Annotated in this window: 48 protein-coding genes; 8 read left to right on the forward strand and 40 right to left on the reverse strand. The window is 40.7% G+C overall.

The window, feature by feature from the left end; genetic code table 11:
* Positions 1–92: 92 nt before the first annotated feature.
* The 8 genes from argS to LJE12_RS11760 form a co-directional block, all read right to left on the reverse strand.
* Positions 93–1,859 (reverse strand): arginine--tRNA ligase, encoded by a 1,767-nt coding sequence (argS, locus tag LJE12_RS11725; protein WP_026648788.1) that lies wholly within the window; start codon positions 1,857–1,859, stop codon positions 93–95.
* Between the two features lie 24 nt (positions 1,860–1,883).
* Positions 1,884–2,756, reverse strand: a complete 873-nt coding sequence (locus LJE12_RS11730; protein ID WP_118566186.1) for a DegV family protein — start codon at positions 2,754–2,756, stop codon at positions 1,884–1,886.
* Positions 2,757–2,964: 208 nt separating this feature from the next.
* Positions 2,965–4,581, reverse strand: coding sequence for a phosphoenolpyruvate--protein phosphotransferase (ptsP, locus tag LJE12_RS11735; RefSeq protein ID WP_173698954.1), 1,617 nt, complete (start codon positions 4,579–4,581; stop codon positions 2,965–2,967).
* A 54-nt stretch (positions 4,582–4,635) separates the two neighbouring features.
* On the reverse strand, positions 4,636–4,893 hold the full coding sequence (locus LJE12_RS11740; protein WP_227226698.1) for an HPr family phosphocarrier protein: 258 nt from the start codon (positions 4,891–4,893) through the stop codon (positions 4,636–4,638).
* A 297-nt stretch (positions 4,894–5,190) separates the two neighbouring features.
* Entirely contained in the window at positions 5,191–6,450 is a 1,260-nt protein-coding gene (locus LJE12_RS11745) for an ABC transporter permease (RefSeq protein WP_120062328.1), read from the reverse strand.
* Between the two features lie 19 nt (positions 6,451–6,469).
* On the reverse strand, positions 6,470–8,491 hold the full coding sequence (locus LJE12_RS11750) for a hypothetical protein (RefSeq protein ID WP_227226697.1): 2,022 nt from the start codon (positions 8,489–8,491) through the stop codon (positions 6,470–6,472).
* 5 nt (positions 8,492–8,496) lie between these two features.
* Complete coding sequence (locus LJE12_RS11755; RefSeq protein ID WP_008703710.1) at positions 8,497–9,168, reverse strand: ABC transporter ATP-binding protein; 672 nt, start codon at positions 9,166–9,168, stop codon at positions 8,497–8,499.
* Positions 9,165–10,643, reverse strand: a complete 1,479-nt coding sequence (locus LJE12_RS11760; protein WP_182438149.1) for an efflux RND transporter periplasmic adaptor subunit — start codon at positions 10,641–10,643, stop codon at positions 9,165–9,167. Before LJE12_RS11760 ends, LJE12_RS11755 begins: the two co-directional genes overlap by 4 nt.
* 283 nt (positions 10,644–10,926) lie before the next feature.
* On the opposite strand from LJE12_RS11760, the gene LJE12_RS11765 reads away from it, so the two are divergent.
* The gene (locus tag LJE12_RS11765; protein WP_025578890.1) at positions 10,927–12,138 is read left to right on the forward strand and encodes a hypothetical protein; all 1,212 of its coding nucleotides are present in this window, start codon (positions 10,927–10,929) and stop codon (positions 12,136–12,138) included.
* Between the two features lie 167 nt (positions 12,139–12,305).
* On the opposite strand, the gene LJE12_RS11770 is transcribed toward LJE12_RS11765, so the two are convergent.
* From LJE12_RS11770 to LJE12_RS11835, 14 genes are all read right to left on the reverse strand, one after another.
* Complete coding sequence (locus LJE12_RS11770) at positions 12,306–13,064, reverse strand: sulfite exporter TauE/SafE family protein (RefSeq protein WP_008703716.1); 759 nt, start codon at positions 13,062–13,064, stop codon at positions 12,306–12,308.
* 2 nt (positions 13,065–13,066) lie between these two features.
* Positions 13,067–14,863, reverse strand: coding sequence for an aspartate--tRNA ligase (gene aspS / locus LJE12_RS11775; RefSeq protein ID WP_022380379.1), 1,797 nt, complete (start codon positions 14,861–14,863; stop codon positions 13,067–13,069).
* Positions 14,864–14,959: 96 nt separating this feature from the next.
* The gene (gene hisS, locus LJE12_RS11780) at positions 14,960–16,216 is read right to left on the reverse strand and encodes a histidine--tRNA ligase (RefSeq protein ID WP_055053994.1); all 1,257 of its coding nucleotides are present in this window, start codon (positions 16,214–16,216) and stop codon (positions 14,960–14,962) included.
* Entirely contained in the window at positions 16,149–16,811 is a 663-nt protein-coding gene (locus tag LJE12_RS11785; protein ID WP_227226696.1) for an HD-GYP domain-containing protein, read from the reverse strand. Before LJE12_RS11785 ends, hisS begins: the two co-directional genes overlap by 68 nt.
* Before the next feature lie 17 nt (positions 16,812–16,828).
* Positions 16,829–18,364, reverse strand: coding sequence for a coproporphyrinogen dehydrogenase HemZ (gene hemZ / locus LJE12_RS11790; RefSeq protein ID WP_173698167.1), 1,536 nt, complete (start codon positions 18,362–18,364; stop codon positions 16,829–16,831).
* Positions 18,336–18,965 carry an MBL fold metallo-hydrolase gene (locus LJE12_RS11795; protein WP_022380375.1) on the reverse strand — a complete coding sequence of 210 codons (630 nt, stop codon included), beginning with the start codon at positions 18,963–18,965 and terminating at the stop codon, positions 18,336–18,338. The genes hemZ and LJE12_RS11795 overlap by 29 nt, the downstream gene beginning before the upstream one ends.
* A gap of 64 nt (positions 18,966–19,029) precedes the next feature.
* A complete protein-coding gene (locus tag LJE12_RS11800; protein WP_227226695.1) occupies positions 19,030–21,360 on the reverse strand; it encodes a RelA/SpoT family protein in 2,331 nt (776 codons plus the stop codon).
* A 37-nt stretch (positions 21,361–21,397) separates the two neighbouring features.
* A complete protein-coding gene (locus LJE12_RS11805) occupies positions 21,398–21,922 on the reverse strand; it encodes an adenine phosphoribosyltransferase (RefSeq protein WP_008703730.1) in 525 nt (174 codons plus the stop codon).
* Between the two features lie 147 nt (positions 21,923–22,069).
* Positions 22,070–23,782 carry a single-stranded-DNA-specific exonuclease RecJ gene (gene recJ, locus LJE12_RS11810; protein WP_195280252.1) on the reverse strand — a complete coding sequence of 571 codons (1,713 nt, stop codon included), beginning with the start codon at positions 23,780–23,782 and terminating at the stop codon, positions 22,070–22,072.
* A gap of 81 nt (positions 23,783–23,863) precedes the next feature.
* Entirely contained in the window at positions 23,864–26,272 is a 2,409-nt protein-coding gene (locus LJE12_RS11815) for a protein translocase subunit SecDF (RefSeq protein WP_008703732.1), read from the reverse strand.
* A gap of 111 nt (positions 26,273–26,383) precedes the next feature.
* The gene (gene scfB, locus LJE12_RS11820) at positions 26,384–27,751 is read right to left on the reverse strand and encodes a thioether cross-link-forming SCIFF peptide maturase (protein ID WP_008703733.1); all 1,368 of its coding nucleotides are present in this window, start codon (positions 27,749–27,751) and stop codon (positions 26,384–26,386) included.
* A gap of 80 nt (positions 27,752–27,831) precedes the next feature.
* On the reverse strand, positions 27,832–27,972 hold the full coding sequence (scfA, locus tag LJE12_RS11825; RefSeq protein WP_008703734.1) for a six-cysteine ranthipeptide SCIFF: 141 nt from the start codon (positions 27,970–27,972) through the stop codon (positions 27,832–27,834).
* A 73-nt stretch (positions 27,973–28,045) separates the two neighbouring features.
* Positions 28,046–28,396 (reverse strand): TIGR04086 family membrane protein, encoded by a 351-nt coding sequence (locus LJE12_RS11830; RefSeq protein ID WP_055058419.1) that lies wholly within the window; start codon positions 28,394–28,396, stop codon positions 28,046–28,048.
* A gap of 49 nt (positions 28,397–28,445) precedes the next feature.
* Positions 28,446–29,933, reverse strand: coding sequence for a hypothetical protein (locus tag LJE12_RS11835; protein WP_195480954.1), 1,488 nt, complete (start codon positions 29,931–29,933; stop codon positions 28,446–28,448).
* 344 nt (positions 29,934–30,277) lie between these two features.
* Here LJE12_RS11835 and LJE12_RS11840 point away from each other — a divergent pair, with 344 nt between their 5' ends.
* Positions 30,278–31,561: an HlyC/CorC family transporter gene (locus LJE12_RS11840; RefSeq protein WP_022380371.1), complete on the forward strand. Its 1,284-nt coding sequence runs from the start codon at positions 30,278–30,280 to the stop codon at positions 31,559–31,561.
* 3 nt (positions 31,562–31,564) lie between these two features.
* On the opposite strand, the gene LJE12_RS11845 is transcribed toward LJE12_RS11840, so the two are convergent.
* Positions 31,565–32,167 carry a YdcF family protein gene (locus tag LJE12_RS11845; protein WP_330380589.1) on the reverse strand — a complete coding sequence of 201 codons (603 nt, stop codon included), beginning with the start codon at positions 32,165–32,167 and terminating at the stop codon, positions 31,565–31,567.
* 269 nt (positions 32,168–32,436) lie between these two features.
* Positions 32,437–33,201, reverse strand: a complete 765-nt coding sequence (locus LJE12_RS11850) for an N-acetylmuramoyl-L-alanine amidase (protein WP_008703740.1) — start codon at positions 33,199–33,201, stop codon at positions 32,437–32,439.
* A gap of 263 nt (positions 33,202–33,464) precedes the next feature.
* On the opposite strand from LJE12_RS11850, the gene LJE12_RS11855 reads away from it, so the two are divergent.
* From LJE12_RS11855 to LJE12_RS11865, 3 genes are all read left to right on the forward strand, one after another.
* Positions 33,465–34,451 carry an ABC transporter substrate-binding protein gene (locus tag LJE12_RS11855; protein WP_008703741.1) on the forward strand — a complete coding sequence of 329 codons (987 nt, stop codon included), beginning with the start codon at positions 33,465–33,467 and terminating at the stop codon, positions 34,449–34,451.
* Positions 34,452–34,601: 150 nt separating this feature from the next.
* Positions 34,602–35,519 (forward strand): ABC transporter permease, encoded by a 918-nt coding sequence (locus tag LJE12_RS11860; RefSeq protein ID WP_118520985.1) that lies wholly within the window; start codon positions 34,602–34,604, stop codon positions 35,517–35,519.
* Positions 35,520–35,521: 2 nt separating this feature from the next.
* Entirely contained in the window at positions 35,522–36,316 is a 795-nt protein-coding gene (locus tag LJE12_RS11865) for an ABC transporter ATP-binding protein (protein WP_008703743.1), read from the forward strand.
* 74 nt (positions 36,317–36,390) lie between these two features.
* Here the strand turns inward: LJE12_RS11865 and LJE12_RS11870 are convergent, their stop codons facing one another.
* From LJE12_RS11870 to LJE12_RS11915, 10 genes are all read right to left on the reverse strand, one after another.
* Positions 36,391–37,341, reverse strand: coding sequence for a DUF5688 family protein (locus LJE12_RS11870; RefSeq protein ID WP_022380368.1), 951 nt, complete (start codon positions 37,339–37,341; stop codon positions 36,391–36,393).
* 176 nt (positions 37,342–37,517) lie between these two features.
* A complete protein-coding gene (locus LJE12_RS11875) occupies positions 37,518–37,994 on the reverse strand; it encodes a low molecular weight protein-tyrosine-phosphatase (RefSeq protein ID WP_120062321.1) in 477 nt (158 codons plus the stop codon).
* Positions 37,995–38,178: 184 nt separating this feature from the next.
* A complete protein-coding gene (locus LJE12_RS11880) occupies positions 38,179–39,978 on the reverse strand; it encodes a DUF4209 domain-containing protein (RefSeq protein ID WP_173701096.1) in 1,800 nt (599 codons plus the stop codon).
* Between the two features lie 110 nt (positions 39,979–40,088).
* Positions 40,089–41,369 (reverse strand): site-specific integrase, encoded by a 1,281-nt coding sequence (locus LJE12_RS11885; RefSeq protein ID WP_173701095.1) that lies wholly within the window; start codon positions 41,367–41,369, stop codon positions 40,089–40,091.
* Positions 41,369–41,578, reverse strand: coding sequence for an excisionase (locus LJE12_RS11890; protein WP_173701094.1), 210 nt, complete (start codon positions 41,576–41,578; stop codon positions 41,369–41,371). Before LJE12_RS11890 ends, LJE12_RS11885 begins: the two co-directional genes overlap by 1 nt.
* 109 nt (positions 41,579–41,687) lie before the next feature.
* On the reverse strand, positions 41,688–41,912 hold the full coding sequence (locus tag LJE12_RS11895) for an excisionase (protein ID WP_173701093.1): 225 nt from the start codon (positions 41,910–41,912) through the stop codon (positions 41,688–41,690).
* A gap of 51 nt (positions 41,913–41,963) precedes the next feature.
* Positions 41,964–42,884: a phage major capsid protein gene (locus tag LJE12_RS11900; protein ID WP_015560861.1), complete on the reverse strand. Its 921-nt coding sequence runs from the start codon at positions 42,882–42,884 to the stop codon at positions 41,964–41,966.
* A gap of 18 nt (positions 42,885–42,902) precedes the next feature.
* Positions 42,903–43,142, reverse strand: coding sequence for a hypothetical protein (locus tag LJE12_RS11905; RefSeq protein WP_005612402.1), 240 nt, complete (start codon positions 43,140–43,142; stop codon positions 42,903–42,905).
* A gap of 17 nt (positions 43,143–43,159) precedes the next feature.
* On the reverse strand, positions 43,160–45,469 hold the full coding sequence (locus LJE12_RS11910; protein WP_227292196.1) for a phage/plasmid primase, P4 family: 2,310 nt from the start codon (positions 45,467–45,469) through the stop codon (positions 43,160–43,162).
* A 36-nt stretch (positions 45,470–45,505) separates the two neighbouring features.
* Positions 45,506–45,682: an excisionase family DNA-binding protein gene (locus LJE12_RS11915; RefSeq protein WP_015560864.1), complete on the reverse strand. Its 177-nt coding sequence runs from the start codon at positions 45,680–45,682 to the stop codon at positions 45,506–45,508.
* A 142-nt stretch (positions 45,683–45,824) separates the two neighbouring features.
* Between LJE12_RS11915 and LJE12_RS11920 the strand changes: the two genes are divergently transcribed.
* Complete coding sequence (locus tag LJE12_RS11920; RefSeq protein WP_173701091.1) at positions 45,825–46,703, forward strand: hypothetical protein; 879 nt, start codon at positions 45,825–45,827, stop codon at positions 46,701–46,703.
* A gap of 164 nt (positions 46,704–46,867) precedes the next feature.
* Here the strand turns inward: LJE12_RS11920 and LJE12_RS11925 are convergent, their stop codons facing one another.
* Complete coding sequence (locus LJE12_RS11925) at positions 46,868–47,533, reverse strand: hypothetical protein (RefSeq protein WP_173701090.1); 666 nt, start codon at positions 47,531–47,533, stop codon at positions 46,868–46,870.
* Between the two features lie 385 nt (positions 47,534–47,918).
* On the opposite strand from LJE12_RS11925, the gene LJE12_RS11930 reads away from it, so the two are divergent.
* Together LJE12_RS11930 and LJE12_RS11935 are read left to right on the forward strand one after the other, a co-directional pair.
* Positions 47,919–48,179, forward strand: coding sequence for a helix-turn-helix domain-containing protein (locus tag LJE12_RS11930; RefSeq protein WP_173701367.1), 261 nt, complete (start codon positions 47,919–47,921; stop codon positions 48,177–48,179).
* A complete protein-coding gene (locus tag LJE12_RS11935; protein WP_173701366.1) occupies positions 48,180–48,893 on the forward strand; it encodes a DNA-methyltransferase in 714 nt (237 codons plus the stop codon). It begins immediately after the preceding gene.
* Positions 48,894–48,964: 71 nt separating this feature from the next.
* On the opposite strand, the gene LJE12_RS11940 is transcribed toward LJE12_RS11935, so the two are convergent.
* The 5 genes from LJE12_RS11940 to LJE12_RS11960 all read right to left on the reverse strand — a co-directional run.
* The gene (locus tag LJE12_RS11940; protein WP_004850455.1) at positions 48,965–49,882 is read right to left on the reverse strand and encodes an adenine-specific methyltransferase EcoRI family protein; all 918 of its coding nucleotides are present in this window, start codon (positions 49,880–49,882) and stop codon (positions 48,965–48,967) included.
* A gap of 9 nt (positions 49,883–49,891) precedes the next feature.
* The gene (locus LJE12_RS11945; RefSeq protein ID WP_004850453.1) at positions 49,892–50,722 is read right to left on the reverse strand and encodes an EcoRI family type II restriction endonuclease; all 831 of its coding nucleotides are present in this window, start codon (positions 50,720–50,722) and stop codon (positions 49,892–49,894) included.
* Positions 50,703–51,668 (reverse strand): DNA-methyltransferase, encoded by a 966-nt coding sequence (locus LJE12_RS11950; protein ID WP_173701365.1) that lies wholly within the window; start codon positions 51,666–51,668, stop codon positions 50,703–50,705. Before LJE12_RS11950 ends, LJE12_RS11945 begins: the two co-directional genes overlap by 20 nt.
* A gap of 31 nt (positions 51,669–51,699) precedes the next feature.
* Complete coding sequence (locus LJE12_RS11955; RefSeq protein WP_015541237.1) at positions 51,700–51,885, reverse strand: hypothetical protein; 186 nt, start codon at positions 51,883–51,885, stop codon at positions 51,700–51,702.
* A 124-nt stretch (positions 51,886–52,009) separates the two neighbouring features.
* A partial coding sequence (locus LJE12_RS11960) for a hypothetical protein (RefSeq protein WP_227292197.1) occupies positions 52,010–52,747 on the reverse strand: 738 nt, incomplete at its 5' end.

The following is a 52,747-nucleotide window of genomic DNA, read 5'->3' on the forward strand; positions in this document are numbered from 1 at the left end:
TTGGCATATTCATGCCAAAACACCTCGCGGGATAGTGGTGTGTGAACAGTAACTAGCATACCAACAAGTTGATTTATTGATGAATCTTATTTTTACATTCTGTCCGGTGCAGAAAATCCAAGAAGATCGATACATGTCTCCAGAACTTTCTTAGTGAGTTTCAGCAACTGGATGAAGGAAGCTTTCTGTGCTTCGTTCTCTTCGCTGAGGATCTTTGTCTCATGATAGAAGCTGTTGAATGCATTGGATACTTCGTAAATATATGCACAGATCTTATGCGGTGCTTTTTCTTCAAAGGCGTTCTCTACGGTTGCACCAAAACCTGTCAGCTGAAGCATCAGGTTCTTCTGGCTGTCGTTTACAGGATCAAGGATTGTACCTGCTTCAAGGTTGCCGCCCTCTTCTGCAAAACGGTTCAGAATAGATTTGATACGAACGATCGTATAAAGGATATACGGACCTGTATTACCTTCAAATGATGTAAATCTGTCAATATCAAAAATGTAATCCTTGGTAGCCTGATTGGAAAGGTCACCGTATTTGATCGCGGAAAGCCCTACGATCTCTGCAGTTTCTTTCGCATCTTTATCTTTCACGCTGCGATTCTCAACAATCTTGGTAAACATCTCTTCGTTGATGTCTTTAATGAGAGTTTCCAGACGCATAACGCCGCCCTCTCTTGTCTTGAACGGTTTTCCGTCTTTTCCGTTCATGGTTCCGAATCCAAGGAAAGAAAGCTTTGTATCATCTTTTACAAGCCCGGTCTTTCTTGCACAGCGGAATACTTGGATAAAGTGAAGTTCCTGACGTTTGTCTACCACATACAAGATCTCATCCGGGTTAAATAATTTCATTCGCTCTACGATTGTTGCAAGGTCTGTAGTTGTATAAAGAGAAGCTCCATCTGACTTCAGAAGCATACATGGAGGAATCTCTTTTGTGTCGTTCTCTTCTTTTACATCTACTACAAGTGCACCCTGGTCTACATAAGCGAATCCTTTTTCTTTCATCTCCTCAACCATTCCAGGAATATATGGCTGTGCATCGGATTCCTTTTTCCAGAGATCAAAAGACACATTTAATTTGTCATAGTTGCGCTTCAGGTCTGTAACGGATACGTTCATAATATGGTTCCAGAGAGCCATGTATCCCGGTTTGCCCTGCTGAAGAAGATGAGTTGCTTCCAGAGCTTCGTTTCTGTACGCTTCATCCTCTTTGGACTTGCCGCTTGCACATGGATAGATCTCTTCCAGCTCGCTGATCGTAAATGGTGCTTCCTCCGGATACTCTCCTGTGTAAGAATCATCAAAATAAACCAGCTCCGGTTTTCTGTGTTTCAGTTCTGTAATGATCAGCCCCATCTGAAGACCCCAGTCTCCCAGATGAACATCACCGATCACTTTATGTCCTACAAAGCGACCGATTCTCTTAATACTTTCTCCGATGATTGCAGAACGAAGGTGTCCTACATGAAGAGGTTTTGCAACGTTTGGTCCACCGTAGTCAATGATGATCGTCTTCGGCTCTTTTGCTGCAGATACGGAAAGTTTCTCATCTGCTGCCATTTCCTTTAAGTAATCTGCAAGGAATTCACCTTTTACTTTTAAATTGATAAATCCCGGTTTTACGACTTCTGCCATGGAGAAAACCTGGCTGTCCTTTAAGTATGCTACTACATCATCAGCGATCATAAACGGTGCCTTCTTGTATGCTTTGGCTCCTGCCATAGCACCGTTGCACTGAAATTCGCAAAGATCCGGTCTGTTGGATACGGTTACTTTTCCGTAGGATGGGTCGTATCCGGATTTTTCAAATGCTGCGGAAAGTTCTTCCGCCATCTGTTCCATAAGTTTCTTCATTCTTTCCTAACTCCTCAGATTGTTTTATTCTACTACCACTTTTCTTGAACATGCAACTGCAATAGCACCATGTCCGATATGGCATGCAACACTTAATGATAACGGATTCTGCACAATCTCAATTCCGGGGAATACTTCGGCAATTTCTTTCTTAAATTCCTCTGCTTCCTCCTGATTTCCTGTATAAGCAGACTGCAGGCACATTTCGCCACGTTTTACGTATTCTGCGAAGCGGTTCTCCCAGTCATTCTGCATAGCCTTGAGCATGACACGTTTTGCCTGCTTCTTGCCTCTTGTTTTGGAATATGCATCCAGCTTCTCACCCTGGATCTGAAGCACAGGTTTCAGGTTCAGAACTGTTCCGATTGCTGCTGCTGCAGGAGTAATCCTTCCGCCTTTCTTAAGGTATTTCAGAGTTTCCAGAGTAATATAGATACTGGAATCCAGCTTCTGCTCTTCCAGAACCTGTTTGATCTGTGTCGCATTTCTGCCCGCATCTCTTAATATGAGGGCATCCAGTACAGATTGTCTCTGCGTAACAGAAATTCTCTGATTGTCTACTACATGTACTCTTCCGTCATATTCCTGAGCCAGTCCCATTGCTGTATCGCAGGATGCACTCAGTCCGCTTGACATTGGAATGTGCACTACTTCATCATACTTTTCCAGTAATGTATTCCAAAGTCCGCATACATCTGCCGGCCCCGGCTGTGAAGTAGAAATAGCCTCATCATTCTTAAGTCTCTCATAAAACTCTTCCTGTGAAAGAGTGATTCCTTCAAGATAAAGCTTCTCGTTAATATAAAAAGGCATTGGAATTACGCTGATTCCAAGTTCTCTTGCCTGGTCCTGTGTTATGCCGCTGTTACTGTCTGTGACAATGGCAATTTTTCCCATATTCATATCTCCTTTGCTTCTGATCCACTTCAGATTTTTTATGTATCAATTATCTTTTCATAAAATTACAGACTATGTTCAGTTTATCATATTTTTTTATGTATCACAATCAGGAACCGCTAATTTATTGCAAAAAAATTCCGCATAGATTGACCCATGCGGAATTTTGACTGCCTGTTTCTATTCTTTTGCGATATTTATGCCAGAATCAGTCCAGTTCCCTTACGATCTTACGTACCGGCAGAACAAATGTAGGTGATACAGATAATTCATCAATCCCCATCTGTATAAAGCGTTCTGTCAATGTAGTATCTGCTCCGAGCTCTCCGCAGATTCCTGCCCAGATTCCCTCTTTATGTGCATTATCAATGACCATCTGGATCATACGAAGTACAGCTTCATGATGAGAATCATAAATATTATCCAGTTTTGCATTCTGACGGTCGATTGCCAGTGTATACTGTGTTAAATCGTTAGTTCCGATGCTGAAGAAGTCAACTTCTTTTGCAAGAAGATCACTGATCATAACTGCAGCCGGTGTCTCGATCATTACACCCTGCTCTACGTCATCTTTAAACGGAATGCCCTGCTCTGTCAGCTCTTTCTTAACCTCTGCAACAATAGCCTTGATCTGTTTTACTTCTGTTACAGAGATGATCATCGGATACATAATGGAGATATTTCCGAACATACTTGCTCTGAACAGTGCACGAAGCTGTGTCTTAAATACTTCCGGTCTGTCCAGGCAGATACGGATTGCACGATAACCCATTGCCGGATTCTCTTCGTGTGCCATATCAAAGTAATCAATCTGCTTGTCTGCGCCGATATCCAGTGTACGGATGATCACTTTCTTTCCTGCCATATTCTGTGCTACTGCTTTATAAATCTGGAACTGCTCTTCCTCTGTCGGATAATTATCTTTTTCCAGATAAATGAATTCACTTCTGAAAAGACCGATACCTTCTGCATCATTAGCCAGTACACTGGCTACATCACCTGTGCTTCCGATGTTTGCGTACAGATGAATCTTATGTCCACTCTTTGTCTCTGTAGTTTTGCCTTTTAATTCTTTGAGCATTGCTCTCTGGCGCAACTCCTCGTCTTTCTGATCCTGATATTTCTTCAGGGTATCTGCATCCGGTTCCACAATAAGAGAACCGGTCTTGCCGTCTACAACTGCCATTTTTCCATCCATGCTGTCATCATATTCAATATTGATCAGCGCCGGGATATTCATAGTTCTTGCAAGGATTGCTGTATGGGAATTGGAAGAACCTTTCCTTGTAACAAATGCAAGAACTTTGCTCTTGTCCATCTGTACAGTTTCACTTGGAGCCAGATCCTCAGCAACGATAATAGATGGTTCTGCAGCATCCATCTCTCCCTCATCGTGTCCTGATAATACACGTACCAGACGATCTGAAATATCCTTTACATCTGCCGCTCTTGCTTTCATGTAGTCATCATCCATCTGCGCAAACATGTCTGCAAAATTATCACCTGTTGTTGCTACTGCATACTCTGCATTTACATTCTCCGTACGGATAATGTTATCAATAGAATCCAGATAGTCCTCATCATCCAGCATCATCTGATGCACTTCAAAAATAGCAGCACCTGATTCTCCTACTTCCCGGAGTGCCTTATCATACAGTTTCTGAAGCTGTTCAACTGCTTTCTCTTTTGCTTCCTGCACACGTGTGATCTCTGCCTCCGGATTTTCTACCTTCGTACGCTTTACACTTGTGTCTGCTTTCTGCAAAATAGAAATCTTTCCAATTGCGATTCCTGAAAATACGGACTTACCTTCTAATACTCTCATTACTCCAATTCTCCTTATTAAAGATTATGGCATAACTGTCTGACATCTTCACAGTTACAGATTATTTTTCAAAAACTCTCTCATTACTTCGGCATCTGCCTCTTCATTCTCGCCTTCCACATGTACTGTTATCTGATCTCCCCGTTTTACTGCAAGATTCATAACACAGAACATCCGCTTCGCATCACCACTGTCTGTTCCTTTAAAAATAGTGATATTGCTCGTAAGCTTTCCGGCTTCCTGCACAAGAAGCAGTCCGGGCCTTGCATGTATTCCAAATTTATCTTTGATGATATAGGTAAATGATACCATCCGCGAACTTCCTCCTGTATAAATAATTCTTTTTGAGATACTCCATTATAGCACAACCTGTCTTTGTACTTCCATATTTTTTTATTTTTTGTACAAATTTTAGCACATTTCTTGACATCTATACAAATTTGATTGTTTTTCTGTTTAAAATCCACAGAAAAATGGTTATTGTTCACTTCGTTTTCAATAACACGCTTTGCAGGATATTACCAGTAAACAGTAACTAAAAATGTTACAGAAAAACAGACTCAATATACAAAGGTATTGTACATCAAGTCTGTTTTATCTGTGCAGTGTTTATTCACTTCTCAACGCATCAATAGGATTTAAATTTGCTGCTTTCACAGAAGGAAGCAGTCCAAATACCACGCCTATCACTGTAGAAAACAATACTGCGATCACAATTGATGGCACACTGATCGCAGTAGGCGAACCGGTAACCTTTCCCACCACTTTCGACAGCCCGATTCCTGTTATTACTCCGATAATACCTCCAATACTGGTAAGTACGGAAGCCTCTGTCAGAAACTGTCCCAGAATAGTCTTCTTACGTGCCCCGATAGCCTTTTTCAGACCAATCTCTTTGGTACGCTCCGTAACAGAAACCAACATGATATTCATGACACCAATACCACCCACAAGGAGAGAAATACTTGCAATCCAGATCAGCTGATTATTTGTACTCTCACTGAGCTTCTGCATATTCTTAACCTGCTCCATGATATCTTCAGCTTTGTATTTCATGGTTGTATTTCCACCTGTATTCAGGGCTGCAATTAAATTATTCAGCGCATCTGCTGCTGCATTTCCCACCGTACTCATGGTATCTGTGCTGTCTGCTTTCACAATTACATTCTGAGGAACATCAAATTTAAAGGAAATCGGCCAGCAACTGTCCGGAATCATTACACTTCCTACAATCGACTGATAATAAGTGTAATATTCGTCAATACTGTTGATCGTCGGCTGATAATTCTCATCCTGCCGGATCACTCCCACAATCGTATATGGTTCCTGATTGATCTCCACAGTCTGCCCTACCGGGTTCTGTGACGGGAACAGATTCTGTGCCGCATTGTCATCGATCAGCGCAACTTTATTGTAATTTTTGTAGTCATCTTTTACAAATCCCCGTCCTGACTGAATTATATATCCGCAAGTAGCCAGATAGTTCACATCAATCCCGTAAACACTTCCACCCTCCAGACTGTTATTGTTATTATAAATAGATGCGCTGGTACTGTTATAATAAAAAGTTGCATTCTCAACATGGTCCAGATCTTTCACTTCTTCTTTTACATCATCTGTCAGAATCGGTGCTTTTGAAGAATTTCCATATTCCGCATCATACTGGTTATCTCCATCATACAGATAAATATTTACTGTATTGGAACCTGCACCTATCAGGTCTTCCTTAATCTGCTCACTGGTTCCTTTGATGGTAGAAACAATTGCAATGATAGACGCAATACCAATAATGATACCCAGCATAGTCAGGAAGGATCTCATCATATGTGACCATATTCCCTGAAAAGCCAGGCGTATATTTTCAAGCATAAAATGTCTCCTTTCTCAATTAATATCCATACATCTGATCCAGAGTAATTTCTTTTGTCTTTGCGCCCTCTTTCACATCTTTTCCATAAGGAAATGCAATCAGATCATCTTCACTGAGTCCACCTTTGACAATCACACTGTAACCGCTGTCCACAGTTGCACCTACAGAAATCTCCTGCTTCTTCAGGACGCCTTTATCATCTTTATATACATAGTTTTTATTATTGTCATTTCTGACAAAAGCTTTCTGGATGACCATAATGTTCTCTGCAGCAGATGCTTCATAATTAACAGTAACCCAGTCCTGATCCTCCAATTGAAGAGTTTTATCAGTCACCACTGCTGTAAATGCATAATAAGATACATTGGGATTGCTGCCTCCATAAGAACTGTTACCGGTTACAGGATATTCCGAAACATCCATAACATCTGCCTCAAAAGATCCGCTGGTATAACTTGTACAATTAAGCTTTGTACCTTCTTTAAAATCATCGAGCATCAGTTCACTCACAGAACCTACCACATAAAATCCATCACTGCTTTTTATCTTGATCAGAGCCTTACCGTCAGTTGTCTCACCACTTCCGGAATCCCCCACATAAGTAACCGTACCATCCAGTTTTGCAGTGATAAGCTTTTTATTAGCTTTCTTTTCCAACTGTGATATCTTGATATCGCTTTCCTGGAGATCCAGCTTCAGACTGGCAATCTTACTCTTCTGATACTTAATAGCATCTGCCCTGGAAACAGGGGTTCCGGTAGGTTCATCATTCCCACCAGGATTATCATCTCCTCCATCATCTGGATTCTTATCATATTTATCTGCATCTGCCAGTGTAAATTCCACCTCTGCAAATTCATATACCGGTTTCTCCAGAAAACTTCCGTTTACCAGATAATAACCTGTGCAGGAGGTTTTCAGATCATCATAGTCCGCTATTGTATCATTCTGATGAAATTCCAGACGGTACCAGTAACCACCCTGATTAACAATTTTGGTTCCATCAGGACTGTATCCTGCAAGTTTATTAAAGAATGAACCCATTACTGTTACTTTTTCTTTTGCACTGCTACACAGATATACATATGGATCGTCCTCTGTGCCACTTCCTGTAAACGGAACAGAATCTGCATCCAGTTTCTGATAAAACGGCTCGTCACCATCAGTGATATTCGGATCACCTTTTCGGTAATAGGGATCAAAATATGTGGTATGATCATCCAGTGCCGGCGTTGGCGTTGGTGATAATTCCGGCATATCATTTTTTCCGGAATTAAAATCATCCTTCTCTCCGTCACTGAATCCATTTGCTGAAGGATCCGTATATACCGGAATATCATTATCCGCAGATGTTCCATCTGATGAACCGCCTGTATTTCCGGTATCTGTTGAAGCATCATCTCCCGGTAAATCTGACTTGGATGAAGAATTGTCTGAGCCCGCATTATCCACTGCATCTCCATCTGTAAAAGCAGATAACAAAAACGGATGCATGGCTGCTGCCAGATAATTACCGGACATATCTGTTGCGGATGATAACGTATCATCCGGTTTCATATCATCATCGCCTGTATCATTATCAGTTTTTCCTGTTTTTGAATTCAGGTTATCGGCGTCTGTACCCGCATCTGTTTCCTCTACAGGTCCACCATTCTGAAGGCTGTTCAATCTGTTCACTGCTTTATTTAAATCCTGCTCCAGTTTCTGTTTTTTCAGCTTTGCTATATTCAGTTCCATTTCCACCAGAGTAGTATCAAAAGAAATCAGAGGATCCCCTTTTTTTACGGCATCTCCCTTTGTCACATAAATCTGATCAATGATCAGGTCTTTATCACCGTTTACTGTCTGTGTTGCACTGGATGTAATGATTCCGTCAAGCGTGGTGGAAGGTGTATAAAATTCCTGCAGTAATCCGCTCACAGGAGTAACCGCCACTGTTTTCTGGCTGTTTTTCTTCAGCTGCATCAATCCCGCTGTAATTCCGCTTCCTGCGATTACCACCACAAGCACTCCTGCGAGGATTTTCTTTACTTTGCCCATGAAGATCACCTCTTTTCCTGAAGGATACCATCTTTGATCGTAACCACCCTCTTCGCATGTGCGGCAATATCCGCATCATGGGTGATCATCAATACAGATACCCCCTCATCATTCAGCCTCTGGAAAAGTTCCATAACCTGCGCACCGGATTTACTGTCAAGAGCACCTGTAGGTTCATCTGCAAGAAGAAGTTTCGGGTTATTGACGATCGCCCTGGCAATGGCAACCCTCTGCATCTGACCTCCTGAAAGCTGATTTGGCTTAAAATCCACTCTGTCCGCCAGGCCCACTCTGTCAAGTGCTTTCAGAGCGCGTTCTCTTCTCTCCTTCTTAGGTACCCTCGCATAATTTAATGGCATCTCAACATTTGCCAGAGCACTCTGCTTAGGGAGAAGATGAAAGCTCTGAAAAACAAACCCTATCTTATTCAGCCGGATATCTGACATTTCATTCTCCGAACACGCCTTAATATCCACTCCATCCAGAAAGAAAGTTCCCTCTGTCTGTTTGTCCAGACATCCGATAATGTTCATTAAAGTAGTTTTTCCCGAACCGGATGGTCCCATAATTGCCACGTATTCTCCTTCTTCCATGGAGAAATTCACATCTTTTAATACCGGAACTTTCATTTTACCCTGCTGATATTCTTTATATATACCCTTTAATTCCAGTATCATTCGATCCCCTCCACGTCTTCACCTGCGCTCATACCAGGTGCCTCATCGATTGGTACAAGTTCCTCATTTGGATCAATCGAGTCATCCGAACTGTCATCTTCAGAACCCTCTTCCATATCTGGATCTGTATAGGCTTCCCCATCTGCGGAATCTGGCTGTTCATCATCCATATTTCCATGATCAGCATCCATATCTGTAATCCCGTCCGCGCCTTGGCTCATTGTCTGAGCCAGATCTCCGATCTCTGTTTTTTCGCCTTCTTCCAGAGCCGCTGTCGGGAATGCAATCGCATCTTTCTTTGTAAGGCCCTCAACAATCTTATATTCTCCAAGATCATCATCATGTTCTCCAAGTGTTACATAACGCTTCTCCAGTCTGTTCTTATCGCTGGCTGCCCATACATACGGTTCATTGGTATCTGTGTCCAGAATATAGTAATCACTGAGCCACAGACCGTCTTTTTTCTCATCCTGTCCGATGTCACGTTCTATGTACACATGCTGTCCAAGCATCAGATTCTCAGAGGAATCCAATTCCACATAAAAAGGATAAGAAGTAGACGTTGTCTGATCATCGGAACTGGTACTTGCCATACCCATATACATATCATTACTGCTGTCATCTGAAGTTCCATTATTCACATCTACGGATCCCATCGTTCCTTTCCATGTTTTACTGCTGTCTACTCTGGAACGGATGATCACTGCCTCTCCGGGTACAATAGAATCCCTGTTCTGTTCATTAACTTTACCTTTTACTCTGTAAGCACCTGTACTGAGAATTGTAATAAATGCAGAACTGTCCGAACTTCCGTCACCTGACGACATGCTACTGTCCATTGCACTGCTGTCATCCACAGAATCACCGTCGTCACTTGTCATTTTGGAAGTGTCAATTTTCTGTATCACACCATCTATTTCACTTCGAACCTCTGTATTCTGTGTTGCGCTCTGAAGTTTATCAATTTCAGACTGTTTACTCTTCTGACTATATTCATTCTTCTTGAGATTCATTTTGTTAGTCTCGATTTCAATGGTATAGGACAACTGATCTTCGGCCTTTGCTTTTTTCTTCTCCGCTTCCAGCGTAGCTATCTGTTCTGTCAGGCTGATCTGTTCATTTTTTAATCTGTCCAGATCCAGTTGCGCCTGCTTCAGATCATCCTCAATACTGCTGAGATCATATTCAAAAAGAAGCTGTCCGGCCTTTACCTCTTCTCCGGTCTTAACTTCCACTTCTTTTACTTTTCGTCCACTTTCTATTTTTACGTTTACAGTTTTCTGCGGTTCTACCACACCAGCAAACCGATTTACCGCTGTTGTTTCAGATCCGGTGATCACACTTACTTTTGACACATACACAATAGAATCACCGGTTCCACTCTGACCGTTTCCTTTAAAGTGATACCAGACTCCGGTTCCGATACCACCTGCTGCGATCAGGATTCCCAAAACGATAATAATACGTTTCTTCATAAATTGCCTCCTTGATATTGTCACCTTGTTCAGGCTAACATCTATTATACACTACTACTTTTTTATATCATTATTATTCACTTTCCTATCATAGCAGATTCTGCCTTAAAATAAAAGCTTTGTAATCAAATGGCAACATTTTTCACAATTTTTTCACGTTTTTTTTATGAATTTCGTTCATCTTTTTCACTTTTTTGACAGTCAGTACAAAATCTGTTAAAATAAACAGAAAAGTAACTGTCAAACAGTTGCACAGAAAGCACTGTGAAAGGAAAGAACACGTATGAATATAAACAAACACCTGATTCTTCTTTTCTCTGTCTTATTTTTTCTTTTTGCTGTATCTGTAAGCAGCGGCTGTTTCCGCAAAAATGAGTCAGATGTAAAGAGTGTAGTCAGAAATGAACTGGATCAGTTAAAAAATCTCGATTCAGAAACTACGCAAAAATACATACCCTATACAGAGCTGTTCCCCGATGCCACAGAGAATACTGATTTAACTGATGAAATCAATGAAACCTTTTCTCTCTTTTTCCGGAAATTTAATTACAAAATTTCGGATGTCATCGTCGGCACAGCCAATCATTCTGCCACTGTTTCTGTCAAACTGACCACAATCGATTCCAAAGTTCTTGCCAGAGATTTTAAAGCAGAACTTCTCCGGACACAGATCACAGAGTCAGCCCAGGCGCAAAAAGGAAATATCAAAGATTCTTCCAGATCTCTTGAGGCTCATTATCTGATCCTGAATCATCTTTTAAACACAAATGACTATGATACAGCTGAGACAGACTGTAACATACAGCTTGTCAATACAGGCAATGATAAAAAGGAAAAATGGAAGATCCAGCGTACCAATTCTCTGGAAGATGACCTTGTCGGCGGTCTTATAGCTGATCTGGCAGATCCGGATATCCTTTCACCGGAAGATACCCTGACCGTCTATCTTGACACTCTACAGAAACTGGATTTGAAAGAAATGACATCTTATCTGGGTGTAGTAAATATCATGAATACATCCGATACTGCAAAAAATTCCATTGCCTCAGCACTTGCCGAACAGATTCATAAAAATTTTAATTATGTCATTAAATCCAGCAGTGAAAATGGATACAATGCCACTGTTACAACTGAAATTACAACCTTTGACAGTGATTCGATCCTGGCTGATTATCAGGAAAAGCTTGATAAATATCTGGCTTCTGCTGACGCAGTTATCGATGGCTCCCAGAAACGATACGAGAAATCTTTCGAAATTCTTCTGAACAGCATCAATGATAATACCGTTACTACCGTCAATGATGTAGATTTTGTTCTAATCAATGATGGGGTATCCTGGAAACTTCAGGATGAGGGAAATACTTTGGGAAATGCTATTTTCGGTACTTTGACAGATTCTCCTCTCGAGACTTCTGATTCTGAGGATGAAAATATTTCTGCCGATACAGATAAGCAGACAGATGATAATACTTCTACTGAAAGCAGTTCCAATTAACGATTAGTCAATCGGATATTCGCAATCCGCTTCCGCTACTTGCTCATAACCAAATAACTGCTTCGCAGTTTGGTTAAACAACTAAAAAGGCCACCATATCACAGAAATGTTCCTTTCCCGAATCATTCTATGATATGGTGGTCTTTTTAATCTTTGTCTTATTCTTTTTACATCCCCGTTATAATTTTGATAAACAGTAAAACCAGAACGATCAGAATAATCGGTCTTACGATTTTATTTCCATTTTTCATTACCATTCCAGATCCTACATAATGCCCTGCAATGGAAAAAACAGAAGCTGCAAGTCCAAGATATATGACAATCTTTCCACTAAATAAAAAAACAACTAATGCCATTATATTAGAAGAAAGATTTGCAAGTTTCATAGTTCCGGAAGCTTTCGCTACGGGAAGTTTTGCTACTCCTGTATATAAAATAAGCAGAAACGTACCAGTTCCCGGCCCATAAAAGCCATCGTAGCAGCCAACAGCCAGAGAACACACCGCACACAAAATCCACTGTTTCTTTCTGGAAATCTCTACATTGCTGTTATCATCCAGATTTTTCTTCTTCATTACATAAAACGCAACAATAGGAAGTACTGGAATCAGCATCCATTTTAATATCTTATCACTGGCAAGAAGCGCAATATGAGCGCCTGCAAAAGAACCGACAAGAGCCATGGAAATACATGGCAGTGCAACTCCCCAGTCTACAAATTTATTCTTACATAAACGTGCTGTTGAAATCGCTGTCCCAGTTGCCGAGGATAATTTATTCGTTGCTATCGCATTGTGCATCGGAACCCCTGCAAGCAAATACGCAGGCAGGGAGATCAAACCACCCCCGCCTGCGATAGAATCAACTAATCCTGCAAGGAATACCAACGGGCATACAATCAAAAACGTCTGAATTGTAAGCTCCATCCTTATTCAGTTACTTCCTCCGGTCTTACTTCCAGTTCCAGTTCTTTTAACTGCTCCTCGCTTACGCGGCTCGGAGACTGAGTCATCAGACAGGAAGCATCTTTAACTTTCGGGAATGCAATGACATCACGAATACTGTCAACCTTAGCCATAAGCATTACCAGACGGTCAAGTCCGTATGCCAGTCCGGCATGAGGCGGAACTCCATATTTGAATGCGTCCAGAAGGAATCCAAACTGCTCGTGAGCAGCTTCTTTTGTGAATCCAAGTGCTTCAAACATTCTCTCCTGAATATCATCCTGATGGATTCTGACACTTCCTCCACCAATTTCATTACCGTTTAATACGATATCATATGCTTTTGCACGAACTTTTCCAGGATCTGTATCCAGAAGTGGAAGGTCCTCTTCCATAAGCATGGTAAATGGATGATGCATTGCTGTGAAACGATTCTCTTCTTCACTCCATTCAAGAAGCGGGAACTCTGTTACCCATACGAAACGATACTCATTCTTATCAAGAAGATCCATCTGCTTTGCAAGTTCCAGACGAAGTGCGCCAAGTACATCATAAACCAGTTTCTTCTTATCTGCTGCAAACAGAAGTAAGTCTCCTGCTTTACCATCCATAGCTGCTACCAGAGCATCCATCTCTTCATCTGTCATGAATTTAGCAAAAGAAGATTTTCTTGTGCCATCTTCAGCGATTGCAATGTATGCAAGGCCTTTTGCACCATAACCTTTGGCAAACTCAACCAGTTTGTCAATTTTCTTACGTGGCATAGCGCCCTGTCCTTCTGCATTGATACCACGAACACTGCCGCCATTTTCCAACGCAGAAGTAAACACGCTGAATCCACAGTTTTTAACTACATCACTTACATCATGAAGTTCCATTCCGAAACGCATATCCGGTTTATCAGAACCAAATCTGTCCATAGCTTCCTGCCATGTGATACGCTGGATTGGAAGTTTTACATCAATATCAAGTACTTCCTTGAACAGATAAGCAAGGAATCTCTCATTTACATCAATTACGTCATCAACATCTACAAAAGAGAGTTCCATATCAATCTGGGTAAATTCCGGCTGTCTGTCCGCACGAAGGTCTTCGTCACGGAAACATCTTGCAATCTGGATATAACGGTCATAACCAGAGCACATCAGAAGCTGTTTGTACAGCTGCGGAGACTGTGGCAGACCATAGAAATGTCCCGGATGAACACGAGACGGTACCAGATAATCTCTTGCACCTTCCGGTGTACTCTTACCAAGCATCGGAGTTTCAATTTCAAGGAATCCTTCTTTTGCGAAGAACTGTCTTGTAAGCATCATGACTTTGCTCTTAAGCATAATATTCTTCTGAAGGTCAGGTCTTCTTAAGTCAAGATAACGATATTTCAGACGGATTTCATCTTTTGTCTTGCTGTTCTCTTCAATTGGGAACGGAGGTACCTCTGCTTCAGACAGAACACGAAGGGATTTTACGCGAAGCTCAATTTCACCTGTTGCAAGATTCTTGTTAACAGCGCCGCCTCTTTCTTCTACCACACCGGTAACAGCGATTACGAATTCACTTCTCAGCTTACCTGCTTTTGCAAAACCTTCTTCATCAATGCTGCCATTCTCAAAAATCAGCTGCATGATACCGGAACGGTCTCTTAAATCTACGAAAATAATTCCGCCTTTATCGCGGGCTTTCTGAACCCATCCCATAAGGACAACTTCTTTGCCGATCATTTCCTTTGTTACTTCTGCACATCGGCATGTTCTGTGCAGTCCCTGCATACTTTCAGCCATGTTTCTTTCCTCTTTTCATGCTTTCTATATTATAAGAATTGTTGTAACTATCCGGCAGTCTGCTATCTCGCAATGTTGCTGAACAGTTACGAATTATTACATTCTGTCTTTAAAGAATTCTACAAACTCTGTATAGCCCTCTGCTGTCATCTGATCTTTCTGGAATTTCTTATTCTTCTTCATAATAGAAATATTGATCTGTGTTCCGGCATTACGCTCTTCCTGAGCCTGTTTCAGAATCGTCAGCATCTTGTCTGCCGGCATATTCTTCTCGATAAGATATGCTTTCTTACCATTCTTTGTCGGGATTTCATAATTTCTCTCAAGAAGAAGCATTACGATTCTCTCGAATCCAATTGAAAATCCGCAGGCAGATGTATTGTTTCCTGTAAATTTACCGATCATCTCATCATAGCGTCCACCGCCGCCTACGCTGCCGCCAAACTCATCCATAGAGATTTCAAAAATCGGTCCTGTATAATAAGACATTCCACGTACCAAAGTCGGATCGAAAGACATCTTAAAATCTGCTGTCTTAACAGAATCTACAGTAGAAATGATTGTTTCAAGGTCCTCAGCAACCTTTGGATCCAGAACATCTTTTAATTTCTCTTTGCAGTAACGAACACCCTCAATGTCAGAAGTGATCTCTTTGAAAAGTCCAAGATAAGTATCAATGCTCTCTTTTGCAAATCCTTCCTTCTCCAGTTCTTCTGCAACACCTTCCAGACCAATCTTGTCCATCTTGTCCAGAATGATAAACACAGTGTCAAAGCTTTCCTGTGGGAATCCACTGTACTGCGCCATCGCTTTTAAGATTTTTCTGTCGTTGATGCGAATCGTAAAGTTATGAAAATCCAGCTTTCCGAGCAACGTTGTGGTAGCAAGAACCAGTTCGATCTCAGCCAGATAAGTAGACTCACCCAGAATATCAATATCACACTGCATAAACTGACGGAAACGTCCTCTCTGCGGTCTGTCTGCTCTCCACACATTACCCATCTGAAGTGCCTTAAAAGGAGCCGGAAGCTCATTTGCGTTGTTGGAATAATATCTGGAAAGCGGCACAGTCAGATCGTAGCGAAGTCCGGAGTCAACCAGATCACTTTCTTTCTCTGCTTCCGCAAGTTTCAGTTTCTCCCCACGTTTCAGGATCTTGAAAATAAGTTTCTCATTCTCTCCGCCCTGTTTACTGGAAAGATTTTCAATATGCTCCACACATGGTGTCTCTATAGATGAAAAGCCAAATGTTCCGTATGTTTCACGAATCATGTTCATCACATAATTACGGATTTCCATCTCTTTTGGTAAAATGTCCTTCATACCGGTTACCGGTTTCTTCTTTAATGCCATGTTGTCCTCCTCTTTTATAAAAATTCTGCCCGTCTCCATTATGAACCACTCTCTGAAACGCAAGAAAAACCTGCATATCAAAATTTTTTACTTCATCAATCATCAACTCCATAACTGAAGAAATATCAAATCCTCTTCTGTATGGTCTGTCAGAGATCAATGCTGCATATACATCGCAGACTCTGAGTATCCGGGCACCTATGGGTATGTCATCACCTGCTTTATTGGACGGATATCCACTGCCATCATAATTCTCATGATGGTACAGGATACTCTCCAATACAAAATCCGAATATCCCTGCCCTTTAAGTTCCTCATATCCCAATGTAGAATGCATCCGGACATACTTCAGTTCCTCGATCACCAGAGGATCCTGCTCCTGTCCGTTAATATAACTTGTCAGCTTCAGCTTTCCTATATCATGGAGCATTCCTGCTATTGCAAGCTCATAGCACTGTTCATGCGGCAGTTCCATCTCCTCTGCAACCGCATAAGCCAGATTACTTACCAGCATTCCATGATGCAGTTCAGAAGCAAGGTCAAATTCCAGGATCCTCTGCTGTGAACCTGCCGCTGTCTTTTGTACTGTGTCCAAAATGTTACCTCCACATCCTACAGCCAGGTAGCTATTGCTGTCCGTTTTCTCTCGATCATCTCATCAATGCGGGAAATATAATTAGAAACGTCTTTTACATTCTCCACACGTTCAATTCTCTGTCCATGGTCAAAGACCAGCTTGGAAGAACCGCCTGCCCCCAGTGCGATGATAGGCTGTTTTTCCTCCATAATCAGTATATTGTAAATTCCCGCTTTGTCAACCTTTGCATAGCCAACATTTTCAAAATTTCCCTTCATATTCTTCTGTCTGTACAGATAATAAGGACCCATTCCCATTTCATACGCAGTTTTCATGGTCAGATCCATAATTTCCTGATTATTCTCAAAAGACATTTCCTGATATTTCTCTTTAAAAATATTCAGCCTTGCTGCACGTTTCACTGCCAGTGAATGTACGGTAATACTGTCCGGTGCCAGTTCACGAACCTGTTCAAGAGTCCGCTCTACCATGTGAATATCCTCACCCGGAAGACCTACGATCAGATCCATGTTAATGTTATCGTATCCCAGCTCTCGTGCCAGATGAAACGCTTCTTTTGTCTGCTCCACAGTATGTCTGCGGCCGATAATATCCAGGGTTTCCTGATTCATAGTCTGTGGATTTACGGAAATTCTTGTTACCGGATACTCCCTGATCGCCATCAGCTTTTCACGTGTAATACTGTCCGGTCTGCCGGCTTCCACAGTAAACTCTGCCAGTCCTTCATAGCCAAAAGCTTCTCCCACTGTATCCAGGAGCTTACGGATCTGATGTGGAAGCAGTGTAGTCGGGGTACCGCCGCCAATATAGATGGTGTCCAGTTTTCTTCCCTTCATCATAAGAGCAGTCTCTCTTACCTCCCGGCAGAGAGCTTCCACATATTCATCTGTTCTCTTCTCCCACACTTTCAGCGGATAGGAGCTGAAGGAACAATACAGACAGATACTTGGGCAAAACGGGATTCCAATATAAAGGCTATATCCATTTTCATAGTCAATATCCTTCAGAATCTCTCTTTCCCTGTTTGCAATAGTGATGGCAAGCGCTGTTTTCTGCGGACTTACCAGATATCTCTCACGCATCTCCCGGGCTGCTTCCGTATTTTTCATTCCGGATTCGATCATTCCCATTGCCAGTTTGGCAGGACGTATTCCTGTCAGATTTCCCCATGGAAGAGTTCTGCCCGTCAGTTTTACCAACAACTGATACAGAGCATATTTGATATTATCTTTATTCTCTTTTCTCAGAGCATGAGCATCCTGTATTCCACAGCCTGCATTCTCTTTAGAAAGTATGTCTGCGGAAATTACCCCTTTTTGCTCTGTTTCCTGTTTCGACAGATTCTCTGTCCTTTCGTATTTTATGATATAACTGTCATTATCCTGTTCCACACTGAAGCGGAGGTCATACTCTGCTTCAGCATTTTCATAAAGAGTATGTATCTCCGCTTCGGGATAAAACGCTTTGATCAGTTCATAAACATCATGTTCAAAATCTCTGTTCTCAAACAGAATGCCTATTTTACACAAATGGATTATACCTCTTTTCATAACCAATAGTGGTAGATGCATCATGTCCGGGGAAAACCTCGGTCTCTTCAGGAAGCGAATCTACCAGTTTATGGAGACTTCTCACGATTTCTGCTGTACTTCCACCCGGAAAATCCGTTCTTCCAACAGAGCCATAGAACACTGTATCACCGCTGAACAATACACCTTCATCTTTCAGATAATAACAGCAGCTTCCTTTGGTATGTCCCGGTGTATGGATCATCTGAACGGAAAATCCCGCCAGTCTGATAACATCCAGATCCTCCAGAAATACATCCGGCACAATAGAACATCCCTGTCCATAATGTACAGTCATATTGATTGAAGGTTCGCGGAGCATCTCCTCTTCCTGACGACAGGCATAAATCGGAATATTATATTTCTCCTTTACTGCCTGTGCAGCCAGAATGTGATCAAAATGTCCATGGGTAAGAAGAATTGCCACCGGTTTTCCATTCATCCGGGAAATCTTCATTTCAATCTTCTCCGGACAATCTGCGGGATCAACAATGATCAGTTCTCCGGTTTCTTTATTCTTAAGGAGATAGCAATTTGTATATACAGGTCCTAATATACATTTCTGTAATTCTAAATTCTTCATGTTATTCCTTTCTGTCAATCTGCAGCAGTTCCATAAAATAATGTTCCAGCAGATTTTTCCATGATCAGCCTGTAGTTCTCTCTACGTCAATGACACTCTCTACCTGACGGATCTTCTCGATCAGGGAACGCAGTTCCTCTTTGCTTCCAATCTCAAAACTCATGGAAATAGTTGCCTTCTCCTGCTTGCTTGTACGGCTGTTGATACTTCGCAGGTCGATCTTACGTTCTGTAAATATTTTAGAAAGATCCACAAGAAGCCCTGTACGGTTATTTGCATAAACCTGAATCTCAGCCATATACTTCTCTTTTTCCTTGGTATCAGGCTGCTGCCACTCTGCCTCAATCAGTCGTGTCCTGTCTGTCTCAGACATATTCAGCACATTGACACAATCTGTACGATGAATTGTGATTCCACGTCCTCTTGTAACAAAGCCTACAATCTCATCACCCGGGATTGGATTACAACACTTGGAAAAACGGACTGCCACATCATGGATTCCTTTTACCACAATGCCGCTCTTGCTCTTGGCAATGTGAAGCTTCTCCTGTGTCTCAGAAGCAGCCTCAAGAACCTGCTCATCTGTCAGATTCTTCTTATTTTCCTTATCATAAGCCTCTACCAGCTTATTGAAAACCTGACCTTCTTTCAATCCGCCATGACCAATTGCAGCAAGTACTGAATCCCAGTCCCTGAAACCATATTTACGCAAAACGGCCTCCAGATACTGGGTTTTTGTATAATTTGTGATCTTAAACCCCTTTGCACGCGCATACTGCGCAAGCATCTCCTTGCCCTTAAGGATATTATCTTCTTTTAATTCCTTCTTGAACCACTGGTTAATCTTGTTCTTTGCCTGCGTACTCTTAACCATTTTCAGCCAGTCGCGGCTTGGTCCCTGAGAGTTCTGGGAAGTAATGATCTCAATACGGTCACCGTTTTTGATCTCATATTCAATCGGAACCAGCTTACCGTTAACTCTGGCACCTACCATCTTATTTCCGACTGCACTGTGAACACTGTACGCAAAATCCACCGGTGTAGAACCGCTTGGAAGTGTTTTAACATCTCCCTGTGGAGTGAAACAGTAAACACTGTCCGCAAAAAGATCCAGGTCATTCTTCAGAAGACTCATGAATTCTTTGTTATCAGACATGTCTCTCTGCCATTCCAGAATCTGACGCAGCCAGTTCAGTTTCTCTTCCTCACTCTTACCTACAGGAGCCTTTCCGTCAGACGACTCCTTATATTTCCAGTGTGCAGCGATACCATATTCTGCAGTTCTATGCATTTCATAAGTACGGATCTGGATTTCAAAGGGCTGTCCGTTGGGTCCGATCAATGTGGTATGCAATGACTGATACATATTGGGTTTCGGCATGGCAATATAATCTTTAAACCGTCCCGGAATTGGCTTATACATCTCATGGATCACACCAAGGGCAGCATAACAATCCTTCACTGTATCTACAAGAATACGGACAGCAAATAAATCATAAATCTGATCAATAGTCTTATCCTGATTTACCATCTTCTTGTAGATGCTGAAAAAGTGTTTTACACGTCCGTCCACCTGCGCCTTAATATTGGCATCATCCATATGTTTCTTAACTTCTTTTACAATCGCACCTACAAACTGTTCTCTCTCGCTTTTACGCAGGGCAACCTTATGCACCAGGTCATAATATACATCCGGCTTAAGGTATTTCAGCGACAGGTCATCCAGCTCTACCTTTATCTTGGAAATACCCAGACGCATGGCAATAGGAGCATAAATATCCATGGTCTCTCTGGCCTTTTCCTGCTGCTTTTCAGGACGCATATACTGTAAGGTACGCATATTATGAAGACGGTCTGCAAGCTTGATCAGAATAACTCTGATATCCTTAGCCATGGCAAGAAACATCTTTCTGAGGTTCTCTGCCTGAACTTCTACTTTATCCGCAGAATAAGATAACTGTCCCAGCTTGGTAACACCATCCACAAGAAGTGCAACCTCTGAACCAAATTCCTTCTCCACTTCCTCATAGGTCATCCAGGTATCTTCAACTGCATCATGAAGAAGACCTGCAACTATCGTTTCTTTGTCAAGTTCCAGATCTGCCAGAATGATGGCAACACACAAAGGATGAATGATATATGGCTCTCCAGACTTTCTCTTCTGTCCTTCATGAGCTTCACTTGCAACCTTATATGCCTTCTCTATCATGGAAATATCTGTTGATGGATGATACTTCAGAACACTGTTTATCAGTTCTTTATAAAGCACCTCCGGACTTGTAAAATCATGCATGGTCTTTACTGCCGCATCTGCCCTCTTTACAGATTCCAGCTTCTCTTTTTCAACCTGCATTTCATCTTTTTTTGCTTCTGTACTTTTTGTTATCTCTGTCATATGCTCCCACCTGCCTGTCCTGCACAATCAGCTGTGCTTATTTACCATCATAACAAATTACGGACGCTACATCATACCCATTCAGTCTTTCGCGTCCCTTTAAACCTGCAAGTTCCATGAGAAATACAACCTTGACAACCTCACCGCCAAGCTGTTCCACCAGCTTGATCGCTGCTTCGATCGTACCGCCTGTTGCGATCAGATCATCAACGATAACCACTTTCTGACCTGGTTTTATGGAATCTTTATGCATTTCAATCTCTGCACTGCCATATTCCAGATCATAGCTTACAGATACTGTTTCGCGGGGAAGTTTGCCTTTTTTACGAATCGGTACAAATGGTTTATGAAGATTATATGCGATCGGTACACCAAAGATAAAGCCTCTGGACTCTGTTCCTGCAATCACGTCCACATCTATATCCTTAAGACAGTCCTGCATGGAGTCGATTGCCAGCTGCAGGCCATCCGCATCCTGCAGAACACTTGTAATATCTCTGAAAATAATCCCCGGTTCAGGAAAATCCGGTATACTTAATACATAATCTTCAATTTTCTTCATTTTATTTCTCCTCCAGTGTGTGTTATATTGCTGTTCGCTCATAAATATTTTATAGTATATCACCTTTTTATTTCAGAATCAAGTTACTGTTAAGCCCTGACATTTGTATTTCCAGGCTTACCGGCGGTTACAAAACAGGCGGTAATATTAACAGTAATTCTGAATAATGATCTGGAGACTCTCTCGTCCCCTGAATCTGTTGATCTCCGGATAATAAGTAACAGAAATACTGTCTTTTTCCCTGATGAAGTTCACAAAATCCTCTGCTTCTCCGAAATAAATGCCTTCCACTGAAATCCCCTGCGGATCGAGAAGTTTTAATTTTAGTACATTTTTATTTTTCCCGATAATACTGTAATCAAGCACTCTGAGATTTTTCTGTGCAAAGACCGGTTTTGTATTCCCTTTTCCAAAGGGTTCCAGAAGCGAAATCTGTTCTACCAGTTCTTTTGTAATATAAGACACAGGCATCGGCACATCAATCACGATCTTAGGACGCAATTCTTCGTCCGTCAACGTACAGTTGACATTGAGGCGTCTCCGGAATTCTTCTATATTTTTTTCTTCTATAGAAAGACCTGCTGCCATCGGATGACCTCCAAACTGTATCATCAGGTCTGCACATTTTACCAGTTCTTCATACATAGAGTAACTTTCTATTGATCTTCCACTTCCTTTTGCACTTGTCTCACCGCCCGTCAATACAAAGGCAGGCCTGTGATATTTTTCCCTGATCCTGCCTGCTATAATACCGGCAAGACTTTCATGACAATCTGGAAGATAAACTACCAGTACTCTGTCATTTTTCAGCTCTGTAGTCTCTATGATCCGGATTGCCTCTTCTTTTCCTTTCTCAGTGAGAGCTTTTCGGCTCTGATTAAGAGCTGTAAGATCTCCGGCAAGCCTTGCTGCTTCTTCCTTTGTTTTTGCATTGAGAAGTGCAAGAGAACGGGCAGCTGTATCCAGTCTTCCACTGGCATTGATACATGGTCCCAGCACAAATCCGATATGATAAGCTGTGATTTTAGCATCTTCCAGAGAATTTGCTCGGATCAGTTCCTGCAATCCTTGATTTTTGGTATTTCTCAGACGGTACAGTCCTTCTTTTACCAGAATCCTGTTCTCTCCCTGAAGATCCATAACATCTCCTACTGTTGCAATAGCCGCCAGTTCATAATAATCTTCCAGTTCCTCTGCCGGAACACCAAATCTCTCGTAAAGTGCTGCAATATATTTAAAGGCCACCACTGCCCCACACAGGTTTTTATTCGGGTATGGACAATCATATTGTTTCGGATTCAAAATCGCATCTGCCGGCGGAAGCACCATCTGGCGTTCTCCCTTTTCCTCCCTGTAAGGAACCTCATGATGATCTGTAATAATCACTGTCATTCCCTTATCCTTTGCCATCTGGATTTCAGCAGCCGCAGCAATTCCATTATCACAGGTCACGATCGTATCGATCCGGTCCGTTTCCGCTCTTTCTATAAGATGTGCATGAATCCCATATCCGTCTGCAACTCTGTCCGGAATATAAGTATCCACATCTGCTCCGATCCTCGCAAGACCTTTCATTAAAATGTATGTAGAGGTCACACCATCAATATCATAATCACCAATAATACGGACTTTTGCTTTCTGCGATATTTTTTTCTCCAGGATATCTACAGCTTTTTCCATATCCTTCATCAGCCAGGGAGAAGGAAGCTCTTGTACTGTTCCTGACAGATACTCTCTTATCTTATCTTCTCCGATCACATCTCTGTTCCTGATCAGTCTCGCAATCACCGGATCAATATGAAACTGTTGACCGATCTGGTTAAAATCTGCTCTTTTTGCTGCTATTACCCATTTCTCCATATATTTTCTCTCCTCATAAAAATATCCCGGAGTTTTACCCCGGGATATTTCTGTCTGCCTGTTTTTCAGACAATTATTGTTTTATTCAGCATCATCATTCTGCTGTTTTTTAGCTGCTTCTTCGGCAGCCAGACGTTCAGCTACTCTTTTTCTGTTTTTCTTCTTTGGCTGAGTCGGATCTTTCTGTGATACATCACGTGCTTTCTTCGGCTTTGAAGAGGACTTTGCAGATGCGGAGGCTGCAGCAATTGCCGGCTGTCCTTTTCCTGCAAATTTCTTTTTCATCACATACCACAACGCACCTGTAATACATACAGAAGAATATGCACCGACAAGAACACCAACCATCAGAGGTGCTGCAAATTCACGGATAGAAGAAACACCCATGATATAAAGAACAGCTACCATAACAAAAGTTGTAAAAGAGGTATAAATACTTCTTGTAAGAGTCTGGGTGATACTTGTGTTTACAATTTCTGCCAGTTTTTCTCTGGAACCACTGTGAAGGTTCTCACGTATACGGTCAAAAATAACGATTGTAGCATTGATAGAATAACCTACGATCGTAAGCATGCAGGCAATAAATGTATTACCGACAGATACTCTGGCAATAGCATAGAATGCAAGTACAACCAGAACATCATGCAGAAGCGCCAATACCGCACTGCTTGCAAAACGGATGTCTTTAAATCTGAACCAGATATAAAGAAGCATACAGATTGTAGCTACTATAACGGCTACGATCGCATCACGACGCATTTCACTACTTACTGTAGAAGAAATACTTTCTGTGGAAATCGTGCTGTCATCTACACCAAATTTCTCAACCAGTGCACTCTGCAGAGCTTCACGTTCGCTCTGATTCAGAGAACGTGTCTTGATCACAACCTGATTTGTTCCGACTACCTTTGTAGGCTGAACATTTTTATCTCCTGTCACCTCTTCTACAACAGGAGTTACTTCAGAATCAATGGTCTTAATATCCATATCTTCATTAAATGTAACAGTTGTAGAAGTACCGCCTGAGAACTCAAGGCTGTAATTTAACGCTTTGTTTCCTGCATGCGAATTAGCAAACATCGCTGCCGGACCGCAGAGGATCAGGATAATGGAAATAGCAAAAAATACTTTCTTCTTTCCAAGGAAATCAACTGCCTTACGTTCTTTTGCAGATCCGTAGAATTTCGGATCACGTACACCAACTGCATAAAGTGCATTTACAATCAGTCTGGATACAACCAGTGCTGTAAACATGGAGATCACGATACCAAGGGCAAGTGTATAAGCAAATCCCTTAACAGTACCTGAACCAAGCCACATCAGCACAAAGGCTGCGATCAGCGTTGTAATATTTCCATCAAAGATTGCAGAGAAAGCTTTGCTGAAACCGGACTTAATAGAATTCCTTACTGAAACTCCTGCACCAATTTCCTCTCTGATTCGGGCATAAATAATAACATTGGCATCCACCGCCATACCGATACCAAGGATAATACCCGCAATACCCGGAAGAGTAAGAGTAATATCAAAGGCATTCAGCGTGATCAGCATTAATGATGTATAAAGAATCAGTGCGATACCTGCAACTACACCAGGTACGCGGTATGCAATGATCATAAAGATAATAACGATGATCAGACCGATCGCACCTGCAAGAACACTTGTAGAGATTGCTTCTTCACCAAGCTGTGCAGCTACAACACTGGAACGAAGTTCTTCCAGTTCCAGTCCCAGAGAACCGATACGGATATAAGAAGCAAGGTTCTGTGCTTCTTCCAGGTCAGACATTCCGCTGATCTGTGCTTTTCCGCCGGAAATCTCTTCATTTACATTCGGAGCACTGATAATGTTATTGTCATAGACGATAGCGATCTGCTTGCCTACATTATTCTTTGTAGCTTCTGCAAATTTTGTTTTACCACTGTTTTCTCCATCAGAAGTAAGAGTAAGACTTACCACATATTCCTTTGCACTTGTGTTCTGATTCTGGATCGCACCACCCTGGGCATCTGCTACATCAGAACCTTCCAGAACAACACTTCCGGATTCCTTGATCTCATCCATAGTTCTGGAGAGAACATATCCATCCTGTCCTGTAGTAAAGTTCTGGTTTCCGTCAGCATCTTCTTTTGTGATGAAATACAGGGAACCTGGTTTACCCAGATCATTCAAAATAGTATCTGCATCTGTAACACCAGGAATTTCAACTGTAATACGGTCTGATCCTTCCTGGTATACCTGAGCCTCAGTACTGTACTGCTCTACACGCTTCTGAAGCTTGTAGATCGTATCTGACATCTCTTCGCTTGTCGGATTGCTCTCCTTAGCCTGGTAGGTAATGCTGACACCACCGGCAAGATCAAGACCCGTGTTGATATGTTTTGCTGCACCGGTTCCGGTAGGACCGATACCTACGGCTGCAGTAAAGCAAAAGAACACAGTCAGGATCAGTGTCAAAAGCAGCACTACGATTCCTTTACTTTTCTTCATAGTTCTTTTCCCTTCTTGATTTTTTGTCCGCGGTCATGTTCATCCGCCTGCCAGCCATTTTCTGTTATGATAACAGCCGACGGCGGTATCAGTCAGACAGATTACTGCCCACTAATCACATGCCAGTGCGGCTTTTATCATGATGGCGCACTCCACACGTTTTCTCTGGAGTTCGCATCCGATTTCATAATTGCCTTTGATATCTCCCTGGAAATGGAATGCATTTGCCGCACATCCGCCACTACAGTAGAAACGTGCGAAGCAGTCTTTGCAGTCTTTCTTTGTGTAAACGTTGCATCCGCCGAATTCCTTCTGGATTTCCGGCTTTGTGATGCCTTCGTCTACATTTCCCATGAGATACTGTTCTTCACCAACAAACTGGTGACATGGGTAAAAATCACCCCAGGGTGTTACAGCCAGGTACTCTGTTCCTGAACCGCAGCCTGACAGTCTCTTGTATACGCAAGGGCCACCTGTAAGGTCGATCATAAAATGGAAGAAGTTAAATCCTTTTCCCTCTTTCTCTCTTTTAATCATTTCTTTTGCAAGAGTATCATACTCTTCCATGATCTGGGGGATATCCTCCTCGCGGATCGCATATTCCTCCGTATCAGCCGCAACTACAGGCTCTACAGAAATCTGTTTGAATCCAAGATCTGCCAGATGAAGCACATCCTTGGAGAAATCAAGATTATGGTGGGTAAAAGTACCTCTTACATAATACTTGTCCTGATTTCTGGATTCTGCAAACTTCTGGAACTTCGGCATGATCAGGTCATAGCTTCCTGCACCTTTTCTGAATGGACGCATGTAGTCATGTACTTCCTTACGTCCGTCCACACTCAGTACAACGTTGCCCATCTCTTTATTGCAGAACTCCATTACTTCATCATTCAGAAGAACTCCGTTTGTTGTTAAAGTGAAACGGAATTTCTTATTGTGAAGCTTTTCCTGCTCTCTGCCATATTTTACCAGATCTTTTACAACCTGCCAGTTCATCAGCGGCTCGCCGCCAAAGAAATCTACTTCCAGGTTTTTTCTGGAACCGGAGTTCGCAATCAGGAAATCAAGAGCTTTTTTGCCGACTTCATAGGACATAAGAGCTCTTCTGCCATGATATTCGCCTTCTTCGGCAAAACAATAACGGCAGGCCAGATTGCAGTCATGAGCAATGTGCAGGCACAATGCTTTTACAACGGTCTGCCGGTTATTTGAAAATTCTTCAATTACATTCTCATAAACATCTTTTGTAAAAAGCATTCCATCTTCTTTCAGCTTATTACATTCTCTTACAGATGTCTCAATATCTTCTCTGTTATATTTGTTTTCCAGTTTCTCTGCAATAGCTTCTGTGCCAAGGCCCTCTTCCAGATATGGAAGAACCTCATATGTAACCTCATCTACCAGATGGATGCATCCACTGTTGATATCCAGTACAATATTAAAGCCATTGCTTTTATAACGGTGAATCAGACTCATTTTACTAAAATCCTTTCTAAGCGTAAGATAAGCAGCGGAATAAAAGTTCCGCTGCTTATCTCATTTCTCCATAGCTGATCTTATTTCTGCTCGCAGCTCTGGTTTCCTACTGTACAGGAAGTTTTACATGCGGACTGGCAGGAAGTCTGGCACTCGCCACATCCACCTTTTTTTACAGTATTCTGTAAATTCTTTGTATTCAGGGTTTTGATATGTTCCATAACTCTATCCTCCTTATGTAATTATATTCTTGGCATAGTATATCATATATCTTTTCATTTTAAAAGCTTTTTTTTACGACAGCATTCCACCCAGTGTTCCGCCGCCTGTGCACATAAAAAATGTTGTAACTGCATGAGCTGCACTCATATCCCAGCCGCCTTTTGCCATAATAGAGACAGTCAACAGTAATACATAGTAAGCCAGACCTGTGATAACACCCCACAGATATTTGTCTTTACGCACAATTTTGCCGGCCATAAAGCCTCCCATGAAACATGCAAGTACATAAATTATAATAATACCCGCATCTACAGCTGTTTCTCCCAGATCAAAAGCAAACAGTACCAGGGCCAAAAGCAGTAATGCCACTCCTGTTAATGCATATGCAAATAATAGTGATTTCAAAATTGCTCTGACTTTCATTGCTTCCCCTCCTGTTAAACTATATGGGGGAGGAATCAGTGTTATTCTTTTATTTCTTTCTCTTTTTTATAAATACAGCCACACCGGCGATCACTGCAGCTGCCACAAACAGTATCACAAACGGCATAATTGATGTTGTATCTCCGGTATTTACTGTATTGTTATTTTTCACAGCTTTATTTTCCGTTGAATTATCATTCTGATCAGAAGAAGAACCATTATTGCTGTCAGAACTGTCATTCACAGATACTGTATTGTTCTTTCCGGAATCAGAGCTCTGACTGTCGGAGGAAGCCGGTGCAGGAGTTACCGCATCTGTGTCGTCCGTATCATTCCCTGCATCAGGTCCTACTAATTGTCTGCTTCCTGCAATTCCAAATGGACTGAAAGAATGTGTGCTGAATACCATAATACCATTCTCTACACTCGGAATAATCGTCTCAGTTGCCCCGTTATCCAGGAGATGTTCGATAGTATACTGATATCCGGATTTTACCGGCACAGTGACACTGATATAATCTCCATTAGGGATCTCATATTCTATATTATTCTTAAGATCCCAGAGTTCAAATTCATAAGACTGGAAAATCATTGCATCTGATTCATTGGTAAACTGATAGCTGTCACCGCTTGAAACTCTGAACTGTACATACCATGGAAGATTAACTCCGCTTACTGTAATACCGTCGCAGGTATGATTAAGTGCGGCCCTCTCTTCTTTTTCTTCATCAGAAAGAGAATCCTCTGCATCTGTAGGACGGTCATCCTTATCGTCCGGCAGAACAGGATTATCAAAGATATTATCACCTGCGCCATCTTCATCATCTTTCTTCGTATCTTCTTTATCCTGTGTCATATCATCTGCAGGTTCCAGCTTACCGGTAGTTTCTGTATCTTTATCCGTCTTATCTGCATTGCTGTTATTATCTTTGTTGTTTTTATTATCTGTTTTATCTTCTTCAATCTTACTCTCCTCATTGTCTGTATCAGTTTTATTATCCTGATCTGATTTACTTTCCTTATCTTCTTTATTGTCTGTATCAGCGTTTTCATCTGCGGCAGGTTTTTCTGACGAAGTTTCAGGCGTTTCTGTTGGATCTGTTTTACCTGAGCCTTCTGTCTTATCAACATTATCACCATCCGTAATACTGTTCACTATTACATTGATGTAACCGACAACCGCGCCGCTCTCCGGATCCCATCCATCCACATGGCTTAAATCCTGCCCTTCTGCCGGTATAAGAAGTACCTCACAGCTCTGTACACGCTGTGCAGGAACGAAACTTCCATCTGCCCATTCAAAAGTTCCATATTCCGTTGCCGGAAGTTCTACATCCGCAAGTTCTACAGGCTTATCAAGCGTAATGTTGTCCGGGATCAGAGAAGACACAGTATTCTCCTGTGACTCAGCCGCACTGACCTGTCTTGTTACACCCGGTATATTATTTCCTGCAATCAAAGCCGCTGTTAAAGCCGCTGCCGCAAAAATACCCGTTCCTTTTAATTTATTTTTTCTTATTCTTATATTATTGGACATATCGCACCTCTATATTTATATTCGATTCTTATGTTTCCTGATAATCATTTTTTTACTTTCAGCCAAATATCAGTTCTCTTTTTACGTAATACAATAATATTACATATCTGTATATTATCAAACTTTTATCATTTTGTAAATATTCTGTAATGTTTTTTTTCATTTTAATCGAGTGAATTATAACACAAATCTTACTTTTTCGACAGTCCTCTTTTAAATTTTTTTATACTATCTTTGAACCAAAAGCTTTTTCTTGATTTTTTATATGAAATCATGTATATTTTGCTTAAATGTTTTATGATATGATTCAATCAATAAAGATAATCAAAAGGAGTGAATAAATCTTGGATTCAAGTATTGCCTTTCAGGCGGTGGCGATTCTGATACTGATCGCACTTTCTTCATTTTTTTCTTCTGCGGAAACCGCTATGACAACCGTAAATAAGATTCGGATACAGTCTCTTGCCGAGCAGGGTAACAAACGTGCTGTTATTCTGGAAAAAATAATTTCCAATTCCCCAAAGATGCTCAGTACCGTATTAATCGGAAACAACATTGTAAATATGTCTGTTTCTTCTCTCATGACTACACTCACCATAAAGATTCTGGGAAACGCATATGTAGGAATCACAACCGGCATCCTGACTCTGCTGATTCTCATTTTCGGTGAGATAACCCCCAAAAACCTGGCAACAATCCATGCTGAAAAATTGTCCCTGGCCTATTCAAGAATAATATACGGACTTATGATTCTCCTTACTCCCGTTGTTTTCATTGTAAATAAAATAACAGAAGGTGTACTGGTCATTCTGCATGTTAACCCGGACGAAAAGGCAAATGCCATGACTGAACATGAACTGCGTACTCTCGTCAATGTAGGTGAAAAAGACGGCGTCATTGAAAACGAAGAAAAACAGATGATCTACAATGTGTTTGATTTTGGCGATTCAACTGCAAAAGATGTCATGATTCCCAGAATCGACATGACCTTTATAGATATCAATTTTTCCTATGATGAACTTATGGCGGTCTTCAGTGAAGATATGCATACCCGTTTTCCGGTTTATGAGGACAACACTGATAACGTAATCGGTATTATCAATATGAAAGATCTTCTTGTTTATCCAAAGGACAAACCTTTTTCAATCCGCAACATCCTGCGTGAGCCTTATTTTACCTATGAATACAAAGCTACAGCAGACCTGATGATCGAAATGCGTAAAGCATCCGTCAATCTGGCAATCGTTCTGGACGAATACGGTGCCACAGCCGGTCTGGTCACATTGGAAGACCTGTTGGAAGAGATCGTAGGTGAGATTCGCGACGAATACGATGAGGATGAAGTCGAAGATATTAAAGAAATCCAGCCTGAAAGAGAATATGTTGTTCAGGGTTCTGCCAAGCTGGATGATATCAACGAAGCCCTCCATATTAATCTGGAATCTGAAGATTATGATTCTATTGGCGGATATATTATTGAACAGCTTGACTGCCTTCCCAAAGAGGGTCAGTCTGTCACACTTGAAAGTGGCATCCGCCTGGTTGTTGACCGTCTGGACAAAAACAGAATCGAACTTGTCCACATCTGGCTTCCCGAGAAGAAAACCGAAACAGAAGAACAGCCGTAACTGTCATCTCTCCAGCATCAGTGAAAATTGTTTCACGATTCTGGAGAGTTCTCCTGTAACCGCATCAATTCCTTCTTCGTTCTTTCTCCAGTTTTCTCTGGTAATTCCATCTGCATTCACAGGCACCACATAAAATTCTGTTTCCGGATACAAGAGCTGATAATACATCAGACATCTTCTTGCATGGTAAGATTTGCAGCACAAAATCGCTCTTTCTATTTCCAGTTCTGCATGATCTGTCACCTGTCTGGAATAAATTGCGTTCTCATAAGTAAAGGTTGCCTGATCTTCTTTCAGGATTTTCTGATCCGGAACTCCGTTTTTTATAAGAACATCCCTGAGAAATTCCCATTCTGTTCCATATTCCTTATTATATACATTGCTTTTTTCAAGAACGCCTGAAAACTTTCCATTTACTACGCTGTATTTTCCACTGGGCAGAATCCAGTCCGCCATCCCTTTCTTAAACAATTCTGCTGCTTTTTCCGCCATCTGCGGATAACCATTTCCAGGGACAAAAATAATATCAGATTTTTCCGGCTTGTTTTCTGCAAAAATAAACTCTTCTGAACTTTTTAAAAATTTTTCATATACGTCATTCATCATTACTAACTCCTCGTTATCTGTTTTTTCTACAGCACCTCTCAAATAATGCGTTTGTAACAGTCCAACAGAATTTCACGCTCTGATGAGCCGGAACAATATGCATTATTTACGAAGATTTCTATGGAATTTCTATAGATAGATACAGTGTACCATATTTTTTCTATTAACGTACAACCAAGTTAATTCTTAAAACTATGTCCCCCACTGCTTATGTTACTGTTCACAGCAACACGCTTCGCGATGCACAGACTTCCAATATTTCCAGAAGGCTATTTTGTCACAATAACCGTACTGTAACCATCATCCCTCAGTCTCTGCTCCATATTTACTGCATTACCAATCTGCTGATAGGCACCTGTCTGAACTTTATACAATCCGTTTTCATGTAACATAAAAGAGGGATAACCTTTTTCCAGTAACTGATATAACATACGGTCCGCATTCTCTTTTTTTCTGAACGCTCCAGTCTGCACTCTGTAATAAAGCGGTTCCTGCACTGTTTCCTCATCCAGGCTTCCAAGAATCGCATCTGCAATTCCCTGAGCTATATCGCTAAACTTGTTATCAAACAGTTTATTATCTTCTTCGGAATTGATAAATCCGGTTTCTATTAAAAGAGCCGGCATCCTGGTTCGTCTGAGGACCACAAGTCCCGGCCGCTCTTTTACACCGATTTCGCGGAATCCCACTTCTCCCAGAGCTCCCAGAATATTCTCAGCCATCTGATATTTAATCCCGCTTTTATCATAAATCAGAACTTCCGCTCCATTATACTGATTTTCCTTTGGACTGCTGTTTCGGTGAAATGAAATAAAGTAATCTACTCCTGCCTGATTTGCAAGCTGTGCCTTCTCAAAAGGTGTCTGATAGACATCACCGGTACGGGTATAAGAGATGTCAATCCCTTTATTTTTTAAAATCTCACCTACCGCAAGAGCAAGTTTAAGATTGTCATTCTTTTCCTGTCTTCCCTTATATACGGCTCCCGGATCCTGACCTCCATGTCCGGCATCCAGCATGATCGAATATGCCATGACGACACTCTGCTTTCTTCATATACTCTTTATACTATATGAATTAAAAATATAATTGTGCAGGTCGCTTGACTTTTTCACACTAAAGCGTTATACTTTAAAACGTCATAGTCGAATAGCCCGATGACATTATCCGAATCATTTACCAGTACTGCTTTCCCTGCAGAAAATCTTTCGGATTCAGGTAAGTTTTATATTATCAAATAATAAACGCAATTCTTACCTGACTTAATTTAAACATTATATTAGGAGGATATATCATTATGAAAAGAAAAGCATTAGCAATCACTCTTGCAGCAGCCATGGCTATGGGAACCTGCGCAGTAACAGCAAGTGCTGCTGACGGAGACAAATATACAATCGGTATCTGTCAGCTTGTACAGCACGAAGCTCTCGACGCTGCGACACAGGGATTCAAGGATGAAGTCACCAAAGAACTGGGAGAAGACGCAGTTACCTTTGACGAGCAGAACGCACAGGGAGATTCCAACACCTGTTCTACAATCATTAACAGCTTCGTTTCCAATAATGTTGACCTGATTCTTGCAAATGCAACTCCTGCTCTTCAGGCAGCTGCAGCAGGAACAAGCGATATTCCGATTCTTGGTACTTCTGTTACTGAATACGGTGTTGCACTTGGACTGGATGATTTCGACGGGACTGTGGGCGGAAATATTTCCGGAACTGCAGACCTTGCTCCCCTTGATCAGCAGGCAGCAATGCTCAATGAACTTTTCCCGGATGCAAAAAATGTAGGTCTTCTCTACTGTTCTGCCGAAGCAAACTCTCAGTATCAGGTAGATACAGTAAAAGCTGAACTTGAAAAACTCGGATATACATGTGAATATTATGCATTCTCTGACTCTAATGATCTCTCTTCTGTTGCTACAACAGCAACTGACGCAAGTGATGTAATTTATGTACCGACAGATAATACAGTTGCTTCCAACACAGAGATCATCAACAACATCTGCCTTCCGGCAAAAGTTCCGGTAATCACAGGCGAAGAAGGTATCTGCAGCGGATGCGGTGTTGCGACACTTTCCATCAGCTATTATGACCTTGGTGTTACAACCGGTAAGATGGCTGTTAAGATTTTAAAGGACGGTGAAGATATTTCCACAATGCCGATCGAATATGCACCAAACTTCACAAAAGAATATAACAAAGATATCTGCGAAGAGCTGGGCATCGAAGTTCCGGACGATTATGTTGCAATCGGCGAGGCTGCTGAAGAAACTGCCAAATAAATCCGGTCAGACAGTTGAAAAATACTCACACCAACAGGATTTTAAATAACAGCTTATCAAACAGTTATAAAAAATTCAATTTATATGCGATCAGCGGGAAAGGTTTGACGCCTCTCTCGCTTTTCGCATCTCAACAGGAGGAAATTACAAATGCAAATTATAACATTAATCACTGCACTTCCGGGTGCAGTAGCCCAGGGTCTGATCTGGGGAATTATGGCAATCGGTGTTTATATCACTTTCCGTATTCTTGATATTGCAGACCTTACAGTTGATGGCACTATGTGCACCGGTGGTGCAGTGTGTATTATGATGATGCTTTCCGGTCATAATGTCTGGATTTCTATGTTGGCCGCTACTCTCGCCGGAATGCTGGCAGGCCTTGTAACCGGAATTTTTCACACCTTTATGGGAATTCCCGCAATCCTTGCCGGAATCCTGACACAGTTATCTCTGTATTCCGTAAACCTGAAAATCATGGGAAAAGCAAATCAGGCAATCAACGTTGATAAATATAATCTTCTGGTTTCCCTGCGACATATAAAAAATGCATCTCTTTCCAAAAACACAATTTTTATTGTAGCAGTTATGTGTATTCTCCTGATTGCCATTCTCTACTGGTTTTTTGGAACAGAGCTTGGCTGTTCCCTTCGCGCAACCGGATGTAACCCAAATATGTCACGCGCCCAGGGTATCAACACAAACAGGAATAAAGTTCTCGGACTTATGATTTCCAACGGTCTGGTAGGACTTTCCAGTGCACTCCTTGCACAGTATCAGGGATTTGCAGATGTCAACATGGGACGTGGTTCCATCGTTATCGGTCTGGCAGCAGTTATTATTGGTGAGGCAATCTTTGGACGTATTTTCCGCAACTTTGCCCTTCGCCTGTTAGCAGTTATCTTCGGTTCCATTCTGTATTATCTGGTACTTCAGATTGTTATCTGGATGGGTATCGACACTGACCTGCTGAAAATGCTGTCCGCAATCGTAGTTGCTCTCTTCCTTGCATTCCCATACTGGAAAGGCAAATACTTTAATAAACCAGCCAAAAGGGGAGGTAAATAAAAATGCTTGAACTTAAAAATATCTATAAAACCTTTAATCCCGGAACCATTAATGAGAAACGTGCATTAAATGGTCTGAACCTGAAGCTGAACGAAGGCGATTTTGTAACTGTTATCGGAGGAAACGGTGCCGGCAAATCTACTATGCTAAATGCTGTTGCAGGAACCTGGCCGGTTGATGAAGGACAGATTCTTATCGACAATATTGATGTTACAAAACTTTCTGAACATAAACGTGCTACATACCTTGGACGTGTGTTTCAGGATCCAATGACAGGAACCGCTGCAACAATGGGTATCGAAGAAAACCTTGCACTTGCAAAACGCCGCGGAAAATCCCGTCTTCTCCGCTCCGGAATCACTAAAGCAGAGCGCGAAGAATACAAAGAGCTCCTGAAAATTCTTGGTCTTGGTCTGGAAGACAGACTGACTTCTAAAGTAGGGCTTCTCTCGGGTGGTCAGAGACAGGCTCTTACTCTTCTGATGGCAACGCTTCAGAAACCAAAGCTTCTGCTTCTGGATGAACATACCGCAGCTCTTGATCCGAAAACAGCTGCCAAAGTTCTGGAGATTACAGATATGATCGTAAACCGCGATCACCTTACGACATTGATGATCACTCACAACATGAAGGACGCTATTGCACATGGCAATCGTCTGATCATGATGATGGAAGGAAAAATCATTCTGGATATCCAGGGAGAAGAAAAGAAAAAACTGACAGTTAAAAACCTTCTGGACCAGTTTGAAAAAGCAAGCGGAGAAGAGTTCAGCAATGACTCTGCACTGCTCGGATAACCGTATAAATTACTCATAACGTTTCTAAATATCCTTTATATGAGAGTACTTTTTTACAGAGTACTCTCATATTTTTATTTCTCATCTTTTTCCAGTGGAGTTACACAGATAAATTTATGTGTTTCCCTATTGTACTGGTAGATTCTCGACGTCAGATAGTCCTCTTTCGGTGTAGCCTCCCTGATCGTATCCCGCAAAACACACTGCAAATCTTCAGGTTCTACAAATTTATCATTGTGGATCATTACCTCATGTACACTGGTAAACACCATATAGAAATCGGAATCCAGCATATATGCCAATTGTTCTGCCACTCCCGGCAGGAACACTGCAACTGCACCATTTGTTTTCTTCGTTGTACTGAGACAATTTCCCATTGCATCTTTCTTCAATTCACACTTATCACCCAGATTCATAAAACTTTCACCTTCATATTCCGGATTAAAAATCATCTGTTCCCATCTGTAAATTCTTGGCGGACTCATGAAATACGTATTGAGAATCGCCTCCTTAAACACTTCATCACATTCTTTCCCCCACTGTTCCAGCATTCCCTGCCGGATTTTTGTACTTGTCACACATCCTTCATATTCCGTAACTTTCATATAAAGCACAAGTGCAATATCACCAAGGGTTTTATACACCGCATCCTGAAGATCCGCGGAATATTTATCTGCATTCAGCAATCTTATAAACAGGCGGGGTTTTGTCTTCTCATAATCCCTGATCACTCTTGTTTTCTCATAAATATCCGCCTTTTTTATTCGATTCAGATCATCTGTGATTTCTTTTATAATTTCCTCAAACGGACTGCCATTCTGATAAGATTTAAAAAGTTCCTGTGTATAAAGTCCACAGACCTCCCAGGCATCATCATGCTCTGCAAACTTCACCAGCAGTCTGTCTCCTACAGGCGCAAACCTCCCGCCTTCTTTCTCAAAAGAAATATTTTCCCTCGGAATCCCTGTAGCCTCGTAAATACCAATCTCCAGTTTCTCTACGAATGTTTCATAGTCTTTCTGCATATTCAGTTCCTTTCTTGCTTTGAAAATAATACGGGCAGGATGCCCTGATTTGAACGTTGACTTTCCGTTTTCGGAAAAAAGAAAATAAGGGAGCGAAAGCCCCCTTAAGAGTCGCTGTAGACATAGTATAAAATAGCCACAGCTATTTGTAAAGTAAATTTCATCGACAATATTTATTACAGTTTCTTTTTATCTTTCAGATATTCCAGAAAAGCCTCACAGCCCTCCACCACATCCGAATATGTGACATCAAATCCACCTGTATACCATGGATCTGCGATATCCCTCGGATCATCACTGTAATCCAGAAGAAGTTTAACCTTGTCCTCTGGATCTGATTTCAATATTCTTAACATATTCTTCAGATTCCAGTGGTCCATACCGAGAATATAATCATATTTATCATAATCTGCCTTCGTTAGTTGAACTGCGCGCTTACCCTTACAATCAATCCCATGCTTAGCAAGCTCCTCTCGCGCCGGAGGATATACCGGATTCCCGATTCCATTCCATATCTCCTCAGTGCTGGTTGCAGCAGATGCGATATAAAATCGGTCTGAAAGACCTTGTTTAGAAACCATGTCTTTAAAAATGAATTCTGCCATTGGTGAGCGGCAGATGTTGCCGTGGCATATAAAAAGTACTTTTATCATTGTTTTGGTTCTCCTTGTTTTGCCCCGGAATGCCCTGTTTTGCAAGGGATTTCGGGGATTTGTGAAATGTGTGTATTGGCTGACATCTTGGCAAAATAGGGCAAGATGGAGCAAGTTGTTGTGGGCTGTTAGTAGTAAAGTTGGTAGTAAAACGGGATTTGGTTACTACTAAGGATTTTTATCATCAATGTATTACTTTAAGTGCATCCTTTCTTGGCATCTCAAAATGTTTTAGTTTTTCACTATTCTTTAATATCTGATAGCATGAAGCAGATGTAAGCGAAAGTAATTTTATAACCGCCACTCCAAAATATAAGCAAACACCTGTAGAGCAAGCATATTCACTTATGATACCATGTGCAATCTCATTTCTTATATTTGCACCCGCTTGTTCATTTAACAGTCCTCTAAATGTAAATAAAATATCATTATCATAACAATCAACCAATTCTGGCAACGACAGAATAGAACTCAGCACTTTTTCCATTGACGAGCCATCTTTTTCTAAAGTTACTGTTAATCCACCTACCTCTCGTGCAATATTTCTAAAAAGATTTTCTACCTGTGGTGCAAGAATATGTAACGCTTCATAATAGTCTCCGTTCAAGAACATATATAATCCGCTTTGGAAAATTCGTTCTCTTCCATCGGGAATAATTGGATTATCTTTAACTAAAAACTCCATCATAGACTTATCAATAACAAATTTATCTCTTATTATAATTAAAGCATTCTTCACCCAAATATCACCAGCAACTTTTTGTTTTTCCAATGCATTTTGATACATATGTAGCTCCATAAGTTTCGGATCTTTTTCTGGGTCATGAATATCTAGCGGATGTAACGCCAATACCGTTTGTCCTTGAGCATTTATTAAACTCTTCCCAAATAAATGTGAAATAGGATTATCTTTAAATTCTTCTATTACACGTTTTTTTATATCTTCCTGTTTCTCAAACACAAACATCTGTGTCAACCGAATTACACATTCTTCAAATGATAATCCTTCCATATTTGCTTTTAGATTATCGATAACACCTTTTATATCTAATTCAACAGAAAATGGCACCATTATTTTAGGTATTTCTTTTTGTATTTCAACGAGTCTTTTATGAGCGGCGTCTGCTTTGTCTGATTCTCCATTATTGCGATATAGCATTATTCCTTTTTGATAAAAATTGACAGCCCTTAATGCCCCTTGTATATCCTTCTTGAATATTTTCTCTGCAAACTCCAGATAATAATCTGCCAATAAATTGTTATTTTTTATTGCATCTTCCTTTCTTTTCAATTTAAACAAACATTCCGTTTTTAATTTATATGCTTGTTCTACCTTTGCAATATTATCACTGTTGCCATCAATCAAATCATCTAATACTTTCAAAATTATGGATACATCAAAATTCTTTTGCTTAAAGAAAAGTTCCATTATTCTCAACGAAAAAAAGCCTTCGGCACTTGCAGCCTTAGTATCTATAAACTCGTTAAACCACTCTTGTATTTCATTATACAATGTAGTTTGTTTTGTTTGTACTGAAATGCATACTGCTCTGCGAATCATATCAATTGTACCGACATTATCTTCATCCGTATACCACAACATAAATAATTTCCAATATGCATCTGCTGCAATTTTAGCAGCACTAAATTCTTTTTTATTAGTCCACAATATATCCGCAATCAGTGCACGTAAAATCAATGGCATTTTATCTAATTCCAAACTATGCAATATCAAATAATCATCTTCTGATATATCTTCTATTGAAAAAGTTCGACTACCATCTGCCATTACAAACATAGGATGAAATTCTATTCCATCATCATGAATTTTTGTTCCCAATGAAACTATGTTTTTCAATAAATCAAAAATACTTTTTTCTTCTTCACTTAATTCGATCCTATCAGCTTCAATAAACAAATTAGGTGACAACGAATATCTTTTATTCACAATACTCCGATTCAATAACTCATATATGTTCACCATATCATCTCCTAAATGCTAAATCTCCCTAAATTATATTATATCGCCATTTATATTTCTTTTCCATAGAAAAAACGCCCCAGCCTAAGCCAGAGCGTTACCTATCTTCCATATTAAATTACCTTAAACATCTTCTGTGACATTGGTTTCTCTTTCTTCTGCTCAACCTCTGCCTGTGCCTTCCTAAACTCTTCCATTCGCTTCAATTCTTCCTCAGCATCATCAAATCCGATATGCGTGTACACATTCATTGTGACCGATATATCCGAATGCCCCATGAGGTACTGCAATGTCTTGGGATTCATTCCCGATTTCGCCATATTACTGCAATAGGTGTGTCGGCATACATGAGGTGTAATGTTTGGCATCTGCACTCGGTAAATGTCATTGTATCTGCCGACCATATGATTGAATCGGTGCTGCCAATGCATTGCCACAAGTGGCATTCCATTATCATCATAAAATAGAAATCCGCTATATCCATCTATGGCTTTCTCCACTTTCGGTGCGTTTCTATCCTCAATGATTGCCTGAAACATCTGTGCCACATCCTCCGTGATTGGTAATACTCTTGTTCCGGCATCCGTCTTTGTAGTTTCTATGATATACCGCATATCTGATGTTCGCTGCAACTGGTGGTCAATATTTACAGTTCTGTTCTCAAGATCAATGTCCTTCAGCGTCAAACCACAAAATTCTGATATTCTCATTCCCGTATGAAAGAGTATGTACACCACTTCATAATATTTACAGTACACCACATCGTCATGCACAAACTTTAAGAACTTTCTCATCTGATCTTTTGTGATTGCCTCTCTTGTAACTGCATCATTTACCAATACTCCGGCAAGTTGAAATCCGAATGGATTCTTTACCAGAATGTCATCATCCACCGCCATCTGAAAGGCTGGTCGCAACACTCCACGGATGGTATGAATGGAACTGTAGCTTTTGCCATCTTCCTGCTGCAATTTGATAAGAAACAGCTTTGCATCGGAAGTTTTCACACTTCGTATCGTCTTTTTACCGAATGCTTCCTTTGCAAGTAATCTCTGTACTGTAACATATCCCTGTTTCGTGCTTTGCCTTACTCCAGTCTTTGTTTTCAAATATCGGTCTACCAGTTCACAGACTGTCATCTGTCCGTCTACGATATTCACAAGCAAATCTAAATCTGTGTTTACTTGTTTTTCCAACTCTCGAAGGGAAAGGCATGGTTTCTTGCCCTTTGGAAGTTTGTCCGTAGGCTCCAATTTCCAACTGTATACAAAATGTGGTTTTCCATCAATATGATATTTATATTGATATTTTCCGTCTGCCCTTACGCTTTCTCCCGGTCTTAATACTCTGCGTTTGGAATCCCGCCTTGTCTGTCCTCTTCCTGCCTTTGCCATTATACCCGCCTCCTTAGTTCTGGATGGTTACGCAGATACCTTTCAAAGGCTACACGAAGAATCAGCTTGCGTTCTCCGTAGTATGCCAGAAAATCTTCTCCATCCGTATTATTCAATAAATCATAAAATTTTCTCCGGCTCAAAACAAAATATTCAATTGCCTCAGAAGGATTTAAAATATCCTTTTCTGCTAAATTTGGTCTTGCCATAAAGCACTTCCTTTCTGCCAAAAGTGGCTGTTTTCACAGGTTTTCGAGGTCATACTATATATCACTCTGAACGCTGATAATATCAACTACTTTCGGCAGACAAACGGAATTATATCTCCGAAGAAGCACTGATAAATTTTTCAAACTGCGGGCGGATAATCAGATACCTGTTTCCGCTGAATACCGCAAATCTTCCTCTGTTATCTTCTGCCAGTCTACGCATTTTCTTTGTCCCGATATTAAAATACGATGCTGCTTCTTTGATTGTCAGTGTGTACTTTTCACTCACAGGAACAAGTGTATTTTCCGTAGTATCATGTTTTTCTATTGTCATGTGCAATCCTCCTTCCATACGAGGCTGCAGTATTTCCACAGCCCCAACTGCTTAGTCTGCTGCCATCTGAAGTACCTTGACTGCATCCTTACGGATCAACTTTCCATCCAGATACTCGCATCCCAGATATCCTACCTGTCCACGCATGGCAAACTTTTCTTTCAATGTGCGGATAGTCAGCGGAAAACGCTGAACGAGCCAGTAATTGCTGAAATCTCCAAATGCGATTACTTTCTGCCCCTTTCCGATAGACGGCATGGAATCAACAATCTGCACAGGTTTTGAGAAAATCGTTTCATCACTTTCCTTCCACAGATAGTTTCCGGCTGAATCTTTGAGGGTACGGAGTGCCAGAGCCGTTTCGTCATTCATAAGCCATGTACCATGTTTACGGTATTTCTTATCCACGGATAGATACAGTTTGATGATCTCATCATAGCTGATAGCAGAATCACTCTCTGCCGTCACGCCCGTTTCTGCTCCGTCAGTGGCGTGCAGAATACCTGTCGGCTGATTTTCCCCTGTTCCGTTGATAAACGCCTGTTCCTCGCTTGTGCCAAAACAACGTGCCATTTTCCCGATTACATAATCCTCTATGGCAAAGGACTGGTCAGAAGCGAACTCCAATCCAAGTCTGACAAGCTCGGACAATCGGTATGCCTGTACTTCAAATCTCTGAAAATCGTCCTCGTTATCCATGCCCTCCAGATTGACCATATCGCCCCATTCAGCCTGACCTTCACAGTCAAATGTCCAAAGACGGCTGTCACTTCTGGTCGCATTCACAACGGTTGCCAGCTGACGGACTGCACTTTCTTTCTGTAGTACTGCCGTATATTTTTTATTTGATTCTCCGGGCAGATGGTACGCATTTGTCTTGCTTTCACGGTTGTTATAAAGGCTGTCCGTAACTGCCTGTTTTCCTCTCATTTCGTTCCAAAAATCGTTATAATAAGCTGTACTGTTAATCATAATAAACCTCCTGAAAAATTATTTTTGTGTCATATAACCACTCTGTCTGCAATAATCCACTGCTTCAGAATAGGACAGATAAAACATCTCCAATGACCCGTCAACCACACGGTAATAAGGCGGGTCACAGGATTCGCTTGCCATGATAATGACCGGGCATCTGTCCCTTAAATTGATGACATTCACACATCTGTACTTGTCTGTTGAAAAATCCGATGGCTCAAACCGCATCGGTGGTGCTGCTTTCTGTTTTCCCATGTGTACCTCCTTTTTTCTTAACAGAAGAAATCTCTGCACAAGAGCCGATATCCAGTTAAAAGTGTAGTCTTTTCTCCGCCATCCCTTGGACGCCTGCGGACTATCGTACCGATTGTGCGGAGTGCCTGATTAAAATTCCGGCTGTTCTCCGCAAAATATCCATTGTCATTGCACCAGTTTCGGTATGCCTGATACACTGCCGATGTCCGGCATTCCGCATCCTTCTCCTGTTCCAGAAATTCCTCCACAAAAAGTTCCATCTTATCGCTGTCATGCTGATAGGACATGGTGGCATCTTTTACTGCTTTTGGCTGAGCGAAACCTTCTTCTTTCAAGATGGTGTAGCCTTCAATCAGCCAGTTTAAGATGGCACTTGCTGCCTCCGGCCTGGAAAATTCTGCTTTCAGATTCTGTTCCTGCTCCCATTCCTCAAAATGTCTGTCAAAGGGAATGATTACGACACGTCCGCTCGAAAACAGTGTCATATCCGTAATAGCCGGAAGATAATTTGTATTTACATACAGCTTGAACTGTGGTTTAAAATCAAAACTGTTTTCATGCAGGAATCTGGCATTCAGTGTATCATTTCCCGTCATGCTTTTGATCTGTGCTTCATTCAGCACCAGTCCCCGCCTTGGCTCTGAGATATTGGCGAACCGCACTCCGGCAAGACGTGCAATATCCTCTGTCGGGTTCTGGCTGTTGGCAGACGGCTTTGCAGCAATCGTTTCCGGTCGGACAGTCAAACCGTAATCTCCCATCACATGAAGTGTGCTTTCCATCAGAGTCCCTTTTCCATTTCTGGTAGTTGCACCATAGTAGAAAAACATACATTCATAGCGGGTATCCCCTGTCAGACCGTAACCAAGGCTTTTCTGCCTGAACCTTGCTTTCTCCGTATCCCCACTCATCACCTCTGAAACAAATCTGGTAAAACGTGGATTCTTGGCATTCGGATCATAGGCTGCCCCGGCAATCTTGGTCAGCTTATCCTGTGGTGTGTGTGGATGGAACTCTCCCGTCTGCAGATCCAATGTTCCGTTCTGACAGTTCAGGTAATAAACATTGCGGTCGAACTCAGACATTGCAATCGGATACACACTCTGGGCATCACTGATATACGTGTTGCGGTAATTCCGGCTCTGCCATTTCGCAGAAAATTCCAGATAGTCCTTTCTTCTGCGCTCATCGGTAATTGTCAGGGCATATCTGACCAAACTGTCCGCAAGGAATTTTGCAAGCTCCATTGTTTTCAGTTCGCCAATGTCTGGAATCCACCGGGTCCCGTCATACACATACCACTTTTTCCTTTCCGGCACATACCTTGCGATATCTTTATACACATCCGCAAACAATCTGCCTGAGCCGTTGTCATTCCACGGGTATCTGCTGTTATCCGACACGTTCAGTTCTATCAGCTTCTGCAGCATATCATCGAAATCGCTCTCCGCTGATGATTTTGCATAAGGCCTGTAGAAATCCAGTGCCTGTGCCACTGCCTTTTCCAGCGTCAATGCACCGTAGGTTGATCCACTCTGCACACGGTCCCACTTGCTCCGCATCAATCTCGATCTTCGGAACAGCCTGTCCATCTGCTCTGTGTCACCGCCACACCAGAATGCAAGGATACTTGCAAGCGACATATCCGCATCGCTGTGGGATTTTCCTTCCGGAATTTCTCCATTCCACAAGGCTTTGAACTTTTCGCCCTGTCTGGAATCCGATGCCAAGCGGACCACGGAATCATCGGACAGATAACTGCCGGGAATATCCTGTACATCGTTCTTTTTCTTAGAAATCGGACGGAGCATATAAGTTTCCAGTATTTCCCCAATTTCAGTGCTTCGCTCTTCAACACCACGGTTGCGGATCACATTTCCTGTCAGAGTACAGAATTTCTTTGTTACACCTGCTGCATAGATTTCCAGACCAAGTTTCTGATTATTGATGTAATATCTGCCCGTATCATAAGACAGGGAAGATGCCTTACATACAATGCGGACTCCCGTGCCGGAGGGACTGAATTCTGTATAGGAGTCCATTTTCCACACGACATCTTCTGCCATTTGTGTCAGCTTTCCACCAAACACACAGTGGTCGATATCTACCATGCAGAAATCATCAAATGCACCCATACCGATTCCGTCATAACCATCCATTGCACTGACTGCCAATCGAAAATCCGAAAAGGTATTTTTATCGGCACTGCTCGCTTTTCTGCCATTTGTCTGATACGGCACTTTTGTCATGCGTCCGTTTCTTTCTTCATATTTCCACAGACAGAACCGTCCGTCTTTTTTCAACTGTTCCGGAAGTTTCTCATACATTCTGTGCTCCTCCTTCCCCGCTTATTTTCTGACGTATCATTTCTCCGTGGCTCTTGCCGATAACCACACCTTAAATTCAGAAACAGGAACCAATACCCGCTTGCCTACACGGACGATTGGAAAATCCGCTTCTCTGGTCAGTGCATACGCTTTGCTCAGGCTGATTCCCATCTGCATTGCCATTTCCTGTACGCTCATCGTAACTTTATCCATAGCCATCCTCCTCCCTGCATTCCAAACATGAATTGCTCTTGTTTTCTATCACAGTATACTTTATAATGTTACCAAAGGCTATTTTCTATTGGTAAGAACTCGTACCGAAAGCAAATTCTATCGGTAAGAATGGAGGTAGAATATGAACGAAGATTTCAGTTTGGGGAAAATGAGTGCGGATGCACGGCTGACCGCAACTTTCAAATGCTATGAAAAGACAGAACAGAATGGAAAAATCGTAATCACCGCCTGTCTGGGCAAGGGCGATGTTCCGAAACTCAACCGTGGATACGGCTTGGACGGAAATGAGCTCTGGCTTTCTCTGAATAACCTGTACCAGAGTATCCGTGGAAAAGATGACTACACTGCTGCCGATGATATCATTTCTTGGTGTCAGCAGTACGCACACCCCTACTATGCCTCTGAGGACATCGAAGAATATCGTTGGGATATTGAAAAGGATACGGAATACTGGGATTTTTCCACTAACATTCTTGGTAATTTCACTTTTGATGTTCACACCATGCGGAAAGATCTCGAAAGCCTGTACCGGGATACCCTTGTCATCCTGATGTTCAAAAAATGTCTGGAACGGCTTGACGTTTCCACGGATCTTGCGCAGATTACATGGACGAATGAATTTGCAGATTTTAATTCGTTTCCTATGCAGAAACATCTCGGTAAAATATCAGCTTACCTAAATAAAATGAGTGGCGTAACCATGAAGTTGGGACTGGATGAAAATGGAGAATTGAAGGTCATGCCGGATTTCCATTCTGTTTTTGATGCTGCCCGATTCGCTCTGTCGCAATATGTATCTATCCCTACGGATTACCCCATTGCTTATGCCGACCGTGTGGGCGTTGCCACCTGTGAGTGCTGCGGCCGTCTGTTCATCAAAAACGGAAACCGCCAGAAATACTGTGACAATCCAGAATGTAAAAAGGAACGAAACCGAAGAAAATCCCGCACTGCATATCACAGAAAGATACAGGAAGAAAATGATAACCGCTGGGCGTGACCACGGCTGTTTTCACAATGGGGCAAGATGTGGCAAGTAATATAGGTTATTTTCTATATAGGCTCTATAAGAATAACCTAAATCATCTGCCACAAGTTGCCCCAACTGTTTTTCCCATAGAAAAAGGGCATCGGTCTGCACCGACACCCCATGTCATTTTATCCTTATTCTCCGCAGCGGAATGCTGAATTTCCCGTAAGATTTCTAAGCAGAATCTTTCTCGCTGTCTTATACTCTTTTCCGATAAAGCCAAGTCTGAGCAGAAAACAGCGGAAAGCATATTTGTCATTGTCCGTTTCGGTCGGCTTTGATGATACCCTTTTTGCATCTTTTGCCATATCACACAGTCTTGAGATAAATTGCGTATAGGCTGCGATCTCATCGACATCCGTTGTGTATGGAAACCATGTGAAATTTATTTTTTCCTTTGTAATGCCAATTTCTGTGCTGTCCGTCCGAAATGCACGTTGAAAAAGTATCTGCTTATTTGCTATGATCTTCTGTAAATTTTCCAATGCCGTATCCGTAAGGATTTCTTTCGGAACAGCTATTGTAAGCTTGTCCTGCTGCATTGGCACTTCTTCAGTAAATTCCGCATCATCTTGAAAACCACACTCTCGTAATTGCCGAATTAAGTGTTCTACCATTTCTACCGCTACTCCCTCCGGGATGTGCAGCACTCCCTCTTTGTCCAGTCGGTATCCTGCAATATCGTAAGCACAGCTTGGTACTCGCTCATAATGTGGTACTGTTCCAAGTATTTTTCCAATCTCCTGTGCCAGCTTCGGTCTCTGCTTCGATTCCAATGTAAATCTGATTTCATTCTTCATAATATGTACCCGCCTTTCTTTTTCGGTAGTACATATATCACTCTGATGGCACAGAATAGCAAAACGTTTTTAATTATATTTCTACAAAAAAATACGCATAAAAACTGTGCTTTTTCTATCGTTTTACACATGGTTTTTATGCGTATTTTGGTATTATCCGGCAAAACAAAATCGGCTAAAGAAGCGGTATTCTATGGGAATTTTCATATAATATGGATTCTATGGGTATCCCCCCTGTTTAATTCTGCGAAAATTCGCACGAAGGGGGCCATCGGTCTTCAGGCAGAAAGGTTGTAGAGATTTGGATACCCCTGTCTCATTTTCATGTTTTTATTGATTTTTTCACAGAAATGTGATACCTTTATTTTATTCTGGAGGTAGGAACATGAGCGTAAGCTATAAAAAATTGCAACACATACTAATTGAGCGTGAAATATCGCATTCTCAGCTAATGAGAGCCGCTAATATTTCTGCTAATATAATTTCAAAAATAAAAAACGGACAATACATTGCCCTTGATAAAGTTGAAAGCATTTGTACTGCCTTAGATTGCACTCCAAATGATATTCTTGTATTCCTTCCCGATTCAGAAGTCAAAGATGATACACATTCAAAGAAAACAGAAAAATTTTCACAGGAGGGATAATTGTTTAGTACTAATTCAAGCGCATATAAACTTTTTAACGAAAACAACCTTGATTTTATGAAAAGATTGCCAGACTCATCTATTGACCTAATTTTGACAGATCCCCCATACAATCTATCCCAATTTGCTAGAGGAAATATTCATTTAAATAACGGTAAAACAATCAATAACAAAATCGCCGAATGGGATAGCATTCCTTTAAATCCAAATGACTATATAGAACCGTTTACCAGAATAATAAAACCCACGGGGAATATATTCATATTCACTAGTTATTCATTACTTGGCAAATGGTATGATGCATTTAACCCGTTATTCTCAACATTCCAGATATTCGTTTGGCATAAGACAACTCCCACACAAAGTGTATACCACAACAGTTTTTTGAACAGTTGTGAACTAGTTGTGTGTCTCTGGAATAAAGGTCACACTTGGAATTTTTCTTCTCAAGACCAAATGCACAACTTCTTCGAGTGCCCATCATGTATGTTTCCCGAAAAAATCATCTCTCCGAAACATCCAACGCAAAAGCCACTTGAACTTATTGAGCATCTTCTGTTAATTTCCTCTAACCCAAATGACATCATCTTTGATCCATTCATGGGAGTTGGCACTACAGGCGAAGCTGCATTAAAGAATAACCGACGTTTTATTGGAATCGATATAGATGAAAAATATGTAAAAGCATCTCTTAAAAGGCTGTCTATATACTAACATTTCTTATGACCAGCAAAAATACAAAAGTGACATGAACACTATCCCAAATAGTCTCATGTCACGTATTACTATGCTGTCTTTCGTTTAATAAGAATACGAAAATATGGTGCTTTACCATTTATTTTCAAATCTTTGTCATCATCACCTTTCCTAAATTTGATAATCTCAAACTGCTCAGGATCATATTTATTTAAGAAAGTAATCGGCACCCCCATTGCACCCATATAATCCATCGGAATATCTTGCGTTTTATTCACATTTATTCCCCGATAATTATCATAAAAAGGATATGATTCCTCATTTCCCTCATATTGCTTAACCAATTCAATGGGCTGATGTCTCTTCTCATTATCCAAAGAAGTTAACCACATACAATTATTCGGTGAAATTATTCTGTTTCCATTTTCATCAACCTTTGTTTCTGTTCCATATAATTCATAGCTTTCTGGAACAATAAACCCTGATATACCTCTTCCAAAGCAAACTCCTAACCATGCCTTATTGGATTGAATTAATGGAAAAACCTCTTTATAAGTAATCGCATTTATATTGCTTATAACCAAAAAATCCTTATCATATTTATCTAATTGACTGATATACTCACGAAACAAAGAAAACGGAGGATTGGTTACCACTATGTCACTCTGCTTTAATACCTGTATACACTCATTGCTCCGAAAATCTCCATTTTCTTTTAATTGTGTAATAGTTATTTCTTTTCCATCATAATTGTAGAATCTTGCATCTTCTCCAAAATATGTTGCATTCAATCCTTTTAATCCCAATTCTTCAAAATGCTCATAAAAAAATTTCCAAAAATTTGAATACTCCGGATCGTCACAATTACAATAAACCACCTTATCTCTAAAGTGTTTTGTATAATAAACCACTTCTTTTTCAATATCTATTAGTTGCGTATAAAATTCATCTTTCTTATTAATCTTCGCCTTATCTAACAGTGAATGATCGACTTCTCTTTTTTTCATTATATTTTCCTACTTCTTTATAAGCTGGTTAAACAAGTCTTTACCAAGCATTTTTAGTGATGTTCTTGCAACATCCATCATAACTTCTATCATATCCTTTGCATCCCAATGACCGCCTTCGCCTTTGGTATATATTGAAGCTGCTTGAAGCATTATTGTTGCTCCATTACATTTAACAAATCTGTTTTCACACAAATTTGTGTTGATTGGCATACCATAGTTTGCTGCAGTTAATCTATCTAAACGATTTAACATTCCATCATTGTATACTAATGTTACTTTTCTTCCATCTGGTCTTGTAACAATAACATTTTGAGTCAAAAAATTTGACCCTTCAAGAAATAGAATATATGGAAAGTAATTTTCAGACAGCATAAAATTTGCAATTTCGTTTACATTTTTATAAGCTCTTTCTATAGCATTGCCCGCTGCCATGAGATCTTGATTATTATTTTTTCCAACAAGCTTCCCCGCCTTAATATTCTCAATATCTTTCCCTTGATGCTTAGCTTCAGATACAACTACAACACGCCAATTTCCATCATCATCTTGGACTTCAATAATTCCACCATCTGGTTTTATACTCGCACTTTCCACAAAAAGTGTTTGTCCTAAATACTTATCTACTCTTTTTAATGCTTCATTAATCTCTTTTTTTGATAAATCCTTTCTATATCTAAAAGTCAGCATCGGGAACTCATACTCTAGCTGTTTTTTTACAAATAAAGACGTATTTCCAACCTCTGCATCATGTATTTGAGCATCTTTATGAAATATTGTAACAGGTCCCTGACCTTCTTTTTGCTGCATTGTTAATCTGTTAGATTGTCCCTTTTTCATTTGCAGTATCTCCTTTTGTATTATATTCAAAAAAATCTTGTATATTTTCAACTTTTCTATATTGTGTATTCTGTCCCAGTTCTTCCATTAACGAAATATGCTTTGCAAAATATTCAAGAGATTTATTATCACTGTCACACATCAAACAGTTTCTTCCTTCATTTATGCAAACTCTTCCCACAGTTCCACTACCTGCAAAGAAATCTAACACGGTAGCTCCCGGATATGATAGTGCTTTTATAAATCGTTCTATAATAGCTACCGGCTTTTGAGTTGGATGACCTACACGTTCTTTGCTATTTCCATTTAATCTTCCAATTTCCCACACATTGGTTGGGTTCTTTCCTTTTCTTGTTGTCTCAGGATTTAATCTTTTATCTCTTAATGCAACTTTTAAATCTTCTTCTGAATATGGTACTCTGACTGAATCCAAATCAAAGTAATAATCATTTGATTTTACCAGCCATATAGCTTCTTCATGCCTATTTGCAAAAAAACGATGTGCTGACATACCATTTTTATAATGCCATATGATTGTATTTACTAATTTAAATTTTGTATTTTTACGAATATACTGAATTATATCTAACAAATCTCCTGATTTTGCATCTCTAAACTGTATACCGCCAAAAATAACCATACTTCCATTATCGGATAAAACTCTATATGCCTCATCAATCCATTTTGATGCCCATTCGATATAATTTTCGTAAATATCCCACCCTGCCAATTCCAGATTATACGGGGGATCAATGCAAATCAATTGAATCGATTTATCAGGTAATTGTTTCAAAAAATCTCCACAATCAGATATACTATGTAAAAGCTTTATTTCTGCAGGCATCTCAAAATCAGAACTTGTTTTATTTTTTAGGCTTTCCTCTTTACGCATTTTATTCAAAGACATTAAAGCGTGATTATTATGGGATTTATTATGAATCGCCATGAGAATCCCCTCCCTATCCTAGTAACACGTTTTATATATCACCCTGTTTTTTCCTCCCTCTCCGGAGTTCTTGCGGCTTCTGAGTATTACTTGGAATTAGCCAAAGAATACCTTTTTGAATTGCACCTTCGACTCTCCCTTCACCGCACAGTATTCTAACTCTGCGACTTGAAATATTCCATTTTTGAGCTATTTCATTTGATGTTAAATACTCCATATTTTTTCCTCCAAGCACTGTAATATTATATTCCAAATTCGGAATAAATTCAACCAAAGATAACTTCAATCAAATTTCTGGTTATGAACTTAAATATTAACTAGCAATCAAGAAGTCACATCTATCAAATTTTTTTCTTTTTTATTTTATTCTCTTTATCTGTAATAAAATAATTTATCCACAGGTAATCAAGCAAAATACCTGTAATAAAAATCTTTATACCACCATTCTCATTGATTAAAAGCAATATAAAACTGACAGATGTTCCCAAAACTGTATACAGTTGAAGTCTTTGTTTTATGTATGATATTTCTATTTTTTTTGGATTTATATATAAATGAAATGCAAAATAGAAAAAACTAAAAGCAAAAAATATTATGCAAAACAATATCTCTATATTAGGAAAATATACTTCTCGTTCCAATATAATTTCAATAACACAGACAATAAAAAAAATGATATATTCTACATTAATAGAAATAATTATTCCATATATGTACGATAAATGCGTCATATTTTGTAATAACTGTCTTGGGTTATCATATTTACCTCTCGATATGAAATGAACAAATTTGGTACCTGAATCCAAATACATAAAAAACCACAATAGCCCAAATATTACCATAGAAAGCAATCCCACTTTCACTGCAATCATCTCATTAAATTTCATCATTATCGCTCCGATTATAAAGGGTGTCATGAGAGCAATCGCAGCACGCTTAAATCCCCATTTTGTTTCTGTCATCCAATAGTCCATCATCTTTCTGTAATTTCTTACAATCGCACAAATTAATTTTTCCATTTTCACTTGTATGATGTTATTAGAAGCAAAAACAACATACTTCCTTTCTTTTTTTGTTTC

Source organism: Blautia sp. DFI.6.71 (genome assembly GCF_020593585.1).
Lineage (GTDB): Bacteria > Bacillota > Clostridia > Lachnospirales > Lachnospiraceae > Blautia_A > Blautia_A wexlerae.

Bases quoted from the DNA above. Each gene is read 5' to 3' on its own strand.
- argS (WP_026648788.1), bottom strand. From the start codon at position 1,859: ATGAAGAAACTTATGGAACAGATGGCGGAAGAACTTTCCGCAGCATTT.
- LJE12_RS11730 (WP_118566186.1), bottom strand. From the start codon at position 2,756: ATGGGAAAAATTGCCATTGTCACAGACAGTAACAGCGGCATAACACAG.
- ptsP (WP_173698954.1), bottom strand. From the start codon at position 4,581: ATGAGAGTATTAGAAGGTAAGTCCGTATTTTCAGGAATCGCAATTGGA.
- LJE12_RS11740 (WP_227226698.1), bottom strand. From the start codon at position 4,893: ATGGTATCATTTACCTATATCATCAAAGATAAATTTGGAATACATGCA.
- LJE12_RS11745 (WP_120062328.1), bottom strand. From the start codon at position 6,450: ATGCTTGAAAATATACGCCTGGCTTTTCAGGGAATATGGTCACATATG.
- LJE12_RS11750 (WP_227226697.1), bottom strand. From the start codon at position 8,491: ATGGGCAAAGTAAAGAAAATCCTCGCAGGAGTGCTTGTGGTGGTAATC.
- LJE12_RS11755 (WP_008703710.1), bottom strand. From the start codon at position 9,168: ATGATACTGGAATTAAAGGGTATATATAAAGAATATCAGCAGGGTAAA.
- LJE12_RS11760 (WP_182438149.1), bottom strand. From the start codon at position 10,643: ATGAAGAAACGTATTATTATCGTTTTGGGAATCCTGATCGCAGCAGGT.
- LJE12_RS11765 (WP_025578890.1), top strand. From the start codon at position 10,927: ATGAATATAAACAAACACCTGATTCTTCTTTTCTCTGTCTTATTTTTT.
- LJE12_RS11770 (WP_008703716.1), bottom strand. From the start codon at position 13,064: ATGGAGCTTACAATTCAGACGTTTTTGATTGTATGCCCGTTGGTATTC.
- aspS (WP_022380379.1), bottom strand. From the start codon at position 14,863: ATGGCTGAAAGTATGCAGGGACTGCACAGAACATGCCGATGTGCAGAA.
- hisS (WP_055053994.1), bottom strand. From the start codon at position 16,216: ATGGCATTAAAGAAGAAACCGGTAACCGGTATGAAGGACATTTTACCA.
- hemZ (WP_173698167.1), bottom strand. From the start codon at position 18,364: ATGAAAAGAGGTATAATCCATTTGTGTAAAATAGGCATTCTGTTTGAG.
- LJE12_RS11795 (WP_022380375.1), bottom strand. From the start codon at position 18,965: ATGAAGAATTTAGAATTACAGAAATGTATATTAGGACCTGTATATACA.
- LJE12_RS11800 (WP_227226695.1), bottom strand. From the start codon at position 21,360: ATGACAGAGATAACAAAAAGTACAGAAGCAAAAAAAGATGAAATGCAG.
- LJE12_RS11805 (WP_008703730.1), bottom strand. From the start codon at position 21,922: ATGAAGAAAATTGAAGATTATGTATTAAGTATACCGGATTTTCCTGAA.
- recJ (WP_195280252.1), bottom strand. From the start codon at position 23,782: ATGGAGAAATGGGTAATAGCAGCAAAAAGAGCAGATTTTAACCAGATC.
- LJE12_RS11815 (WP_008703732.1), bottom strand. From the start codon at position 26,272: ATGAAGAAAAGTAAAGGAATCGTAGTGCTGCTTTTGACACTGATCCTG.
- scfB (WP_008703733.1), bottom strand. From the start codon at position 27,751: ATGAGTCTGATTCACCGTTATAAAAGCAATGGCTTTAATATTGTACTG.
- scfA (WP_008703734.1), bottom strand. From the start codon at position 27,972: ATGGAACATATCAAAACCCTGAATACAAAGAATTTACAGAATACTGTA.
- LJE12_RS11830 (WP_055058419.1), bottom strand. From the start codon at position 28,396: ATGAAAGTCAGAGCAATTTTGAAATCACTATTATTTGCATATGCATTA.
- LJE12_RS11835 (WP_195480954.1), bottom strand. From the start codon at position 29,933: ATGTCCAATAATATAAGAATAAGAAAAAATAAATTAAAAGGAACGGGT.
- LJE12_RS11845 (WP_330380589.1), bottom strand. From the start codon at position 32,167: ATGATGAATGACGTATATGAAAAATTTTTAAAAAGTTCAGAAGAGTTT.
- LJE12_RS11850 (WP_008703740.1), bottom strand. From the start codon at position 33,201: ATGGCATATTCGATCATGCTGGATGCCGGACATGGAGGTCAGGATCCG.
- LJE12_RS11855 (WP_008703741.1), top strand. From the start codon at position 33,465: ATGAAAAGAAAAGCATTAGCAATCACTCTTGCAGCAGCCATGGCTATG.
- LJE12_RS11860 (WP_118520985.1), top strand. From the start codon at position 34,602: ATGCAAATTATAACATTAATCACTGCACTTCCGGGTGCAGTAGCCCAG.
- LJE12_RS11865 (WP_008703743.1), top strand. From the start codon at position 35,522: ATGCTTGAACTTAAAAATATCTATAAAACCTTTAATCCCGGAACCATT.
- LJE12_RS11870 (WP_022380368.1), bottom strand. From the start codon at position 37,341: ATGCAGAAAGACTATGAAACATTCGTAGAGAAACTGGAGATTGGTATT.
- LJE12_RS11875 (WP_120062321.1), bottom strand. From the start codon at position 37,994: ATGATAAAAGTACTTTTTATATGCCACGGCAACATCTGCCGCTCACCA.
- LJE12_RS11880 (WP_173701096.1), bottom strand. From the start codon at position 39,978: ATGGTGAACATATATGAGTTATTGAATCGGAGTATTGTGAATAAAAGA.
- LJE12_RS11885 (WP_173701095.1), bottom strand. From the start codon at position 41,369: ATGGCAAAGGCAGGAAGAGGACAGACAAGGCGGGATTCCAAACGCAGA.
- LJE12_RS11890 (WP_173701094.1), bottom strand. From the start codon at position 41,578: ATGGCAAGACCAAATTTAGCAGAAAAGGATATTTTAAATCCTTCTGAG.
- LJE12_RS11895 (WP_173701093.1), bottom strand. From the start codon at position 41,912: ATGACAATAGAAAAACATGATACTACGGAAAATACACTTGTTCCTGTG.
- LJE12_RS11900 (WP_015560861.1), bottom strand. From the start codon at position 42,884: ATGATTAACAGTACAGCTTATTATAACGATTTTTGGAACGAAATGAGA.
- LJE12_RS11905 (WP_005612402.1), bottom strand. From the start codon at position 43,142: ATGGGAAAACAGAAAGCAGCACCACCGATGCGGTTTGAGCCATCGGAT.
- LJE12_RS11910 (WP_227292196.1), bottom strand. From the start codon at position 45,469: ATGTATGAGAAACTTCCGGAACAGTTGAAAAAAGACGGACGGTTCTGT.
- LJE12_RS11915 (WP_015560864.1), bottom strand. From the start codon at position 45,682: ATGGATAAAGTTACGATGAGCGTACAGGAAATGGCAATGCAGATGGGA.
- LJE12_RS11920 (WP_173701091.1), top strand. From the start codon at position 45,825: ATGAACGAAGATTTCAGTTTGGGGAAAATGAGTGCGGATGCACGGCTG.
- LJE12_RS11925 (WP_173701090.1), bottom strand. From the start codon at position 47,533: ATGAAGAATGAAATCAGATTTACATTGGAATCGAAGCAGAGACCGAAG.
- LJE12_RS11930 (WP_173701367.1), top strand. From the start codon at position 47,919: ATGAGCGTAAGCTATAAAAAATTGCAACACATACTAATTGAGCGTGAA.
- LJE12_RS11940 (WP_004850455.1), bottom strand. From the start codon at position 49,882: ATGAAAAAAAGAGAAGTCGATCATTCACTGTTAGATAAGGCGAAGATT.
- LJE12_RS11945 (WP_004850453.1), bottom strand. From the start codon at position 50,722: ATGAAAAAGGGACAATCTAACAGATTAACAATGCAGCAAAAAGAAGGT.
- LJE12_RS11950 (WP_173701365.1), bottom strand. From the start codon at position 51,668: ATGGCGATTCATAATAAATCCCATAATAATCACGCTTTAATGTCTTTG.
- LJE12_RS11955 (WP_015541237.1), bottom strand. From the start codon at position 51,885: ATGGAGTATTTAACATCAAATGAAATAGCTCAAAAATGGAATATTTCA.